This is a genomic window from Terriglobia bacterium (assembly GCA_020073185.1).
Classification (GTDB): Bacteria; Acidobacteriota; Terriglobia; order Terriglobales; family Acidobacteriaceae; genus JAIQGF01.
On sequence record JAIQFT010000044.1, the window covers coordinates 1 to 52490 of the forward strand.

Sequence of the window (52490 nt, forward strand, 5' to 3'; positions counted from 1 at the left end):
GTGAAAGCTGTGCGCTTGCAAAACCGCCACGCACACGCTGCTCAATCGCACGCGCAAACAATGCGACGGCATACTCCCGGAACTGTCAAACTTTGGGAGCCTCCCCGGCAGAGCCGGGGGAACTCCTAGTTGCATTAGTCCGTAAGCGATCCCTTCCCCGCCCACCAACTCTAATCAGTTCAGTGTCTTACGGACGCTCTCCAAACCGGCGTCCGCTAGTGACATAAGCGTAACGCTGCCCATCAGCGCGGGATTCCATTGTTCCGAAAGTGGAACAAGATCGAGATTTACGCGCCAGGTGACCTCCTTGGATTTACCGTGCGCAACCTGCAGGGCGGAGGTTGCCGCCGGTGCCAATCACGAACAAGAAACCTGCTGCAGGGCAGCGGGACGCCGTTTGTTTCACCGCCGGCGCAAACGGGATTGCGTTCGGTGCGGGCGTGGTCCACGCCTATCTCGCCTCCGATCGTGCTCCCCCGTTGGTGGCTGCCGGCATTTCGGGAGGCGCAATTAACGCGGCTGCACTGCAACGTTGTTATCAGGATCTTGCCAAAGCCAAAGCGGGAATTGAGCGCGAGATCGCTCGCTGGACGTGGTATCGCAAGTATCTCGACCTGCTCATCAACGAGCCGATGAGTGTGATCTGGGACGGCCTGCCTGACCAGTCCGACTTCTACGCCGACATGCCGCCGGTCAAGGATCCCACTCCCGCACTGTTCCAAAATCCGGAAGCGCAGGCCGAGTTTGAGCGTCTGGAACTCGAGGCGCGTAAAGAGCTATATCTCTTCGTCAAAGCCGGCAACTGGCTGTCCCGGCTGCCGCTCAGTATCGGCCGGATCGCGGACCTGATGGTAGCGCGGGTGCGTGCCAAGGAGAACTACCCACAACCCAAGACTCTCCGCGTCCTCGCCTATGCTTGGCAAGTCCTCATCGTGTTTTTCGTTCTTACCGTGCATACAGCAGTCTGTCCGCAGTGGTTTCCGGAGCGCCGATTCCATCCAAACCGGTGGCACAGGTTGGAATTTCGGCGTCCGTTGTTCGGTTGGATTACTTGGTCCATCGCCGCATTGATATCCTCCGCCCTGTTCGGTCCGGCTGCCTACATCTTCGTCCGATGGGTGCAACGTGTGGTCCCTTGGGTGAGGTCGCGATCTGCGCATCCAAGGCTGTTCGTGCGGGACGTGTGGTCCCGCGTTTACCACTATGGGCGCATTTTGCGTAGAGCCGGAGCGGCAGCGCTCCATTTTGCAGTCCGCCACGAGCGAGACCTGCTCATCGCCGCTGCCATCGTAGCCGCCATATGGGTGCTTTGGCGCGCATTCAAATCGTGGATTGTGCGCAGCGAGGATCGTGCCTATCGGTGGAATGCGTTTCGCAACTCTCTGTCTCGCCTCTACCGGTTGGAACCCACGACACGCGGGAAGTCATCATGGTGGCCGACACGCTTTCTCACGAAGCAAATCTTTAGCAGCGTCAAACTTGAGAGTCACCTGGTACACGAATTTCACCTTCGCATTCGCCTCACCCGGCTGTTTGGAAGCGAAGGCGTTTCCCCAAAGCTCAGCTACGATCCCATGGCCCTTGTGCTGGTTGCCGCGCCATTGCAGAAACTGAGCCAAAAGGTGGTGGCCACGCAATTGTGGGCGACCGAGGGAACCCCGCTCATCGATGCGCTGTCAGCCTGCGTCGCGCTGCCGGGCTTGTTTTCGCCGTTGGGGCTTTCCCCCCAGACACAGTCGAACTGGGTGAAACCGACGCCGGAACCGGGCAGGCCAGGCAACGATTCAAGTGCCCCGGAAAGGATTGACCTCGTCGATGGCGCCGTGATTCGCAAGAACCCGATTCCGGCGCTATTCATGTTCCTCAAGCGACATCCTGCGATTGGCGACCAGCTTCTGTCCAGACGAGAAGCCCCCAGCATCCACGTGGTGTACACGCACCCGGTCGCCGGTTCCGGCCGTGAGGACCAGCGCAGGGCGAACGACATCGTGGATGTTGGCATGAAGGCGCTGCGCCTCCAGGAGCGCAGGGACACTGAGCTCGAAGTATTGCAGACCAACTTCACCGCTCAACTTGAGGAAGAGATCCGTACTCGCACCGGCGCGCGGTCTCCGGATGTGCGCAACATCTACGCCGGCAAGATCTGCCCGGAAGGCGACATCACTTTCAAGAACCCGATGAGCCCCAAGCCCGACGAGCTATTGAAGGTCACGGCGCAAGGCTGCCGCCGAACGATGGAGGCGCTTTACGGCGACGAGATCAATCGGCTGGCGCAACCCGATCAATGCGTCGCCTGCACGCAGCTCAGGGCCGCCGTTGCCCCACGGCGCGCCCAGTTCGGAGGGTCGGCCGGGCTACCGGAGGTGTGCAACGCCTGCACGGGTACGCTCGCCGTTTTGGAAGCGAAACAGGAGCGGCCTGCGCGAGAAAGCGAAGATCTCATCAGAAGATTTCCGATGTTAACCGGCGAGCAGCCGCGAATCATACTGCTGGCCAGCGGGGGTGTGTTCCGCGGCCCGTTCCACGCAGGCATGCTGGCGTGCATGCTCAGCGCGCAGATCCGCCCGCAGATGATCGTTGGAGCTTCCGTGGGTACGCTCATGGGAGGTGCACTGGGCGCTCTGCTTACGGTGCCCGAGTACGAGCAGGCCCTGATCCTTCTCGGAAACATCATCGACGTGTTTCTGCACGTTGATGAACGCATCGCGTTCACACGACAATTCAAGAGCGCCACCCGTGAACTTGGGATTCGCGCGCGCGGCATTCGGCTATCGTCCGCGCAGATCCGCAACCGGATCCGGAAAGGATCGCGCTCCGACTCGAGCTTTGCGATCGTGGGTGCGCCGGCGCCGCTGATCGACGCAATTTCTGAGTTGACCATGATTCCCCAGAAGCAGACCGCGGTGATTGCGGCGCAGTTCGTCGCCGGGCAGGTGACTGGCGCGGTCAACACGCTGCTGCAGCAGTTGAAAGAGAATTCACTCGGCAGACTGGGCATCAGCACAGCGGTGATCGGCACCTCGTTACTAGAGCCGACGGCACGCACTCTCCTGGGCGAAGCAATGAAAATCGACCTTCAGAGGCAACAGCCCTTCCGCAACATCGGGTTCTTCGCCACGACGTCCGATATCGGCCGGGAGGAGTGTGTCATTCTCGGGCGGCATGAGGTCAGGCTTCCGGGATCCTACGACTTCGTGCAAGCGGCGCTGGCCTCGAGCGCGTTTCCCTGTATTTTCTCGCCGCGCCGCGAAAGCGATGTGTTCCCGGCGACAGGAGAGTTCGAAAGGCAGTTTTCCGATGGCGGTATGTTCGACAATCTACCGTTCATCCCGGCAATCGAAGTCCTCGCCGACATCCAACGGGAACACCGTGAAGCAGCCAACCTGGATTCAATCGAGTTTTTGCGGCGACGCCACAAGGCCCCGGACCTGTTCATCGTGGGCTCACTGGACATTCGCGCCGAGGAAGACGAAAACGGAGACGGGCCGTTTGATAATCTGATCGCCATCACCAAGCGCTCAAAGCTGCTGGCGAACAACGTAAAGATCCGCTCCTTCGAGGATTCGTCGAAGCGGATTCACGAACAACTCGAACTGCTGTTGGACCCGGCCAGCGCCTATCGTAGCCCCAGCAACACCGCATTCGTGGACGGCATTGTTGACGCTGCCACCATGGCGGTTTTTCCGTCCGATTCGGATCACCTGAATCCTACCTTTGCATTTTGCCGCTCCACCGGTTTCAAGCCGTCGCGGGTGCGCAAGTCGATCGCCGACGGATGCTTCCAGACCTTCGCGAAGCTGATCGAATCCTCCGGACCAGCCACATCGAACATCCTGAAGACCAGCATGAAAGGCTTGATCGGTCGAAAGATCCCGCAAATCGCGTGGCGGCAGCCACTCAATGCAGGGGGACGCGGGTATTGCCCCTTCTTTGAACATTCTGCTCAGGTTGAACAGAGCCAACGTGCCGGTCGCCTGATACAGGGGGAAAAGCCAGGCCCATTTCTGTGTCCTTTTTATGCCGCATGGCAATCGCTCTCGACCCGGCAGCCAGCATACAAGGCTGAATCTACTGTGTCGGCGCTTGCGATTTACCACGAGTGCATCGCCGACAAGATTCACAAAACGAAAGCCCTCGAGGCTGGCAAAGAGACCCGGCCTGCGGCGATGCAGTTAATCAGGGCTGACGAAATCCTTCAGCCCTCACCGGCCAAACCGGCGGCTGGTGCGGTTCGTTAGGCGCGCAGCCCAGGACCTTTCTGGACCGAGCGGGAGCGGGATCTGAAACCTCCCGCGCGCGGAGCGGAGGCGATCATGAGCAACGGAGCAGAGCCACTTGCCAAGAGCTTCAAGGCAGGCCCGGTGGAAATCACGGTTGGCGGAGACGCGGGCTCCCTGGTGGCGATCGCGGGCCACAAGCCTTTTCCCAAGTGGCAGGTCGGCATCGGCCAGATCAGCGCGAAGGCTACCACCGGCGAACCCATCAAGCTGGGCTCATCCGCCGGCCAGGTGCAGTTCAGCGGTACCGCCAGCGCCTACGCCGGAATCGGACTCTACAGCGAGGGGTCAAAACTGGTATCGGATCTCGGCATCGCCACGGAATTAGGCGGCGGCTTGTTGCTGCCTAACGAGACCGGGTGGGGGTATTGTCTCCTTCGTTGGGGATACGACCTGAGTGGGTCGGTGGCAGGATCGGTCGCGCTGGCCGCGCCTGCCAAAGTGACGTTTGGCGTGGACGGCAGTCACGAAGCAGTTTTTGGCGTGGTGCGCCGTTTCAGGACTGACACGGATGCGTTCCTGGTTGTGCAAGGTACAGTCGAGAACTGGAAGATGCCTGCTGCCGTCCGCGGGCCGAATGATCTCGCCCTGGATACCTGGTTGATTACCGAGGTAGACGGAAAAATCGAAACTAAGCTGGCCGCCTCGTATGGATACGACTTCAACTGGGTGCGGCAACTGAAGATCGGCGGCTTGGCAGGAGATGTCGGCCTGAAACTCAATGCCGCTATCTCGGTCGCCCTGGGCTTTGACGCCAATGGCAAATTCGCACTGGTGGTTTCACGCGAAGCTGCGGATCCCGGCTCGGTTCGCTTGCGGCTGTTTAAGGTCGCAAAGAAGGGTTGGAGCTTCTCTTTTGACGGCGGCGTGAACGCTACCACCAGCGAGACCGTCACCCCGGACAAGTTCACGGATTTCGTGCAGGCGGTTTTTGGCGTTCACGGCCTCCAGGTCGTGAAAGACCTTAAGGTGTTTGAAGATTGGACCGATCCCAACAAGCCGCTGTCCGGTGAACTGGCCAAGCTCTCCATTGACGAGGTCAAGAGTCTTGTACAGGAAGTTACCGGCAAGAGTCCTGACGCATCGTTCGACGCCGCCCGCAAGCAACTGCTCGCGGTGCTGCAAAGATGGGACGACCTGCCGCAGAAAGTGGCTGCGAGTATCTGGGCACACATACCCGACCAGGCGGCTTTGAAAAATGTCGCGAACATCGCAGCCGCGATTTCCACCACCAATCAGGACACCGTGCGGAAGCTGATCGAGGCGCAACTCAGCCATGTGGACTTCTTCAATACGGCGGAAGGGAAATGGCTGGAGTCGGCTGCCGAGGGCGCCGTGCTGAGCGCGCTCACCGGCATCCACGAGTTCCGCGAGCTTCAGGATGTCGCCGCCAAGACCGCCGCCATTCTCGACGGCAGCGCGTTGCAGGATACGCTCATGCGCTTACAGGGCGCAATCACCAAGCGGCTGAACCTGGATCAGATCGAAGACGCGATTCGCGCCAATGACGCCTCCAAGGTGAATGCCTGGCTCGTCGCCAAGCTCACCGCGCTGCTGGGCCCGGTGGACAATATCCCTGCGCTCGCCAAGGCGCGCGAACTGATCCACTCCATCCTGCAGCAGGCGCCCTCGTTCTACGACAAGGCCGTGAAGGCGCTGAACCACAGCTATGGCTTTTCGATCGCTGCCAAGTACCAGTCCGCCGACGCCTCCAGCGCCCTTCTCGATGTCAGCTTCGATCTGAACCAGCAGGATGCCGCACTACGGTTCGGCGACGCGCTCCGCGGAAGTTTCGACGAGTTGCTCCTGCGGCAAGCTACCGGCGTCACCCTGCATGCCGGTGTGCTGACCCATAACACGCAGCGGCAATGGCACGTCGAAGTCTCTCTGCCCTTCTACTCCAGTACGACGGACGAAATCATCAGCTCGCTGGCCACCGCTAGAGCCGTGGACGAAGCGGACGGACGCGTCCTCGTCTATGAACTGAAAGCCGAAGACGCCATTACCGCCCGCAATCGCCGCGACAGCCGTCTTGCCGTCGCTGCCTTCTATGCCAGCGGTGCAGTCCGCACGTACGGCAGGCCATCCGTGTCTTGCAATTACTCCTACGTGTTTCAACAGCCAAAGATGAGGCGTCCTGCCGTGGTCTGGCAATTGAAACCCTACGTGGACGCCTACTTCCCCATGCTGTTCCACGGCAACGTGGACGCAGGTTCCTTCTCCGAGTGGATCGGCGACCTGGACAAGTACATTGACCAGAAGTCGTTCAACGGTACGGACAACTTTGGTGACACCCGCGTGCGACTCGAGATCAACCTGCCGCCCGAGACAGCTTCGTTCTGGCTCAGGCTCCGGCCGGAAGATACTCGCCGCCGGTATCCCGCGATGTCGCGCTCCATCCAAGCGACGGTACGCAACCTGATCTACTCGTATCACTTCGCGGACCCTCGCCGCTATACGGACCTCGCCGCCTCGACCGCACTCCTGGTCTGCAAGGCGATTCCAGTATCCACCAACATCGCATTCGATTCCCCTCTGCGCTTTAACCAGGACACGCAGGATTACTGGGACTATCTCGAGCCTGATCTGCGCCAAGCGGTTGTGCGTGATTCGCACACCACCGCCAATCTGGCGCGCGTTCTGGAGCAGATTCAGGACGTGCTCCGCGGCCAGCCAGAACTGAGCGGGGTTCGCGGTTACTACGAGCCGCAAAGCGCGGGAGCGCTCCAGACGATGGCGTCAGGCCTGAACGGGTTCGCTGACCAGCGGCTGGTCAGTTTGTTGCGTTGTGAATCGATGCTGATTACGGGCGCCAAGCAAGCCGCGGAGGACATGCTCGCCTTCCTCGACCCGAAGAGCAGGCAGTCGCCCTCGCGCGCTGTCGAAGTCCTCACCCGGTTCGGGGAGCACGCCACCTCTACGTTCAACGACTTGGATGTGTATACCGGTGACGCCATCCGCCCCCTGTGCCCGCTCTTGATGGCTGCGGTCGCGCAGGCGTTGTGTCCCGATCTCAATGTCACCGCTCCGACGGCCATGCTGTCGCTCTACGTGATGCAAAACGGCAAACCATTACCGCCGCTCGACACAGTACCGAATCCCGGCGATGTCGTCGTCCAGCAACGGCTGGTGTCGTTGTAGCGCGTACCGGAAACGGAGGTGAGACTGTGCTGAAATCACTGGATGTTCTGATCGGTGTATCGACCGTCATGCTGTTGGCCAGCATGATCGTGATGGCGATTACTCATTTCTTGATGATGCTCGTCAACGCGCGCGGAAAACACCTGCGCACCGGGCTTTCCGAGTTGCTGCGTCAGCTCGATCCCAAGCTGGAACAGGATGTCGCTCGCCGGATCATCGACAAGGTGCTATGTTTCCCGCTGTTGAAGACTGCGACCGGCCGGCTTGGGTCGGTGGTTCATCGTGAGGAGTTCGTCAAGCTGTTGCTCGAACTGGCTGGTCAAAGTGACGGCAGCAGCGGACTCGACAAGTCCGGGCAGGTCATCAGCCTCGCCGACCCGGACCAGAAAGCGCTCCGCGTTTTGCTGGCGAACAACGGTATACCGAAGCCCGAAGAAACGCTGGCGCGCATTCGTGAGCTCGCGTTGCAGATCGAACGTAACAATCCCGAGCTGGCGGCTGACGTTCGGCAGAGAATTGCCATTATCCAGGAGGCGGAGAGTAAGTTCGTCAGCGGTGTGCATACCTGGTTCGACCGCACCATTGACCGAGTCAGTGAGCGGTTCACGGCTTATATGCGCGCCGTAACTTACGGAGTTGCGGTCTTGGTCGTGCTGGTCTTACAGTTGGATGCGATTGCGCTGGTCAACCGCCTGAATCTGGACGACGCCGCCAGGAAAGCCATCGTCGAGCAAGTCGCTCCGGCCGCGCTCCAGATGCAGAAGGACTCAACCGCCCTATCCAGTTCCAATGACGACAAGACCAAGGCGGATGCTGTCGTTGTCAAGGAGCAGGTTGCGCAATTGCGAGACCGGATCAACAAGGCGAATGCCGCTCTCGCCACCAACGAACTGGTGCCGTTCCCGGACAGTCTCGACCATTGGCGCCTGCGGTGGAACCAGACTTTTTCATTCAGTAAGTTGTTGGGAATGTTTGTCGCCGCAGTTCTGCTGAGTCTCGGGGCGCCGTTCTGGTACAAGGCGTTGGCCACTCTGCTCCAGCTTCGCTCGCTTGCGGCCCAGAAAGACGATGCGCAACGTGCGGCGCGTTCGACCACGCCCGAGACCGCGGCACAGGCCTCAGACGCGGCCCAAACAGGAAGCAGCCAGATGCCGGAGTGGTTGCGTGGGGAACAGGGCGATCCTGCGCTGGTTGGATAGGAGGCTGCCATGGAGAAGACCTGGATTGGCTGTGCCGCCACGAACTTCAGCAAGGGCCGGCCCTCGCCCTATCGTCCCGAGGCGATTGTCATCCACATCATTGTCGGCTCCCTTCGCAGTGCCGACCAGCACTTCAATGATCCCAACTCACGCGTCTCAGCGCACTACGGCGTGGGCAAGAACGGGGAAGTCCACCAGTACGTCGACGAATCCGACACCGCCTTTCGCGCGGGAATCGTGGTGAGGCCTACGTGGACGCTGATCAAGCCAAACGTCAACCCGAACTACTACACCATTGGCATCGAGCACGAGGGTCTCCCAGGTAAGGAAGATGCCTGGACGGACGCTCAAGTAGCCACCAGTTCTGCGCTCGTGGGCGAGATCGCGCGGCGCTGGAACATTTCTGTTGACCGCAGCCACATTATCGGACACCGCGAGATCCGTGCCTCCAAGACATGTCCTGGCGACTGGATTGACCTTGACACATTCATTAAGAATGTACCGACAGCGAGTGCGGGCGGCATTCCCGCTCAGACTTCCGTTCGCGTGCTGGCCAATGTGCGCGTGCGCGGCACGCGACCCAGCACACTCAGTCCGATTATCCGCGTGCTCCCGGCTAATGCGGTGGTCCGAGTTTCTGGCTTCACGAACGACGGCGAGCGCGTGAATGGCAATTCCACTTGGTATTCGGATCTGGATGGAAATTTTTTCTGGGCGGGAGCAACCGACGTCCCGCGCCCATCTGGCTAGTTACGATGTTTTTGCCTGGCGCTTACGTTCCGCGATGTGACCAGACGCCCGTTGTTTGGTCACCACCACAGTTGCGGGACAGAGCAGGGCTTCCGGACGCCCGTTGCCGCGCAACAAGGGATGTGCATGTCGAGCCGACTCCTGTTTATCTGGTCCGTGTGCGGTGTCCGATGAGGTAAGAACGTTGCGCCGACTATTGCTTATCGAGGACGAACCTGCCGCCCCAGCGGACGGCGTGCAGAGTTATCTGACTCGCGAACGTGGTTTCGACTGCAAGCGGGAAATCTGGAATCTGGTAGCCCCTCCCGATCTGAACCGTTTGAGTGTGGAGTTAGTGATCTTCGTGGCTGCGCAAGCTTCGGCGAGGCCAATGAGTTTCTTCAGTTGGCTGCGCGAACAGCGGCTGAAAACCCCGACCCTGGCTGTGCTCCCGCTCGCGTGGGACCCGCGTATGGTGAGGTCCGCAGCAGAGTTGGTGGATGACTTCGTGCTTTCGCCGGTGAGGGCCGAGGAACTGGAGTACCGGGCGGTCAGGATCATGAAGGCCCCCACCGATGAAATACTCCTGGCCGGCCAGAAACTCAGACAAGAGTTGGGACTCTCCCAGTTGGTGGGAAATGATCCGGCCTTCGTGGCTGCAATTGGCGCCATTCCGAACGTCGCGGCCAGTTCCGCGCCCGTCCTGCTGTTAGGAGAAACCGGAACCGGAAAAGAACTCTGTGCTCACGCCATCCACAGCCTGAGCGAGCGTCACGCCGGCCCATTTATTCCTGTCGAATGTGGTGCAATTCCGGAAAATCTTGTAGAGAGCGAACTTTTTGGACATGTGCGCGGCGCTTTCACGGACGCGCATTGCGAGCAAAAAGGGCTAGCCGCCATGGCCGACGGAGGGACTTTGTTCCTCGACGAAGTGGACTCTCTTCCTCTGGCGGCCCAGGCCAAGCTTCTGCGTTTCATCCAGGAAGGCATCTACCGCCCGCTGGGAGCGCAGACCTTTTACCGCGCGAATCTCAGGCTGGTGTCAGCTACCAATCGCGACCTCGAGCATTGCGTCCGTCAGGGACAATTCCGCTCCGACCTCTATTTTCGTTTGAATGTGTTGCCCTTGCGTCTTCCGCCGCTACGCGAACGGCGCAGCGATATTCCCTTGTTGGTCCAACACTTTCTTGGAAGGATATCTTCGTCCACTCCGGCAACCAAACTGACCTTGGCAGCCTTGCGGGTGCTCGATGCCTACGATTGGCCAGGGAACGTTCGCGAGCTGCATAACGTGGTGCAAAGGGGAGTTGCATTCTGTTCTGGAGCTCCTATTCTTCCTGCTCACCTGGGACTGCCGGTAGTTTCATGCGAAGAGGATGCCGCGCGCAATGATTTCCGTTTGGCACGGTCCCTCGCCATCGAGAAGTTTGAAAAGGCCTACGTGGAGGAAGTCCTGCGCAAAAACGGCGGCAACGTGACCCGCGCCGCGCAGGCTGCTTGCAAGGACCGTCGCGTGTTCGGCAGGCTGGTGAAGCGTTACGGTATCGACCGCCGCAATTTCGCATAACGATTTCCACAGGGATTTTTCTGTCCTACTGCTGGGACTTTCAGCTCCCGCATCCACACCGCGATTTTTCAACTAGTTCCGTCCGCCAACTTCGTTGTGCCCGGGTCGGTCAGGTCTCTTCACTCAAGCTGACAAGCGCGCCGCGCGAGGCGATCTCTTTTCCGCACTGCGGATTGCGGATGACCTCGCGGGTTGGCCTCGCTCGTGCAGCAGGAGTGCAACCGGGGATTTCATTGGCACCCCAACATTCGGAAGCCGATCGCGAGGTCGCGCGGGAGATTCTGCGATATTTCGCCCGCAATCCCGGCGCAGCCGACACCATGGAAGGAATCGCGCACTTTCGTTTGCTGGACGAGAGAATCCACAGCGGCCTCGAGCAAGTCACGCGAGCTTTGGCTTTATTGGTTTCTGAAGGATTGCTGGTACGAGAAGCGGTGGCGCGTTCCGCAGAAGTGTTCCGGCTCAACCAGGAACAACCGCGGGCCATCGAACGCTTTCTTGAGAAAGCGGAGCAATAAGGTAAAAGAAACGAAACAGGACCATGGCTACTACCCAGGCGATTGCCAGTACGTGTGAAGCGGTAGTGCGGTTGCTACGTTCAAATTACGATCCCGCCGACTTCAATGGCGCCACGCTGGACTTTCAGGTGTATGTAGCGGAGGACTTCAATCGGCCCATGGAGGAAGGTGTCTCCCTGTTTCTCTATCGTGTCTATCAGAACGGAAATTACCGCACTCCCGCTGGGCGGTTGCTGCCGGATGGCCGCCGTCAGGCCACGAAGCTGCCGTTGGATCTGCATTTTCTGTTGACCGCGTGGGCAAAGAAGGCGTCTCTGCAGCACCAGATTGCGGGCTGGATGATGCGAGTGATGGAAGACAACTCGACCTTGCCCCCCAGCGTGCTAAACGCTTACCAGCCCAATGTCTTCCGCCCGGACGAGGGAGTGGATGTGGGTCTCACGGAACTCAGCGTAGAAGACATGTTCCATGTCTGGGAGGTCATGATCAACCACGTGTACCAGCTTTCCGTGCCTTACCAGGCGAGAATGATTGAGATTGAATCGGCCGTTACGATCGCGCCGCTGGGAATTCCGGTGCAAGAACGGATTGCAGACTACCGGAGCAGGGGCTGATCGAGGAAAAGGAAATGGCAAGCTCGACCCTCACCGCCGGCCCAGGACTCGCCTTGGAGAGACGCAGTGTGTTCACCACACTGGGCATCCAGTTCTGGGATTTCGCTTTGGACAAGCCGATTGAGGGCGGACTCGAAGTGGTTGCGCGGCGGCCCGGAACAAGCTACCCGCCGACTACGGCTTTTCGTACCGGTTCCGGCTTTTATGGTTTCCAGGGTCTGCCGGGATTGCACGATGTGGAGTATCCGCCACCTGGCCCGAACTCAGCCGCGTCGAGCCCCCCGCTGACCTTGAATTTCGTGATCACGGCAAACGACCCTCTTGGCCGCTTTCTTCCCACACTGTTTGGAGTAGATCTGCCGTTGCCCTATCGTGGGCTGTTCCTGAGCAAGGGGACTGGAAGTCCGGCAGACATCGATGCACGTGCCTATCTGTTTTCCGCCCCTACTCGTCCAGTCGCTGTGGGCATGGCAGCGGTGCGTGCCAATTTGCGGGATGTTGCCCACGATCAGCCTGCCAGGTACGCCGCAGTACGGGTCACACTGGACGGCCAAACCTGGACCGGCATTGCCGACGATGAAGGGCGTGCCTTAGTCACATTTCCTTCTCCGCTGGTACGAAGACTGAGCCTGGGTTCGCCTCCGGGAAGCGGACAAGGTTCGCCTTCTGGCATGACTTGGCCGGTCAGCGTGCATGTGCTCTATGAGCCCTCCCGATTTCGGCTGTTGTTGGCGGACACCCCGGATGTGGAATGGCCATGGGCTGAAATCCCAAGTTTGAAAAGCATTCTCGATGGACAACATCCGGCGCTTATTTGGCAAACGGAAGCAGGTCCGCCGGTCGCGGAATGGACCGGGGTTCTGACATATGGGGAAGATCTTGTTCTGCGCACAACTCTGACCAACCCTGCAGAGTTGTCTCCAGTCTTACTGATTTCTCAAACGGCAACTTCGCCTTAGGAGGCAAATCATGCCTGAGTATCTAGCTCCAGGCGTTTACGTGGAAGAAGTAAGCTTTCGCTCGAAGAGCATTGAAGGCGTCAGCACGAGCACGGCGGGCTTTGTCGGTCCCGCGCGGTTTGGCCCCGTGGGCGGCCCGCCCGAACTGCTCACCAGCTTCGCCGACTTTGAGCGGATCTATCACGGCCTGGACGAACTGGAATTTACCGACACTGGCGAGTCCGTCAACTATCTGGCCCAGGGTGTGCGCTCCTTCTTTGACAACGGCGGTAAGCGGCTCTATGTGGTGCGAATTTTTGAGCCGCCCGAATCTGTTTCCGCGATTCCGGACTCGGCCTATGCCACCGGGGCGATCACCGATGCGATCGCGGGATCGCCCTCTCCCTCCATCTCTCTGCAGGCCCGCTATCCTGGCGGCCTGGTGGGCGACGCGACCAGGAACATCGGCCTTATTTTCACCGTGCACGTTACCAAGAACGTGCTTACGGGGGTGCCTCACGATCCTGTCAATCCGACCTCGCCGAAGGATCCGGCGCTGCGCGGGGTCAACATGAATGACTTGGTATGGATCTCAGACGCGACTGCTTCTCCCTCGACCACAGGTCCCTTCGGAGACGTCTACTGGGCGGAAAAGTATTTCGACACGACTGTCGTCCCCAACCAGTGGAGCTGGCGCTTCCACGGTAGCAGTGTTGGAAGTCCTTCCGGCACACTGGAGCTAAAAGACTTTATTCCAGGCGTGACGCTGGTGCGAGTGGTGACGGTCGGCGTGCAGATAAATTATCCCGGCAGGTTTCCCCGGACCGACTCTTTCCAAAATCTCACATTTCATCCTGACCATCCTGAATCTCTGAGCCAGTTCTTCGCCAAAGATCTGAACAGCCGGTCGATGGCACTTACACTTCCCCTCATCTTCGATCCTGACCAGGAGTACAAGAACGGGGCAGAAATCGCCCAAATCATGATGTCGCAACCGCGCAGTGCGGCGGAAACTGCACGCCTGCACAAGATACTCGGCCGCTCAACCGGATTCAGCATTCTGGAAACACTCGGCGACGATCAACTGGCCGACACGGATCGGCAAATCATTGTCAGCTTGAGTGGCGGCAGCGATGGCCGGCGCCCCACCGCCGCCCGCTATGAGGGCGAGGACGACGACCCCAAAAACAAAACCGGCCTCAAAGCGTTGGAAGACATAAGCGATGTGTCGATTGTTGCCGCCCCTGGCTATTCCGGGCGCAACGATTCCGACAGCAACTTCGAGGACAAGACCCTGCAAGTCTCACAACTCCTGATTGCTCATGCCGAGAGAATGCGTTACCGGATTGCCGTGCTGGATTCAATCGATGGCCATGACCTGACTGAAGTGCGTGAGTTCCGCGCCAAGATGGATTCCTCTCACGCGGCGTTTTACTACCCGTGGGTCCGCGTCATCGATCCCATCACCGAGGATGAAACCAATCTTCCACCGGCGGGTTTCGTGGCTGGCCTGTATGCCGATAACGACATTCTGTACGGTGTCCATAAAGCCCCGGCCAACATGGTGGTCCAGGACGCGATCGGTTTTGAGCTGATGCTGAACAAGGCGCAGCAAGACGTTCTCAATCCCGAGGGCATCAATTGTTTCCGTTTCTTTGAAGGCCGGGGATACCGTCTCTGGGGTGCGCGGACAGCCAGTTCCGATCCAGAGTGGAAGTATGTGAACCTGCGGCGCTACTTCGCTTACCTGGAGCACTCGATAGACAAGGGCACGCAGTGGGTCGTGTTTGAAAACAACAGCGACTTGCTTTGGGCGAACGTGCGGACGACGGTGGAGGATTTTCTTTTCAACGAATGGAAATCCAACCATCTGATGGGCGAGAAACCCGAGCAAGCCTACTTCGTGCGCTGTGATCGCTCCACGATGACCCAAAACGACTTCGACAACGGGCGTTTGATTTGCCTGATTGGTGTAGCACCCGTCCGTCCGGCGGAGTTTGTGATCTTCCGCATCGGCCAATGGGTGGGCTCACAAGCCTGACGAATTCATACGCTGAAGTGGGAGGAGAACTATGGCCGTGCCACGTGAGCGTCCCTATAGTCAATTTAATTTTCGCGTGAAGATCGCTGGCGAAGACGGGACCAGCACCAATGCGGGCTTCCAGGAAGTATTCGGGCTGGGAACGGAAATCCACGTTGCCGAATATCGCCCCGGAAACTACTCCGACAATTCACCCATGAAGGTCAACGGGTCCTACAAGGTACCGGACGTCACCTTGAAGCGCGGTGTCGTGGGTGATCTTACGGTGATTCATAACTGGGTGAAGGCCGTGCGGGATGGAGGCAACACCGGGCCCGATGTCCTCAAAACCGTAGTCATCGCGCTGCTCAGTGAGGACCCGTCAAGAACGGAAGTGCAAACCTGGACCCTGACCAACGCGCGCCCCATGAAGTACACGGGGCCGTCGCTGACGGGAAAGGGCACGGATGTGGCGGTGGAAGAGCTGGTGCTTGCTTCCGAACACATCGAAGTTGGTTAGCAACTGTAAGCGCGTCGCGGGCTGTTTACCATGAGCACGAGTCGTCTTCCCGGCGTTTATTTTGAGACGGCGGCGCCTCCGGTTCCTGAGGTGCTGCCGCGCATGGATATTCCTGCCTTCGTCGGGTTTGCCGCCTCGGGCCCTTTGGATGTTCCGCTGGCAATGGAAGACGTGGGACGTTTTCACGAGATCTATGGGCGTGATCAGATGCTGGCCTGGGACCCCGATCGTGGCGAACTGGCACACGCGCAGTTGCCTCCCGCGGTACGAGCATTCTTCCGCAATGGCGGACGGCGCTGCTGGATTGTGCGTGTCGCCGACAACGACAACGCCAAGTCAAACCGGTTCCTGATTCCCGGTCTGCTGCAATCCGGCGGCAACGGCTTGCTGCAAGCGGGCTGGGCGCAGGCGCGGTCGGAAGGCGCCTGGTCCGACGATCTGATGGTGAACGCGATGTTGCGCTTGGTGCCGCTGGCGATTGATTCGGTGCGGCACACGAGTAACGTCTATAGCGTCGCTTTGCCGCCCAGAATTGTTTCCCCAGTTGGCGAGGGCGATTTGCTGCGGCTGGTTTTTCCCGACTCGCAAACGACTTCTCCAGCAGTCCCCGGGGCCGTTGCTTATTTTCCGATTCAAGAAGTAAAGACGCTGCCGTTTCCCGACACGGGATCGCGTCCGTCCCAACAGAGCTTTTTGAAAGGGCCTGACGCATTTTGGTTCCGACCAGCGGTTCAATCCGATTTCGCCGGCTTGTCGCCCGGTTCGCCGCCGGACTCGTCTGCGCTGGTGCAACTGCCCGCCCCCCAAGCAGCGGACTGGTTGACGCAGCCGCAAGACGTTTCCTTGGCGCCCCTGATCGCATTTGGCTTTTTCATGGAAGAAGAGCAATTCGTACTGGAGACGACCAGGTCAAGTACCGATGGTATCCAGGCGGGTTCATGGCTGCGCCTGCAATTCAGCTCTTCGTTGCAGCCCGACGATGCTACCGCGTTGTTGCTTCTGGTGGACACGGTTCGCGGCGTTGCGAATGAATCAACCGTATCGCCCTCATCGCCGCCGGGCAATCCGGAAAGTGTGCGAATTTTTGCAGGCGATGCTTGGTGGGTGTTGGACCCGAATAAGGCCGTGCAACGCTATACGTCCCTACCCCAGGTCGAAATCGTAGATTTAGAGCTGTGGGTGCGGCAGGCCAGTGGTGAAATTGTGCGCCTTGCCGATCTGGGGCTTGCGCCCAATCAGCCGCGCTATCTGGGTTACTTGCCGACAGACGCTCAACTGTTTACTCCATCGGACAAAGCCGGCGCGCCTCTGGGTATCGAGTTGTGGAATGCGGTCAGTCATCCCCGCTTTCCACTGGCCGTACCTGAAGACAGCAAAGGCCCAGTTGTTTACCTTCCGTTGGGGGTCCCTGGTTTTCCACGCGATGATTTCTTTCAACCGAAGGCTCCACTCGCCGGCTCCGCATTAGAGCGCGATGGGTTGGCGGCTGCAAATCCCGGCTCTTGCCCTTTCTTCAGTGCGGATCTGTTCTTGGATCCGGATCTCAAGAACTCTAACGTGTCCACCTTGTTGACTGAAGCTTTTCACAAGCAATATCAGCTGCGACTTCCGGGCGAAAGCGGACCCCCGGGTATGCCCCTGGTAAAGATGCATTCAATCTTGCCGGTTGGCGAGATCAGCCTGCTGGCGCTACCGGATGCAATACACCGCGGATGGGTCCCGGTTGCCGCGCAACAATCCACGTTCCCGGCCCCGCGTTTGCTTAGCATTTCTGCTCCCGATGCGGACGGCCAGATCACGCTCTCCTGGAGCAAAGTAGATGGCGCGACGAGTTACACGCTACAGCAGTCGGCCGATCCGCAGTTTGCCACGATAGCCGGCGAATGGCAGGAACTTACTGAGCAATCCCAGCCGCTGCTACAAAGCACGGGGTGTCCGGAACGCGCTCACTTCCGGGTACGGGCCAACGGCGAAGCTGGGATTAGTCCGTGGTCGAACACCCTCACGGACGAGCTTCCCCTGCAGGCCTTTGAAGTCTGTGATCCAGGGACGCTTCAGGCCCCGGTGATGGACCAACTCCAAAAGAACCACGGGCGCATCACCCTGACTTGGTCGGGTGCTGACAGCCATGTCATTTTTCAGTTGGAGGTGGCCGAGGACCCGGCTTTCGACTTCGCCGAAATCATCTATCGCGGGTCGCAAGCGACCTTTGAAATATGGCGCGTCCCAACGCGCACCTCTTACTTCCGGGTTTCCGCCGAACGTAGTGCCGAGTTGAGCCCTTTCTCCAACACTGCGGTGGCTCTCGGCGAAGACGGCGGAACTCAATGGCAGATGATCTCGTCGAGCTCCGAGACCAACCCATGTGAAGACCAACTCCTGGTCATCCACGAAGCCATGCTGCGCCTGTGCGCGGCGCGTGCGGACATATTCGCGGTCATGAGTTTGCCCGGCGGCTACCAGACGGATCCCGCGCTCGACTACAAGGACCGGCTGATCAGCGCACTTGCGCCAGAAGAAACCGAACACATTCTCAGCTTTGGCGCCCTCTACCATCCCTGGACCTTGGTCCGGGACGGCGCCGACGACTCCAGCGACGCAGTTCGCTCCCTCGTGCCCGACGGAACGATTTGCGGCAGCATTGCCAACCGCACCATCACTGCCGGGGCTTGGCTTGCTCCCGCAAACCAGATTCTGGCGGGCGTCGTGGATGTCGATCCGCGGTTGGAAGACAGAGCAGCGCAACTCCTTTTCGACGCGCGCGTGAACCTCGTTGCCCAGCAATCGAAGGGGTTCCTGTGTCTCAGTTCATCCAGCCTCAGCACGGACTCCGCGGTGAGTGAGATCAACGTGCGCCGCTTGTTGATCCTGCTGCGCCGCTTGGCCCTGCGCGATGGAATGGCATTTGTGTTTCAACCGAACGATACCTCCCTGCAGCATATTGTTCGTCGCAGGTTCGAGGACATTCTGGGGAACCTTTTTCTTCTCGGCGCATTCGCCGGCGATCTCCAGGATGACGGATTTCGCGTGATCACCGACAGCTCCGTTAACCCTCCGGAAATGTTGGAGCAGGGACGTTTTGTGGTCGAGCTAAAGGTAGCTCCCTCTTTCCCATTGGAGTTTCTGACCGTGCGTTTAATTCAGACCGGCGGAGAAATTCTGCTTACGGAGGAATTCTAAATGGCGGTCCCACCGACTGAGCAGAACGCGCCGGCTGCACGGCCATTTACTGCATTCAACTTCAAAGTCCTGATTGAACTGAAGGACGTAGATGGCGTGAGCAATCCGATTTGTGGGGCTGCGTTTTCCGATTGTGACGGGCTGGAAGTGATCTTGGAACCGAAAACCATACGCGAAGGCGGACGCAACACCGGGCCAGTGCACCTGGCGGGTCCGATGAGCTATGGACAACTAAGTTTGAAGCGGGGCATGACTAACAGCTTCGATTTGTGGAGGTGGTTTCAAAAATTGGCTACCCCTGGGCAGGGCGGCTATCGCACTTCCGCCACGGTAGTGATGCTCGCCGCCGACCGTAGCGAACAGGCAGTCTTTGAATTGACCGGATGCCTGCCTGTGAAGCTGAAGGCCCCGGTATTAAATGCCAAGGATGGAATTGTTGCCGTGGAAGAAATGCAAATCGCCTACGAATCGCTGCGGCTGAAGCCGGCGACCACCTAGACCGGAGAAGAGAAATGTCCGTGCAGCCACTCAAATTGGAAGTCGCAAAGCTGGTGGAGATCTGGTGGCCCAAAACCGGTGGCCCCAACCTTACCGGTCCCAAAGGACAGCCGGGAAAGAGTTTCACGGTGCAATTCAACCCGCAGACGCTGAAAGTAAATTTCAGCAATCAGAAAGCCGGAGGGGACCAGCCAAAAGGATCGTCCACCCAGTTTGTCGGTAAAGGCGTGACCAAACTCACCATCGAGTTGTGGTTTGACGTCACTCTCGCGCTGGCGCAAGGAAGGCTGAGTGGCGACGAGGATGTTCGCCGGCTCACCAGCGAGGTGGCCTATTTCATGAAGCCCCAGGAAGTAGCCGGCAAGAAAGACATTTTCGTCCCGCCCGGAGTCAGGTTCAGTTGGGGCACCTTCATTTTTGACGGAGTCATGGATTCCATGGACGAAACCCTGGATCTTTTTTCCGCGACCGGGTCGCCGATCCGGGCCAGCGTCAACGTCAGCATTTCCAAACAGGAAATCATCTACGACCCCGCCAAAAGCGCTGCGCTTGGAGATGCCCCAGGGGTGCAGCCCTTTGAAGTGATGAAAGCAGGAGAGCCCCTCCAGCAGAGTGCGGCAAAAGCCGGCAATGATGACTGGAAAAGCGTAGCGCTGGCGAACGGAATTGAGAATCCGCGCATGCTGGCTGCGGGAGCTCTGGTGAACCTTTCCGCAGGTGTGTCGGTCTCCGGCGCGGCACAACTGGGCGTGGACATCAGTGGTGGCGTTGGCGTAACCGGTGGGTTCAGCGCGGGGGCTGGAGTGGGGGGCAGCGTCAGCGCGTCGGTGGGAGCAGGGATTGGCGGTAGTGCGCAACCCGGTGTCAGCGTCGGAGCTGGGAGCCAACTCGGGTTCGTTTCGGGCGGAAGCGTTTCGGGCGGGGGCACCATCAGCGCCGGCGCCGGCGGTTCGCTCGACGCGTCCTTCACCGCCAGTGGTGGTTTCGGGGGTGGAGTTTGATTGCTTTCGCTGATTTCCCGGTACCTGTATGGCGCAATGAACCTGCAAAAGGAGGGCAAACATGGCGGTGATCATTAACGAGATGGAAGTCGTGGTAGAGCCGCCGGCTCCGGCGCAGCCGCCGGACAGTGCCACTCCGCCTCCACCACCGGCGCACAATGCGCTTCGTCCGTTGGACTTGGCGGACATTCAGGAGCGCCGCAATCGTTTTGCGTTGCGATTGCTGGCGCATTGAGGTAAGCGCGATGCCGGACAACGGTGCAGCCCCGGGTTTATATCCGGCCAGGCCGACATTTCAGATCGAGGGGCAGGCACAACCAGCCCTGAGCGACGGCCTACAAGAGTTGCTGGTGGAAGAAACCTCGGCGGGCCTCTCGCGTTGCGAAGTCACCTTCGCCAACTGGGGGCCAAAAGGGAATGCGGCTGGATTTCTCTACTTCGATCGTAACCTGGTCGAGTTTGGCAAGAGCATGAAAATCAATATCGGCGGCGGACAAGGAGCGGGGCAGATTTTTCAGGGCCGGGTAATGGGAATTGAAGGCCGCTTTCTTCGGGATCGCCCCCCCGAAGTGCTGGTGCTGGCAGAGGACCGGTTACAGGACTTACGCATGACACGGCGTACGCGCAGTTTCGAAAACATTACCGATTCAGACCTGTTTCAGCAGGTGGCCTCGCAATATGGCTTGCAGACCAATGTCGATGTGACTGGGCCCACGCACCGTGTCCTGACACAGGTGAACCAGAGTGACTTGGCATTTTTGCGCGAGCGTGCGCGGGCCGTTGATGCTGAGCTCTGGGTCGACGACAGAACTCTCTACGTAAAGGCGCGAAACCGCCGAAAAACCGGAGACGTGACACTCACCTATGGCCAAGGGCTGCATGAATTCGCCGTACTCGCCGACATTGCCGGGCAAGTTAGCAGTTTCACCGTGAGTGGATGGGATGTTGCCGGCAAACAGCCGATTAAGTTCAAAGCAACCGAGGCAGCACTCTCTAGCGAACTGAACGGCGATCGTGGAGGAAGCTCGGTGTTGGGGAAGGCCATTGGGCAGCGCGACCAGCAGATCGTTCACGACATGCCGTTCACCTCCCAGGAAGCCCAGGAACTGGCAGAGGCAGACTACCGGCGAACCGGGCGGCGTTTTGTCACCGGCACCGGAGTTGCAGAAGGCGACTCACGCCTGCGAGTGGGCACGAAACTTCAATTGCAGGGAATTGGCCCGATCTTCGAAGGCAACTATTACGTTACCGCGGCGCGGCACGTTTTCGACGGCAACAACGGCTATCGCACTTATTTCTCGGTGGAACGTCCGGGGATTGGACATTGACGATGCTGGCAGAGTGGACAGAAGAGGTTGTCGAATCGCGGTCGCAACGCGGTTACGGCGGCCGTTTCTACGGCGCCTATCCCGGGTTGGTGCGTGACATCAAGGACCCCGATGGGCAAGGCCGGGTAAAAGTCTCCTTGCCCTGGTCACCCGACAGCGCCGGGGCGGCGTACGAGACCTGGGCCCGGCTCTCCACCATGATGGGCGGCAGTAACCGCGGCACCTGGTTTGTGCCGGACGTGAATGATGAAGTGCTGGTGGTCTTTCTGGGAGGCGATCCGCGTAATCCCTGCGTCATCGGGGGTCTGTGGAACGGTCAGGACAAACCCCCGCAAAGCATGGACGGTGCGGGCAGGAATTTCATCAAGAAGATCCGATCTCGTAACGGCGTGCAAGTCACTCTGGACGATACCGACGGCCAGGAAAAGATGGTCCTGGAAACGCCTGCCGGCCAGAAGATCACGCTGCAGGATGGACCGGGCTCGGTAACCATCGAAGACAGCAATGGAAATTCCGTGAAGCTGGAGACGGCGGGAATCACGGTCACCGCCTCTGCCAAAGTCACGGTCAATGCCAGTACAGCCGAGATTTCGGCCGGCATGCTTACCGTCAATGCAGGCATGTCGAAGTTCAGCGGAGTTGTGCAGGCCGATACCGTGATCACCAATAGCGTCATCAGCGCCAGCTATACGCCTGGCGCGGGAAACATCTGGTGAGACTTTGATCAGTCCACGCGTTCAATGGCTGACTCCCTCGCCGCTGTGGTCCGAACTGGCGGCGAGCATGGACAAAGCACCGTTCCGCCGCCCCACGCTCCTGCGCTTTTCGAGCGATCAGTTCATGGAAGAGTTGCAGGGGCTGGTGTCGAAAACTCCCGAGAGCCTGCGTAACTACGTGGCCCAAGGGGAGACCTGGCGTAGTCCGGCGGTGGGTTTGGACTCAAGCACCACCGGCCAGACTGACGATGCTCAGCAGACGCCCCTCAAGTTCTTTCAACCCGTGCATGCACGTTTCTATCTGGTTGCTGGATCGCTCGTCTGCCGCCAGCCAGGACTCCCTGACCATCAAGTAAAAAGTAACCTGGGAGAAAAAACCACCTTTGTAGTGAGGCGGATTCGGCCCAAGGTTGGTCTAACGGGAGATTGCAGCACGTTCGACCCACAGCACTGCGACGAATATGCGTGGCTATCGGCGGATCCGTCGGGTTGGGCCCAAGTGGACGGCGCAGGCCTGGCAGACGGCGAAGAGAGACTGCCGATGTCTGCCTTCGAATTCGGCGCGAATGGAAGCCGCAGGCGTCTGTTCACCGGGTTGATTCCGGCCAGCCGCCGTCAGACCTATGTGGCCGGAAAAGTGACCCAAACCGCCGCTCAGGGCACGGTTACGACGGACGATCCCAGGAAGATCGACTTCCAGCGGCAGGTGTCGGATCCCTGGGTGGAATTGGTTGATTACCGCGACGAGACCCAGGCTTCCTCGTCGCTTTCACAAAACGCGAAAGACCAGATAGCAACCGGGATCGCGCAAGCCTCCGCTCTTATCCTCATAGACTTTGCCAACTTTCTCAGCCAACACATACCGAACGTGTGGAATGTGTTGCAACATTCGTCGCCAGCCTCGAGCCTGGGCCCGAAGCCGAAGCAGCTCGCGCTTTACAAAATCTTCAACACTACAGTGGCAAATTTGCAGCCGCCATCTTCCCGCTCGAAGCTGAGTGATGCGATCCAGAGCGCGAAAAACTTCGAGAACACATTTGAGAATGCTGTCCTCGCAAAAGGCCCCAATCCGGCCGTGCCTACGGGCTATGCGGGACCGATGCTGAGCGATACCTCAGACGCGCAATTGTCGGCGCTGATCCGCCGCGGCAGCGATCCATTGCAGCCGCGGGCCCTCCAAGTTTTGGCGGAAGCTGCTCTGGACGAGGTCGGTCCGGCGCCTCCGGTAATGGTCCGCACCCCCGCCAAAGACCCAGAGAATCCCCAGGGAGATGACTGGTACGTGGTGCGCTGCGTGTATGAGCGGCCGCAGTGCGGCCTGAAGATGGTTCCGGTGATAAGCGAGCCCAGTCGGCCCTTTCAGCTCGCTTCGTTTTTTGATCCGGACGCACCGGCGCGGTCCATCCAGGTGGCACTGCCCATTGACACAACCCCTGCTGCCCTCAGGAAGTACGACAAGGGCGTGGGCTTCATGATTTCAGACCAACTGGGAAAGCAGATGAGTCGCGTGAAAGGGCTGAAGCAGTTGATGGAAGGCGACCTGGCCGACCCCGACGGATTTGGGCTGGGTATGATCTGTTCGTTTTCCATCCCCATCATCACCATCTGCGCCTTCATTGTGCTCATGATTTTTCTGACGCTGCTGAACATCGTTTTCTGGTGGCTCCCGTTTTTCAAAATCTGCTTTCCAATTCCGACCTTGAAGGCGAAGGGATGACCATGAATGGAGCGAGCATCTACGGACAGGGAATCAGTTTTCCACCGCGTTTGGGCCCGGACGGAAGCATGGCATGGTCCAGTGGCCCGGACAACATTCGGGAGGCCATGACTGTGATTCTGTTGACCTCGCCGGGAGAGCGCCTGATGTTGCCCGACTTTGGCGGCAAACTACGCGCCTTTCTCTTCGAACCGAACACTGTCGCTACCAGGTCCTTGCTGCAGGCGGAGATCCAGAAAGCGCTACAGGCGTGGGAAGCGCGGATCACAGTGCAATCGGTGAGCGTAGACCAGGATGACAACGATCCGCGCGCAGCCCGGGCCAATATCCAGTATCAACTGGTGGCAACACAAACCAATGCACAGATGAGTTTAAGGATGCAGTTGGGCGGATAGGAATTTCAAAAGAATATGCCTTTGCTGGTTCCCAGTCTCGATGACCGCAGCTACAGCGATATTCTCCGCGAAGCGCTGGCGCGCGTGCCGGTGCACAACCCGGAGTACACAAATCTTACCGATAGCGATCCGGGAGTCACGCTGCTGCAGTTGTTCGCTTTCATGACGGAGAACTTGCTCTATCGCAGCAATTTGATTCCTGAACGCAATCACCTCAAGTTTCTCCAGTTGATCGGCAAGTCGCTCCGCCCGGCGTCGGCTGCGCAAGGAGTCGTGACCATTACCAATGAGCGCGGTCCTTTGCAAACCATAACTTTGCCGGCGAATGTTCCGGTCACGGCAGGCAAAACAGGATTTGTGACCCGGAACGCGTTGGATGTCCTTCCCATCGAGATGAAGGTCTACATTCGCCAAACCCTTTCTAGCGACAAACTGGCGGACGCGGAGGCGACCTATACCCAGCTCTACAGTACGTTTGCCGATGATCCCGCAAGTTTGGATTTCTATGAAACCGTTCCTATGGATCCGCCCACAACTGCGGCTGCCATTCATTCCGTGAGTTTGACCGATGGCGCCACGGTGGACGGCAGTTTGTGGCTGGCGCTATTGGTGCGGGCAGGCGACAATGTCTCTCCCGGCGATGTTCTAAAGGAAATCGCGGGCAAAACCGTCACTCTGGGGTTGATGCCATCCGTCGAAGCCGCCACCCGGACATTGTTGCCAAACGGGTCGGCAACCAATCAGCAGCCCGCTTCACTGCGCTATCAGATTGCCACCGGCAGCACAGACGCTAACAATCAGCCGGTTTATCTCACGCTGAATGGTACTCCTGACAACGATACTGGTCCGTTGCAGGACCTTACGCTTGTGCAACTCACACTTCCGTCGGCGGAATCCATGGGCATTTGGAGCAACCAGGTTCCTCTGGAAGATGGCGTAGGCGACTTTCCCCCCACGCTGGAAGATACGGAAATACGCAAACGTCTGCTCACCTGGATTCGAATCCGACTGCCGGAGGCGCCTGACGGGGTGGCCGCTTCGCCATCGCTGAAAGCCAACTTCAGTTGGGCTGGAATCAATGCAGCTCGCATCACGCAGCGCGTACAGATCCTGGCGGAGCCGCTAGGCGCCGGCAGTGGCGAACCGGATCAAGCGTTCACCCTGGTGAACACCCCGGTGATCGCGGAAACCGTCAAGCTGGCGGTGAACGGTGAACTTTGGACACGCATTGATGATTTGCAAGCAGCTCCTCCGGAAGTCCCGGTTCGCGATCCCTCGTTGCCGCCGGGTGCAACGGCAGCGGCCTCACCGCATCCCACCCCCAAAGTATTCACCGTGGACCGCGAATCAGGACGAGTGCAGGTCGGATCTGGATTAAAAGGGGCGCGGCCACCAGCCGGTGTGCAGATCGTTGCCAGCTACGCCTATGGAGGCGGCCGCGCTGGGAACCTGGGCATTGCAGCAATTCGAACCAGTCCGCAGTTGCCCGCGGGTTTCAAGGTGACCAACCCGCTGCCGACGTGGGGTGGGGACGAGGGTGAATCGCCAGCCGATGCGGAACGCAACATTCCGAACTATCTGCAGAACGGCCACCGCGCGGTCTCCAGCGCCGACTTCGTGGACATTGTGCAACATACTCCGGGAATCGATCTTGGAAGAGTGGAAGTATTGCCGGTTACCGATCCAGGTGTTGTGAACCTGCTGGTAATCCCCAACGATCCGCAAAAACCGGAAGCACCGCTGCCCAATCGCCTGTTCCTCGATGCAATTTGTAACTATCTCGAGCCACGCCGCCTGCTCACCACCGAAGTGGTGGTACAAGGTCCCACCTACGTCGGCTTGTCAGTATCGATTGGCATTGACGTGGTCCCGGGTCGTGACATTGCTCCGGTGCGTGAAGCAGTGAAGCAGGCCATTCGTGATTTTCTCTCGCCGCTTCATGGCGGGCCCAACGCACCGAACGGAAGCGGCTGGCCCTTATCCAAAACGGTCGAGTCCATTGATCTTTGGGTCCAGGCCGTGCGCGTGGATGGAGTTAGCCGGGTGCGCGGGGTGACCATGTGGGACAGCGCCTCCACGAAACAAGATCAAATTCCAATCAGAGGATTGCAATTGCCGCGGCTGGACCAGGTCGGCGTCAACCTGGGTGATCCCGATGATTTGACTACCCCGGACACTCCACCCGCGCAGAAGCGCGTAGCCGTGCCGGTATTGCCGCAAAGTTGTTGAGTATCGGACCTTGAGTCTCGAACATGGACGTTAACCAAACTCGATTCCATCTTGTGTACGGAAAGGCGGACTGGCATGCGCAAGTCTCCGGTTCGCCGGCTGATTCTCCGCCGCAAGAACCGTCCCTCGATTGGAACGACGCCGATGCGACACTCAGCCTGCACCAGGAGCTGTTCATATTTCCGAAACCCAGCGGGCAGAGCCCGCTCACTCCGGACCAACGCCGCGGCGCCGGACGCGACCGCTACGGTAACTGGTATTGGATTGGCGACGGCGGCAAGGACCTCTGGTTCCTCGGTGCTTCGAAAAACACTGCTGAGCATTTCTGGTCCGCCGCCAACCTGGCACCTACTTGTACCGCAAGCGACGATCCTTTTACGCCCGCGCAGAGTTCTGGGATCTCCGATCTGGCATTTTGTGGGTTGGCTGTTACTCGGGACCACTATCTCGTGGTGGGGCTTACACAGCCAAAGGGATTGCTAATTTTCGATCTACATGGCGGTGGCGCGCCACTCGAGTATCTGTGGCCGGCGAGCGTTGCGTTCTCGCCGTTTGATATGGCTCCAGCTCGGGATGGCGGCGTTTGGATTCTGGATCGTATCAACAAGGTTTACTGGAGTCTCGATCGCTACCTGCGCGTGCAAGCACAAATCGTAAGCAGTTCGAATCCGGAGGCTAACAACGATTTTGTACCTGTCAGCGGAAAGCTCCGGCCGGAGCAAGTGCAATGTTACTCCCGGCAGATTACGGCAAGTCTGGCGATATCGCTGGCGCCGTTGGCTGATCCCATCGCGATTGAAGCGCTGCCGGATGGAAGCGTAATGATCTTAGACAATTTTCCGGGAAGTTCTTTCTCGGCTGTCTATCAGTATTACTTTGGCTCACAGACCGCCCCGCCCTTGTCGCTGAATCATATTCTGGCAGCGTTCGTACCCACACAAGCTAACGGCACTCCACAATCGGATTCGGTGCGCGGACACGATATTGCCTTCGTGCCCAATCCGGACTCCGGGCAAACATCGCCCGGCACCCTCTTCATTGCCGGGATTGATGGTGAGCAGGTGTTTGCGTTTCGTCTCAAGGCGCAGCCAGAGAACAATTGGCTCCAACCTCTACCGCGCTATCTTCCCATGCGGCGCTTTAGTGGGAAGGCAATCGTTGCCGCCGCGGCCGAGGTTTACTACGACTTTGAAGAGCGCTGGTGGCCACTCGTCGAGCAGCCGCGCTCGCGTTACAAGCCGGAAGCGGAATTGCAGCTTCCGTTGGCTCAAGCTACTGCCAGCCCCGACGAAGAGACCGCCTTTGACGGCAAGCAACTGGGATGTATCTGGCACCGGCTACTTCTGGACGCGTGTATCCCGCCCGGAGCACGGGTCAGCATTCAGAGTCGCGCGGCGGACCAAAGGTCCCTGCTGCCCGCCGTTCCTTGGCAGCAGGAGCCCAATCCTTACCTGCGCAGCGATGGCTCCGAGCTGCCTTTCTATGACTCACCGCTTTCCGGGCCGGCCGATCGGGTAGGGACCTGGGAGTTGCTGTTCCAGAATGCGCGCGGCCGCTATTTGCAGTTGAAACTCACGTTGCAGGGAACCGGCCGCAACACGCCGCGCTTGCACGCCTTGCGGATCTGGTATCCGCGATTCTCGTATCTGCGGCAATACTTGCCCGCAGTGTATCGCGATGATGCCGCTTCCTCCTCGTTTCTCGATCGCTACTTAGCCAATATCGAAGGCTTCTACACCGTGCTGGAGGGCAAGATTGAACAAGTACAAACCTTGTTCGACACCAGGACTGTCCCGGCAGAGTATCTGGATTGGCTGGCGAGTTGGGTTGGACTGTCGCTTGATTTGGGATGGAGCGAAAGCACGCGCCGTCTCGTGCTTTCCCATGCTCCACAAATGTTTTTCCAGCGCGGCACCCTCGCTGGCATGGTGCGCGCTATCCGGCTGGGCCTGGATGCCTGTCCTGATGAGTCGCTCTTTCAAAACTCCAGTTGTGCCAACCAGGCATGCGGAACAAACCATCGAAGCTCATTTTCGGTGAGGGTGGTAGAGCGGTTTACTGCGCGCAATGCGGCCGGGGTGGTTTATGGTGATCCCACCGACGTTCTCGGCCCCGGCTCGACAACCGCTGCCTCCTCGTGGACACCAGCTCAGGGAGCAGCTCCGTTGCACACGCTGTTTCGGGAGTACCTAAGAGCCAGCTATTCTTCCATCGCCAGTCTGAATGCCGCCTGGGGCTCAACTTATTCGTCTTTTGACGATACGGAACTGATTTTGCCGCCGGTGAGGCCACCGCAAAAAAATCAGGCGGCCGACTGGAGACGGTTCCTTCGCGAAGCTCTGGGCTTCACTTACGCTGCCGTAACCAATGCTGATTTGCGGGCGTATCGGGATTTCCTCGGAAGGCAGTACGCGCACATCGGCGACCTGAATAATACCTACGGTCTCGCAGGCACGGCTGCGCTTGCAGATTTTGATCAAGTCCAGTTGCCCGGCACGTTGCCTGCCGGCGGGAGAAAACTGCGGGACTGGATTCAGTTCGTATCGGTGGTTCTTCCTACCGCACGGAATGCGCACCGCTTCACGGTGCTGGTGCCGGTCACACCCAGCGACGATCCCCAAACCCAGTTGACCAAACTGGGCATCGCCGAGCGCATCGCGGAAATCGAGAAACCCGCCCACACCGATTTTGATACCCGGCTGTACTGGGGCATGTTCCGGGTAGGCGAAGCGCGGGTGGGCTTGGACACGCTGCTCGGCCAGGGGAGCCGGTCGGTCGCCATCGTTTTGGGAAGGGACTATCTCGCGGGCGGACACCTGGCTTGGGTAGAACCCTGGAATCTGTCTGACCGGGAGACGATCGGACGAAGCAAGACGGTCCAGCCGTGCTGTGGGCACAGACCGCAAGAGAGGTGCACATGAGCGTATTCCAGACGGTAACGCCCACAACCCAGAGCTTGGATCCTTTGAAGCGGGTGAACTATACGTTTGGTTTAGTGCTCGGCGTGGATGAATTTCGCCAAGAGCAAACCTACGTGATCGAGAAGGACCGTTCGCAATATCGGCTCGCGCATGGCTATGGCACGATCTGCGGCCTGCGCGTTCGTGTCGTCGACGGAGTCAATCTGGAAGTGAGGGTAGCGCCTGGAGTCGCCATCAACCCTCAGGGCCAGGAAATCCACGTTCAAAAGGAGATGTGCGCAAAGCTGAACGATTGGCTCACCAATAATAAAGATGCGTTACAAGCCCTTTTCGGAACGCCTCCGACCAGCCTTTCTCTTTGCGTGGTTCTCTGCTATCGCGAATGCCAGACCGACAGCGTACCAGTGCCAGGTGAGCCTTGCCGCACGCAGCAAGACACCATGGCGGCATCGCGCATCGCCGAGTCCTTCCAACTCAAGCTCTGCGTGGATTGGGAGGCACTGGTCACTTCGCCTCCGGGCTCTCCCGCCGTGGATCCGGCGCTTGCGAATCGTCTTTGCTACCGGCCGCCACAAGTGGAAGAGGACCACATCCGTGAATTTGGAGAGTTGCTGCAAAGGATCCGAATCACGGACGCGGCCGTGGACTTTATCGGCAAGCAACAATTGGAAGATCTGGTTCGTCAGTTGCGCACGCCGACAGGGTCGCTTCCGCTGGCTTCGCCGGCGCTCTCCTCGCCACCTTGGGCCGGGCCCGCGCTTTATCTTCATCCGCACGATGCGCGCGAATTTCTGCGCGCGGCTTTTTTGGTCTGGGTCACCGAGGTACGGCCGACCCTGGAAGCCCAGGCGGAGCCCTGCGCCGGTCAGGCTTCGAGCGAGCAATGTGTGCTCCTGGCGGAACTGAATCTCTCTGTGAATGGCAGTTGGCAGGTGACGGGCGCAGTCACCATTGACGAATCCCGCCGGCCTTTCCTGATTCAAAGCCGTCTCCTGCAGGAATCCCTGCTATGCGGAGGTGCGGGAACCGGCGGTGGTTTCAGCGCAGGTTCCGTTGTTGCCGCCGGCACCTACCTGATCACTGCAGGCGGCGCGATTGCGTTCGGTCCAACCTACAACGAGTTGACAGCGGTCCACCAGGCGGGCAGTCCGGACGATGGGCTCTACCTGCTCCATTGGAGTGGGTCGCCAGCTTATGTCAATCCTGAAACCGCTTCGCCCGCAACTCATACCTATCTGGTGAACGGCACCGCCATGGCGAAATCGGTGCCCAAGGCGGTCCCCCTGGCGTTTGAAGTTCTCGCCTTTCAAGATGACGGGATTCTGGTGCGGGTCGTCGACGCCCTGGGCAATGCCACGGCCGCCGGGTTCATGGTTGAGATCAAGGCAATTGGCATGGCGGGATTGTGAGGCTTGAAGCAGCGCGATGAAAGCTGGGAGTGAACAATGAGCCTGGTTGATATTCTGGAGCCAGTCCTTAGTGGCGGCATTCGCAATACCAATTTCTTCAACGGCCGGATTCTGGCCGCCGAAGATCTTACGGACTTCCAGACCGCAAACGCGCGTCAGCACCAGCAACTCGCACGCGCGATCGGCGATGGTGTCGCTTACGGACTGCAGGTAAGGGTCACCAGTTCAAGCGCAACTCAATCGGTTCTGCACGTGACCCAGGGCCTTGCGCTCAACCGCAAAGGACAGGCTGTGGCTCTCCCTGCGGACGTCGACCTTGCGTTGGTTCCCCAGGCCGAGGTGGAGGATGCCGAAGCCGGCCTGTTTGCGGTCTGCCAGCCGCCACAGATCCCCATACTGACGAATCCCGGTCTGTATGTGCTTACGCTGATGCCCGCGTCCCAACTCTCCAAGGAAAGCGCACCCAAGACCGAGGTTTTCGACGACGGCGCTGCCACCACCTGCGGCAGCCGTTATGTGGACGAAGGAGCAAAGTTCAGAACGGTGGCGCTCGATTTGGGGACGTCGCCCGATCCCAACTCGCTGGCTGGGCAGGCGCTGAACTTGGCTACGCAACTGGACTTGCTGAGGACCCAGCTCGCTAAGACGTCGGGTGCAGCCGCGGACAATCTGCGGGCTCAGATCGCACCGCGGATGTCGAGATTCCGCAACTGTGCTGCTCACCTCTGCTTTGGCACGGAGCAGTTCGCCAACTTCCCCGCGAATCCGTTTGGACGCTCGAATGGCAGCTCACTTTTCGACGAATACGGAGCGATTGATCATTTGCACGATCTGGCCAAGCTCACCGATTGCGAGGTGCCGCTGGCGCTTCTCTACTGGACCAATACCGGGCTGCAATTCGTGGACATGTGGTCCGTACGACGGCCGGTATTTCCGCCAACTGCTTCCGACGCGTGGGCGCCCCTCGCAGGACGTCGTCGCGCGGTGGAAGGGTTGGCGATGTTCTTACAGTTCCAGTGCCACTTGGCGGGGTTACTGACGGCGATCAAGAGCGCATCCGCGCTGGCCTCGGTGGTTGCCGCGGACTACTTCGCATACTTACCGGCGACCGGATTCATTCCGGTTGGTGGCGCCAAGTCTTCTATCGGCCTCGATTACCAACGATTCTTCCAGGGTCACACTTACCGCGACCCGGTCTTTATTGAAGGAGCCAAGCTCGAAACCTTGGTGCACACTTCGCTGCTTCTGCCACCTATCAATCTAGGGAGCGGGGAGATGTTTTGGCTCTACCGGCTCAGGGAAAACATGCAGGCTGTTGCTGGCGCGACCATCAACCTGCCGCAGCCTTGCTTGATCTTCGCCAATGGCCATATTCGATATGAGGGGAATGCCCAGTACGACCTGAACTATTGGGATTATGCGAACTACGCATAGCGACGTTTTGCACTGCCACCGCAGGAGGGAGCACGAACATGGCACCAATAGCTAACCATGTGAAGCAGGGCGATCTGATTCTTTCCAGCCTGATCAATCTTGTGCTCGACAAGATCAGCTCCATTGACGACCGGGTCTCCGCCTTGGAAGGAGGGATCAGCTCTTCCAGTGGGGCGGTCGTGATCACCGGACTTTCCCCAGCCGGTCCGATCCAGGTTGGTCAAACGCTTACCGTTTCCGGACGGAATTTCGGGTTCTCCATTGGCGCTCAGCAGGTGTTCATTGACACAGTTCAGGTGAACGCATTCCAGGCAGGATCGAGCGATCAACAACTGGTTTTCATAATCCCCACGACTATCGCGGACGTCCCGGCTCAGGGCAGGTCCGCCACACTCTCGATTGGCAATGGCATCCTGCCCCCAGCCAAGCAGACCATTTTCCTCTTGCCGGCGTTCACCCTCACGGGAGGGGTGGATGTTAACTATGTGGGCCCGATTACAGGCTCCATTACGCCCGGTCAAGCAGCCACTTTTCAGTTCACGCTTAAGTCGCAGGCCAGCCTCAACGCCACGTTCGCCATTTCGCCGGTGGTCACAGGACCCCCAAACGCAGCCGCCTTTAACGCCAATCTTCAAGTGCTGGACGAGAACAAGGCGGTCAATACAGCAAAGACGGTCCAGCTCTTTGCCGGCCAGCAGAAAACGTTCTATGTCAGTATCAATCCTGTTCCTTTAGGGTCCAGCGGTTCATTCGCTTTGGCGGTCAACGCTTCCGCGGGAACCGTAGCAGGGAGCTCGGGCTCCCAGACATTGACTGTGGGGCAGGCGGGTCCGACGCCCGATACCACCATAACTTTGAATTTCTCCAGCGCCATTTTCCTGCCTGCTGGGAATGGCTCAGCCACCCCAAGTCAGCTCCAACTCAAATCCGGCGCTCAAGCGAAGCTGTCGTTCCAAACCGTCTTTACCGTAGCTGGAACTTACGATGTCACGGCTGTGGTGACGTCCGGAACCAACTGGTCAGCCGGCTTGTTCGCTCAAACCACGGTGACACCGGTTGTGATCACTGCTGCCGATCTGAACAACGCCAGTAATGCTGCCAACCGCTTACTGGATTTTCTGGTTGCGCCCAACGCCGGCGCTAGTGCGTCGGGGAAGATCGAATTCCGAGTCAAGAATCAGGCAGTCAGCACGCAGCGCGCCTACTCCATGGATCTCGTGCTCATGCCCTAGGTGGGGACGCAAACTTCAGGCACAAAACGTTTGCATTGTGAATCTCGGCAAAAGAAGGGAGAACGTACATGCAGCCCAAATCTGAGCCTCACGGTTTTCTGTGTCTAGGCGGGCAGAGTCGAAGACTACATGAATGGCGGTTTTTACTTGCATTCACGGTGGTTTTGTTTGTTGCTGGTCTTGCAATTTCCGCGACCGCACAAGTGGCGTGTATTCCTCCGCCTACCGATCGCGTGCCCGGACTACCGGGACCCCCAGATTGGATTGGTACTTTCAATCCTCCCGTCAAGACTGGACTTGATGACCCTCGCTGGGATGGGGCGGGCGGCTTCACCTGGGCCAATGGTACATCCGGGGACACGGCCAGGTTTCAGGCTATCAGAGCCGGAGGCAAGTTGTTTCTGTCTTGGCTGGTTAAGCTCCCACCCCAGACTCCTGCTGCCGCCAACGTCGTCTATGTGGGGTTCACCCAGGCCGGTGGGGCAACACCTGCAAGCTTTGCCATGACTATCAACCTGCACAGCACAACTCCATCCTCGAACACTACGGACTACGATCTGAATGCTTATTCTGTGGGTCCGACCGGGGTTCCAGCACCGTTGGGTGGAAGTATCCCATCGTGGATGAACAACACCAGAGTGTGGATCACCAATGGCGACTTCGCAGTACAGACTATCGTGCCGATCAGCACCGCCGGTATCAACAGCGGACTAAACCTCGGAACGAATTTCAACATGTGGTTTGAGATGCAAGAAGCTCTGCCACCCGCAACCCCGGCAACGGTCTGGAACGCCATTTTTCCGGATGGCCGAGGAGGAACACCCGTAGCTACCGATGTAGTCGCTTTCTTGCAATTCCCGCCACCCAGCAGTTGGGCGCAGTTTCACCAGTCTTCGGGACCAGGGGACCCTGCCTGCACCTTGGCAGGTATTTCGATTGATGGAGACCACATCGGAACCACCAATTCCCCGATTTCCAAGATACTTTTCAAAGCTGCAGGGTCACCCAATCCGCCACCGGTCAACACATTCTTCGCGAGTCCGAAAAATGGTATGGCTACAGCAATTCCAGCGGGTGGCATCACCGCCACGTTTCGAATCGCCGACTGGGGTAGCACATATGATCCGAACGCTCCATGGAAAACCATTCCGGGCGGACAGGATGTTCCCAGTACGGCTGTCATCAATCCTGGCGATACCGCCGCGCAAAACAACATTAACTTCAACTGGACGGTACAGGACATTGGAGCTGACCATTGGCTGACCGATTTTCAAAGTGGCAAAGAGCCGGATCAGTGCATGCTCGTCGAGCTCGCTGGCGGGACATTATCGACCTGGCAGGCAAGTCATGTGTATGCTTTGAACGCCACGATTGTTGACCCGAAAGGAAATCTGCAGCGAGTAACTACGGCTGGAGCGTCTGGCGGAGTGCAGCCCCCATTCAATGTTACGGCAGGCCTCACTACGCCGGATAACGGCGTGACGTGGACCAACGCAGGACCAGCTATAGGACCTGGATTAACTTTCCTGAACAACAGCGTGTTGAGGAACATGGATTTCGTCCCAGCCTCCGAGTTCAACCGTGACGCAACCATCGACATCCAGGGTTTGGCGCCGCTCAGTGGCAACCCTCGTGATGTTTATTTGTACGTTGTTTCTCGAAACATGCCGTCCATCGTTGATGTGGTTTGGAAGGACGCGTTCAACAAGTTGTTGGGAGCGCCTGCCGATAGAAACGACCAAAAAACGCAAGCGATCCTTCACAGGATGTCCTTTGGCCAACTCCAGGACACCGTTCCTTCTTACCGCGGGCAAGAAAGTCACCATCAGCGGCAAAGACTATCTCATTGTCCATCCACAAAGCGGCTTTGGTTACTATGTTGTGCCTCACGCGGATGTGGCCGGGTGGGTAAGCACGCTGCAGGGGGCACAACAAATCGCCAACAATTTGTACCGTGTTGCGGTTCCCAACAATGGCAAAGCCAAAGTCTCCAACAAGATCGCTGCTTTAGGACAGGTCAAGAAGGACTGTTTTGGTCACGTTGTCTCTGGCGGAGCGCTCGTGTTCTTTTCAGGGGTGTTTGCCATCGGGCTCCTCATTTACCGCCCCAAAGGGAGGACCAGGAGGCAACAATAGCATGTCGCCGGCGGAACAATCTTTGGTCTTCGCGATGCCGTGGTACCTGACGAGCCTTAGCGTAGAGCTTGTCTGGTCCGCGGCGCTGCTTGTCGCGCTCGCCTGTGCTTTGCTGTCTGCCCGGAGATCGGGCCTTGACCCGCGCGATGTGTACTGGGCCAGTGTGCTGGGTCTATTGTTCGGGGTTTGGGGCGGCCATCTGCTCGGGATAGTTTACTACGGCACGGACGGTCGCCCATGGGCTTGGATTCGCTTCTGGTCGGGAGGTCAAGCCCAATATGGAGGTCTCATCACCGGGGCTTTGGCTACCGCCCTCTTCCTCAAGGCCCGCAGGCTGCGATTCCTTTCTTTTGCCGACGCCATGGCGCCGGCCGTGGCGCTCGGCATTGCTGTCGGTCGCATTGGTTGTTTTCTGAATGGCGACGATTTCGGCACTGTCTCGCATCTGCCATGGGCGGTGCGATTTCCAGCCGGGACAGAAGCCTATGCGGACCAGTTCGTTCGTGGCTGGGTCACATCGGCAGACCAATGGTCGTTGCCGGTTCATCCCGTCCAGCTTTATTGCACGGTTTTCTGGCTGGCTCTGGCATTTGCGCTGGCACGGTGGTGGCCCGCTCAACGTGGGCTGCGATTTGGCGCCTTTCTGATTGCTCACGGCAGCGGCCGAATGCTGGAACAACTTTTTCGCGGCGATTTCCGGCCTGCACTCGGCCCGCTGTCCCTTACGCAAGTGATCAGCGTGGGGCTCATTTTCGTCGGCGCGTGCATTTGGTTGAGACAACGGGGGACCGTAAAAGCGGAGGGGAAAGAGTCGCGCGTCTTGTTGCCGAGCACCTAATAACCTCAGCTAAAACGTCAAGGAACGGAAGCTAATGACGCGTTTCTCTAGTACGGGTGCTTCTCATGACTCCGTAGCCTTGCGTCTGCGTGTTGCTCGCCTGATGGACACCGTGACCTTTGATCCACCTGGCATGCCGCCCTCTGCCATCCTGGTGGTACGGCGTTTTACAGACCCACTGCCGCGTCGTTTTATGGCTCATCCGGAAGCCGTCTGTTCCGCGCCGGAGTGGGAGCGCGCTGCTCGCGACCGGCTGGCGGATGCTTATCGCCGTGCTAAGCGGCCGGTACACGATTTAGTAAGTGCGAGTGCAGATGCCATCTGGTTCGCCGATCAAGCCGAAATGCTGGCCTGTCTGGCCTGCGACCTCCTGAGCGGCAGAGCTACCCTTTGGTGGTGGAAGGCGATCCTGCGGACGCTTCCGCCTGGAACGGTTGACGCACTGGTGGCCGCTTGGGGTCGGGAGGCTCGCTATTTGCCTGCAGTGCTAAGTCTCCTCAGTCAGCGTGGGGAAGCAGTTCGAGTGTTGGCTGCTCTTTCTCCTGCGCAGGCCTGGGACATCTTTGAAGAAGTCGCGCGCGAATTTGAATTGAGACTGTCGAGCTCGACAACTCCATCTTCGACGGAAGTTGGGGGTTTGCCTTCCCCACGCATACCGGCCAGTGCCCCGCTGGACGGTCGGCAAAGTGGATATCCTTGGGACACTCGATTGTCACAAAAAGCCCCTGCGCCTTGGCTGCCCAAAGTTTCCGCCGATCTGGTGCCGGAATCGCTGGGCCGTGAGCGTTGCGCATTGCTCGGAATGTCGCTCCTGCTTCATCGCGTGCCCGAGGCGGTACGGAGTGTTCGATTTGCGGCGGCGTTCTCCGCCTGGTACGAGTCTTGGGAACTCAACCCGCAGGAATCGCCCGCGCTTTCAGAAAAAGATACAGTGACTGCCGATTTGGAGCGCAGCGCTGATCCTCACATGGTAGGAGCGCCAGCTTTGCTTGGCGGAATGGAGGAAGAAAGCAGGGAGATCGGCGGACCGACGGCGGCGGTCTCGAGAGATGCGGGTTCGGTGCCGCCTGTCGCGCAGGCCGAGGCACGCAGCGATACCGCATCTCGGGAGAATGAACCAGGAGCGGACCTCTCTCCGGCTGCATCCTTCTACGCGGATGTACCTTCTCCCGGAGAAGGGCGGCACCAGCGGACGACGCCGCGACCAGCAACCCGCACACGGACTCCCGTCGTCCTAAGTCCACTGGCGGATGGTGAGCCTGCACAAACGCCAGGCCAACTTCGTAGAATTTCTCAACCAGAAGACCTTGATCAACAGTTGTTAGTCGACAGCTCTGTCTTCGCAACGCTTCTGCGGCCTGCAATCGGAGATGAACCGGTACAAACCGAACTTGGAGGCGTGTTCTTCCTCGTCAATTTGCTGCGTGCGCTTAGGTTGCCGGCAATTCTGGAAACGGAATTTGGTGTAGAGGGAATCAATGGCTGGGAATTGATGGAACTCTTGGCTCGTTGCCTTATTGGCCCGCGGCACATTTCGCTTGCCCAGGACCCGGTTTGGAAGGCGCTGGCAGACCTTGCCGGGCGGTCTCCCGACTTCACGGCTGGCGCGGATTTTAGCGGGCAACAGAATTACCGTTTGCCGCAGTCATGGATCTTGGATCCGGATTCGCCTCCGCTTTCCTTGTTAGGTGTTCGATTGCGTAGACAACGTCTGCAAATGTGGCATCAGGAGGGTTTTTTCTTGATTGATTCCATAGCAGAAGAAGCACCTTCACTTCGCACCGCGAAAGTGGCAGCGGCATCATGGTTGAACGCAGACAGCTCTGTCCGCTGGACCGCATGGCGGAACGTGGTCCGCCGCGAACACACAGCATGTGTTCCGCTGGACATGAGATTGAACGGTGATCTCCGCCGTTTCCTGGTCTTCCTGCTGCCTTATGTTTCCTGGCGGCTTGCTCTCGCTCTCGGACTCCGCCGTCGCCGCGAATTGACCAAGACGCTATTGCTTCGCCGCGCTCGCGTGTTTGCGACCGCTACCCATGTGGACGTCGTCATGGACTTGAGCTTGGTCACGATACCAGTGCGGATGTCTGGCTTGGATGCCGATCCCGGTTGGGTCCCGGATCTGGGGCGGGTAGTGAAGTTCAATTTTACCCAGGAGGCTCTTGCGTGAGTAGCGAATCCGGCGCCTTCAACGATGTGCCTCGAACGGCTCGCGGTCACCTGGGAATACTGTTCTACGAAGCGGCTTACTGTCTCATTTGCTATCTGCAAAACAGGGCGAGAGCTTCAGGGAAGGACTTGAAGCAGGTTTTGGACGATCTACCATTCCTTGCCGCCTACTGGAATGAAATTCGCGACCGCCTGCCGAAGGGTGTTATATCAGATGCGACTGATGCGGAGCTTGCCAAAGAAATCGAGCAATGGGAGGGTGGCACTGGCGCATGGCTTCCACTGAAGGCGTTGCGCCAGGAGACCAGCCTGGATCGCGATGGTCTTTTGTGTCTGGTGCTGTGCGGATTGGTAGAGGAAGACGCGCGCTTCGCCGACCTGTTCGCAAGATTGCAGCAGCCGGCAGGTCACCGGCGTCCGACCCTCGGGCTTCTCCAGGCCGTGCTCCAGGCTCGCCAAGCAGACACTTTAGAAGAAGCGTGGAATCTCTGCCGTCCGTTGCTGGAGTCCGGGATGCTGCAGGCCGTCAATCGTGATGCGCCCCGCTCCGAGTGGATGTTGTGCGTGCCAGCGTCGCTGTGGAGCGCCTTGCGCGGTGAACCGACCAGCCAGCCAATTCCCGGCTCGCATTATCACGAACCTGGCAGGTTTCCGCCGGTAGAGGAACTGATTGTCCCTGTCCGCGAATTGAACCGGCTTACTGAGCTGGGGCCGCTATTGGAGACCGGTATAACGCGCACACTGGTCCTGCGGGGCCTCCCCGGAAGCAATCGGCTCGAGACAGTTGGAAGCGTTGCGCGCTCTCTTGGCCGCGGATTGTTGGAGATGGATGGATCGAGATCAGGCAGCAACGATGACTGGTCCATCGCGGGGGCGCTTTGCGTGTTGTTGCATGCCGTCCCCGTCATTTGCCTCGATCTTGGACCGGGAGAAACTTTCGCAATCCCTGCGCTGTGCGGCTATCGCGGTCCAATCGCAGTGGCCATGGGCCGGGAAGGTGGCCTCACTGGCACTAGTGCTGAGCGGTCCCTGACCCTGCACCTGCACCCGGAAACGGCCAGCGAACGATTGCGTCATTGGCAGCGCAGCTTGGATGGCCATCCTGCGGAGAACCTGGATCAAATCGCCTCCCGCTTTGCGCTTCCCGCGCGCTACATTCGGCAGGCGGCACAACTGGCAAAAAGTTACGCGGCACTTGAGCGCCGCTCTGTGATTACAGAGGTGAATGTCCGCCAGGCGACCCGCACCATCAGCCGCCAACAATTGGATCCGCTGGCTACCCGCCTTGACGAGGCCGGGAGCTGGGCGCATCTCGTAGTGACGGCATCCACGGAACACGACTTGCACTCCCTGCAGAATCGCTGCCGTCATCGTGAACAACTGGCGGCCGCATTGAGCGACGATATGCCGGGAGGATTGAATCGAGGCGTGCGCGCCTTGTTTGAAGGTCCCAGTGGCACGGGCAAGACGCTCGCCGCGCGCATTCTGGCTACTGAATTGGGTCTGGAACTGTATCGCGTGGACCTGGCGGCCATCGTCAACAAATATATTGGTGAAACGGAGAAGAACCTGAGCCGTGTGCTGGGGCGCGCGGAAGATCTGGATGTCGTGCTGCTTCTGGATGAGGGCGACGCACTCATGGCCCGCCGCACCGAAGTCAAGTCTTCCCACGACCGCTATGCCAACCTGGAGACTAATTATCTGCTGCAACGACTTGAGACCTACACCGGCATCGTAATCGTGACCACCAATGCGGGCAACTACATTGATAGCGCTTTCCGGCGGCGTTTGGATGTGGTCGTGAAATTCCATTTGCCTGACGCCGACGAGCGCTGGCGTTTGTGGCAGCTTCACTTGGCGCGGGAGAATTCTGTCGAGTCCGCGGACCTGGAGCAGATTGCGCTGGGGTTCGCATTGACGGGTGGGCAGATTCGTAACGCCGCAGTACACGCTCAGCTCCTTGCCGTTGCAGGAGGGCGCCGAGGGATCTCGCTACAGGACCTCAAGGACGCCATCAACCTTGAGTACCGCAAAGCAGGAGCCGCCCTTCCTGCCGCCGGGACGCATGACATCGGTAGTCATGAAGGCCGGTTGTCTGGTTTCCTGACGGCAATTTTTTAGTTGACTGCTGCCTGCGGTTTTGGAGTGGACCGTCAACCACCATGAGTGAGACGCAACGTCTCAGCAAACCGAAGGATAAATCGCATGTCGCGCCTCCGGCCGCGGCGGCTGAGCCCACTCGCGCCAGCGTGGCTCGCTCCCCTGCGTGGGCGTCGGCGCCCGCCGGCGCACCCTTCGCTCTGGGTGGCGTGCAAAGGAAAGTTGCAATCGGCGCCAGCAATGATGCCTACGAACGCCAGGCCGACCAGGTTGCCGGCCGTGTGGCCAGCGGCGGTACCGTGCCCCCGGGAAGTATTTCTCCCATTGCTCCAGCGTTTTCGGGTCCAGTGAGCCGGCAGGCTAAGCCGGCAGAAAAGAAGAAGGACGATGCGCTTGCCACTCCGCCCGTACAGCGGGTCGCCAAGCCAGAAGAGAAAAGGAAAAACGAGAAACCTGCTGCCGCGCCGGTGCAGCGCGAAGTGAAGCCGGAGGACAGTAAGAAAGACCCCAAGGCGGCAGGAGCGCGAGTGCAGCGCCAGACCAAGCCCGAGGAGAAGAAGAAAGACACCAAGCCAGCTCCCTCAATTCAGCGCGCTGCCAAGCCGGAAGAAAAGAAAAAAGACGACAAGCCGCCAGCCCCAATTCAGCGTCAGGCAAAGCCCGAAGAAAAGAAGAAGGATGAGAAACCGGCGGCGGCTCCAGTGCAGCGTGCGGCTAAGCCAGAGGAAAAGAGGAAGGACGACAAGCCAGCTTCTCCTCCGGTCCATCGCGCGGCCAAGCCGGAAGAAAAGAAGAAAGACGACAAGCCGCCAGCCCCGGTCCAGCGTGAAATCCGGCCAGAAGACAAGAAGAAAGAAGAGACACCAGGAACTCTCCCCATCCAGCGCGCCGACCTGGAGGGCGAGGAGTCAGCAAATGGGCCAGTTCAGACAAGCCGGGCGGGGGGAGGACGCGCGGCGGCGGCCCCGTCTATGGAAAGCGCAGCCGCCCATGCCATTTCCACCAAGGGCCCAGGTGAACCGCTGAATTCGGCAACCCGCGGCGCCCTGGAGTCGGGCATGGGGACGGGCCTAAGCGATGTCCGCATTCACAACGATAGCTCCGCTCAGCAGGCTGCCAGTGACCTCAACGCCCGCGCGTTCACGCACCAGAATGACATTTGGCTGGGTCCGGGAGAGTCGCAGTCCGACACTCGCTTGATGGCCCACGAAGCCGCACACGTAGTGCAGCAAACAGGAAGTGTGCACCGGATGTTGGTGCAGAGGGCAGAAGTAAAGACCGCAGATAAGGGCGGCGCAGATGACCCCAAAACCGGCATCGTCAAACCTGACAAGAAGACGATCACATTCGACGAAATTGAAATCCCTTCCTTCAAAGCAAAAGACCATCGTGGCGAGGCCTATGAAGCCCACAAGCCACTGATCCGAAAGCGCGACTACCAGAGAGGCGAACCAAAACAGAGAGACAAATGGAAAAATGAGGTAAAAACTGCCGAAATTGCCAAACAGCTAAAAGCAAAGGCAGAACCAACGAACAAAGGGCTTCCCCAAGCAACGTCAGAGTACGTGTTCAAAGTGCCGACCCGAGGTAAAGGCGGAAAGCCCTTCGCAATTGGCACAATCGACGAGATCGCCAAAGAGATGACGATACCCTATTGGGGAGGGAAAGGCAAAACTCCGGAAACAAAGTTTTTCGATGTCGATCATATCGTGGAACTCCAGTTGGCTAACTGGAATGGAAAAGCAGGCTGGCCGAACGAGTTGCCAAATATGGAGCTTCTCGAGAGCGGTCCGAACCGTTCTTCGGGCAGCCTTATAGCCAACGCCATCGATAAAAAGGTGGCAGCCTACCTCAAGAAACTCAATGCTGCTGGTGCACAAGCCAGCTCCAAAGACAAGGAAGCAAAAGCTAAGGGCGCAAAGGGCAAAGGCTCCAAGCAGGACAAATCTGGCGTTGAGCAGATCAAGCAGGAGTATGACCTGATTTTCGAGAAAGCTACAGGAAAGGGTGGGCCAACCGTCGGCCCAGCCAGCTATTGGAAGCAGGACCAGATCGAAAAGGGTGAGCATCTTGGCCCCGTCGAGCCCTCAAGCCTGGATGAAATTGCTGGTAAAGGTAAGGTGCTCATTTTCCCTGGCGAGCACGGCGGTGTGGGCAAGAGTTTTTCCTGGACAGAAAAAGACGACAAAGCCAACGAGCCGCGGTCTCCCGAAGGCAAGTACGAACCCAATTGGTTAAAGCCCTTTGTCATAACGGAGAAGAAATTTGCGACCTCTGGCGAAGGAGTCGAAAAGAGCGACAAGCTAGGTCACTTAACGATTCACATTCCCAAAAATGCGAAGTGGAAGGAACAGGAAGAACATCCCCTCGACATCATGCGCATACCGGGCGCGCGGTATGCCGGGTATGTCAATGCGTATGCGGTTAGGAGGCAGGCGGAAAAGATCGAGAAAAAGGGCGCGAGTCCTCTCAAGGTCAATGAGTTCGAGATCCTGCCCGACGAGGGCATACATGTCAGCGGGCAACTTATTACGGATATTCCCCTCATCAAGGGAGCAGGAATCGACCTTGAACTGCGAGGCGACGAGTTCCGAATCTCCAAGACCTTCAAGGTTGGCGAGTTTAAGGTCCCCAAACCCTTCTCTGTAACAAATTCCTCTCTGACCGTCTTTGCCTCAACCGAAAAACAATTGGGAATCGAAGGTGAAGCCAACTTCGCCATCGACAAAGTGGGCGAAGGCTACCTGAAAGGGGGGGCTAGCGGCGGCGGCTTCAACTTGGCTGGCGGCTTCGAGTTTGACAAGAAGCTGTTCGATGACTTCCGAGTGGACATGAGGTACGAGAAAGATGTCTTCAGTGTCGAGGGACACCTTGCCATCAAGGAGGGGAAGCTAAAAGGCGTTAAGTCCGCGAGTTTCACTATCGGTTACAAAGAAGGACGGATCGACGCGTCGGGTACGGTCAAGCCACATATTCCCGCAGTCGAGCAAGGAGAACTGACTCTCAGTTACTCGGAGGCCGAGGGCCTGGTCATCGCGGGGTCGGTTGAACTAAAAAAAGACGTTCCGGGCATTGCTGGTGGCACGCTACGGGCGCAAGTCACAAAGAAACCAGGCGAAGACCGCTACATCGTCAAAGCCAGCGGCGAGGCCACTCCAAAGATTCCCGGGATCAGCTCGAAGCTGATGGTCAGCTATGACGATGGTGCCTTCGACGCCACGGTGACAGCCGGATATGAGAAGGGAATGCTCAAAGGTTCCGTCACCGTGGGCGCGACCAACCGTCCGGTAGGTGACGACGGCAAACCCGGCGAAGTACCCGCCGCTAAGGCTGACAAGATCACCGTGTACGGCGGCGGTTCCGTCACCCTCAAGCTTGCGCCATGGTTGCAAGCTACTGCCGGCATTCGTTTTCTGCCGAACGGCGAAGTCGAAGTCACGGGACAGATCGGGTTACCCAGCGCACTCAACCTCTTCGATGAAAAGAAGGTTGACAAAAGCCTCTTCAAGATCAATATCGATATTCCAATCTTCGGATTGTCGGTGCTCGGGCACCATATCGGCGTATTCCTGGAAATCGGGGGTGGTCTGGACTTGAGCGCCGGTATCGGACCTGGCCAGTTGCAAGATGTCAATCTGGGCGTCAAGTACAATCCCGCGCACGAAGATGAAACTGAGGTCCACGGCCACGCGGCGTTACATATTCCTGCGCACGCCGGCCTACGGCTGTTTGTGAGTGCCGCGCTTGGAGCGGGCATTCCGATCGTCGATGCCAAAGCTGGGCTTGAGTTGGGTGGATCTCTTGGCGTTGAAGGCGCGCTTCACGCCGATGTGGACGTTGATTGGACTCCGAAAAAAGGTCTCGTGCTGGATGCCAATGCTGAGATATATGCCGAGCCCAAGTTCAAGTTTGATATCACCGGCTTTGTACTGGTGGAGGTCGATCTATTGTTCACGACCAAGACGCTATACGAGAAGAGATGGGAACTGGCCGCGCTCGAATACGGTTCGGGTTTGCGGTTTGGAATGAAATTACCGGTGCATTACGAAGAAGGTAAACCATTCAACATTTCTTTGAGCGACATCCAGTTCGAGAAGCCGGATATCGACCCCATGGCAACGCTCAAAGGGTTGTTTGACAAGATTGTTTGAGTAACTGACGGAGGTTCTCATGGAAAACGGAACGGCATTCTCGCTGACCGGCAAGACCAACGGTGGCGCTCACGGGCCGCTTTCAAGCTCGCGCAAAGCCAGCGACCGCGGTGCCCGGCGCCATCTTGAGGGCGATTCCGAGGGCGCAAAATCGGAATATCTTTCTGCGCTCGAACTGGACCCGAATAATCCTACCGCGCACAACAATCTCGGCTTCCTGTTGGCGCAGGAAGGCGAATTGGATGCTGCCATCGCCCACTATCAGCGCGCGCTGGAGGTTGATCCCCACAAAAGCATGGCGATGGCCAACATGGGGATTGCCCGCGTGGCTCAAGGGGAAGACCAGGCAGGCGTTGATTGGCTCCGGCGTGCGGTGGAGACCGATTCCACGAATGTTCTTGCCTTGGACAATCTGGCGCGGCTCTTGCTCAAGTTGCGCCGCCTTACCGAGGCGGAAGCCGCCGCGCGCTCGGCTCTTGAAGTCTCTCCTTACGAAGCTCGGATCCTTCTGACACTGGGCCTGGCAGTTGCCGGGCAGCAACGGTTGAATGAGGCCGTGGAAATTCTGAATCGGTCGGTGCAACTCGACCCGAAATCCGCGAATGCCTGGGAGCAGTTGGGTGTGGTTTTGTGGATGCGGCAGGACCTGGGTTCGGCTTCCGACGCCTTGCGGCGTTCTCTGACGCTTGCACCGAACAATGTATCGGCGCGCTATCACTTCGCGCTGGTCCTCCTGACTAAGGGCGACCAGGATGAGGCGATTCGTGAACTCGCATCCGTTCTGGCGATTGATCCTGGACATGTACCGGCCCAGCTCGACCTGGCGGTGCTCGCCGTCTCACGCGGTGAATGGCAGGCCGCGCTTGGCCGGCTGGAGATGGTGCTCCATATGGATGGAGAAAATTCGCGGGCGCTGTTTTACCGCGCCGTGGTACTCGACCGGATTGACCGCCAAGATGAGGCAACGCCAATTCTGCAATCCCTGGGCGCGGGCACGGGGAAATATGCGGAAAGGGCACGGCAGTACCTGGAGGAAAGGAGCACTATTTCGTAGCTGCGCCTCCTGAATCCGTGGAGTAAGCCTGAGTGAGCTGCGCAACGTCCCAACCCGAACTTGGACACTTCCATCCTGCGAGGGAGTCGCGTCCTCTGCCGCGCGAGCTGAAGGATTTCTGCGGCTTTCACGCCGGAGAGACGATTCTGGTTTGTGGCTGCGGCTCTTCGTTGGCGCAGTTGGTTGCTCCAGAGAGGTTCATTACTATCGGGGTGAATGATGTTGGCCGGCTCTTCCAGCCCGACTACCTGGTTGTATTGAACCCCAGGCAGCAGTTCCAAGGCGACCGTTTTCGCTTTGTCGAGGAGAGCCGGGCGCGCGCCATCTTTACCCAGTTGGATCTGGGGATCCGCCACCCGCACATCGTAAAAATCCGTCTGGGAAGGTACGGCGGCGTTGATTGTTCTGATCCTACCTCGCTGCACTTTGCGCGTAACTCTCCCTACCTTGCGCTGTGTCTGGCGATCCATATGGGAGCGAAGAGGATCGGGTTAATCGGCGTCGATTTCACCCAGGACCATTTTTTTGCGCGCACGGGCCAGCACCCGCTTACACGGGAACTCCCTCAGATTGACCAGGAATACGCACGGTTGCACGCTGCTTGCCGGGACAACGGCATCGAGATCGTCAATCTGAGCGTCCACAGTCGCCTCACCGCTTTTCCACACCTTTCCTTGCAGGAATTCTATGGTGTCGAGGCGGCCTCGCTTCGCATCGTTTCCTATTCCACAACCCCGATGGCGGGTGTGCCCGCGATCCTGTCCAGGTGTATCGCTGCGTGCACACCGCATCAGCCTCGCTGCGTCGTCGCCACCAACAGCTACGGCAATGGAGTGAGCTTTGAGGGAGATGTGGAGTGGGGACGCTCACCGGAAGAGGCGCGTGAACTTCTGCGGTCCGCCGATCTGGTTATCGTTCATAACGGCAAGATTGATTTCGCGCACCGTTCTCTGTTTGCGCGTAAGGCTGTCATTACCATGGCCCATAACTACGCGTGGAACGTGGATACGACCTTCGTCGAGCAAGGTTATCCGGGCGTGGTGGTAGGACAGTATCAGGCGACACTCCCGGAATTTAAGACGTGGCAGGTGGTGCCCAACCCCGTACCGTTGTGGGAGAAAGAGTTTCAACCCGGCCTGAAACAGCCGCCGATCACGATTTGCTACACGCCTTCAGGAAAGCATGATCATTACCCCGTGAATTCCAGGCTGCACTGGCACTCGAAGGGGTATGAAACCACGGTGCGCGTCTTACGGGTGCTGGCGCGCCAGTATCCACTGCGGCTTGAGTTAATCGACACACGTCAGATCTCTCATGCTGAGTCGCTGGCGAAGAAGCGCCGTGCTCATATCGTGATTGACGAATGCGTCACCGGCAGCTATCACCGCAACAGCTTAGAAGGGCTGGCGTGCGGTTGTGTTGTCGTTAACGGCCTCGGCCGTGTTCCCGCCATCGTGGAGGCATTTTGCTCCTGTGCTCCCAGCGACAGAGATGTGCCATTTGTGTGTGCCGGGCTCGACAATCTGGAAGAGGTAATCACGCTGCTGATCTCAAATGGCGCCGAGGCGCTGCTGCAGCAAGGCAGGCATAACCGCTCTTGGATGGAATCGCATTGGAATTTCACTCAGCAGTGGCAACGGTTTTGGCAACCGGTTGTCGGGGCCGCATTGGGGAAAGCCCGTAGTGCGGGCTCTTGGATGGCCATTCCGCCTAAAGTACAGACGAATGGAGCTAACCACATGAGTGCAGCAACTCGGAGGCAACCGCCGCCAGGAGTCAGCGTAGTGGTGTGTCATGGCGGCGAAGATAGGCTTGGCCATCTAAGCGCGTCGTTGGCTAATCTGCGCCAGTGCCACGGCGTCAATGAAATCATAATCGCCGACATGGGAACTTTCCCCTGGGCCGAAGGTTTGGCCAGGAGGCGGGCCGATAAGTACATCTTCATTCGAAATGACGATGCGTTCGAGCGTGCCCGCTGTCTGAATGTGGGAACAGCAATCGCAGAGTTCGACCTGGTGCTGTGGATAGACAATGACCTGATGGTACCGGCTGGCTTCGTCAACAATGCAGTCACGGAGATGCGTGCCCGCCAGTTAGACTATTTGATCCCTTATGTTGCGGTTAACTATCTATCGGAGGCAGATAGTCAAAAGGTCATGGAAGGCGCCCTTGGCCCTGCTGCGTGCACACCCGTCAACAGCTACCGTGCTCTCTATGTGTGTGGGGCCGCCGGCCTTGTCCGGCAATCGTTTGTTCTTACCTATGGCGGCCTCTCGGAACTGTTTCGCGGCTGGGGCGGCGAAGATGGAGCCTGGTGGCACAAGGCCAAGCTGCTGGGACAGGCTGGCGTGGTTCAACGGCCGGACCAGTATATCTACCACCTCTTTCATGCGAACTCCGGCGCCTACGGAGGTTCACAACATCGTGACAGCAACCCTTATTACTCCAGGAACCTTGCCGTACTCACGGAAATGCGTTCCATCAGGGACCGGCAGCTTTATCTCAAGCGCTTCCCCCGTCAACCATTGTTTTCGTGTGAATGGCAGGGGAAAAGGGTTCTCCTTTTAGGGAAGGCGGTGCCAGAGACTGATGGTTTTGCAACAGAGGACCTTGGGCGCTCCTTAGCGGAGCTCACAGGTGTTCAGGTTGAGCACCAGCCTGCCAACGGAGCGTGGGAATGGCATCATCAATCGGATGCAATCGTGATCTTCAGCACGCCTGCAGCGACGGCATTTCTGTCCGATGAATCCTTACGGCGCTTGTGGCAGAAAACCATCGTTCTACACAGCGGTGGAGACTTGAACGATATCGTCGTGGAGCGGCTTAAGAGAGCTGGCGGGATTCTCGCAATGCAAAGTCCTGACCTGCAGGCGCTTCAGCACGCTGGCCTTCGCCCCTGACCATTCCTCGGCTGGATAACAGCATGGATCCATTGCGTACCACGGCCATTCGGCTTCTTCAGCCGCTTTCCATGATTCTGGGAGGGGCAATGCCTCAAGCTGTTAATCGCGTGAGTTGTACTGCTGAAGAGGCGAAACACCCGAACGACAACGAGCGGCGGCACGTCGCGAGCCCCCTCCATAAAGTGAGCATTCTGATCACCAGTTTCCTGCGTTTTGGCTATTTAAAGAACTGTCTCGCGGGAATCGAGAAGAATCTGCCTGAATGCAAGGTCATTGTCGTCGATGACAGTGGTGATACGTCCCTGGGCAGTAGTGAGATGGGACGTGTGTTCATTTATCTCCCATTCGATTCCGGTCTTTCAGCTAAGAGTAACGCTGGTGTGAGAGCCTGCATGACCGATTACCTCCTTATGGGCTCGGATGATTTCGATTTCAGTACGGATGAGGCGCGTGCAGGGATCGAGAAGCTGGTAAGAGTGCTGGATGAGCACGCAATTGTTGATGTTGCGGGTGGGCATCACAATGACCAGCGTTATGAGGGCTTCTTAGAGTCAGTACCGGGCACATACATCAAAGAAACACGCATTTTTGGGCCGAATGGTCCGCAGGGATCTTCACGTTCACTTAGCGAGAACTACGAGTTCTACAAAGTCGATCTGATCGTGAACTACTTCCTCGCACGCACGGAGTCAATCAGGCCGTTTCCATGGGACGAGCGCATGAAGATCGGCGGCGAACACGGCGATTGGTTTCTCACGCTAAAGGATGCTGCCAAAACCGTCGTGTGGGTACCAGGCGTGAACATCAATGAGCAGGCGCATGACAGAAGCAAGGAGCATCCCGACTATGGCAAGTACCGTGGGCGCGCTATAAGCTTGGGCCACAAGATCTTCCTGGAAAAGCGCGGCGTCCGCGATTACTGCGGTTTCGATGATCCGGTTCCAGCGGCGATCAAGCCCGCGTCAAGAATGTTGCTCGCCATCATCACCTGCAAAGAGAATGCAGATCGCGTAAGGGCACAAAACGACACTTGGATTCCCAGGGCCGTTGCTGCCGGTTATCACGTGCAGATATTCGATGGCGAACGTCTCGGCGTGCCTGATGATTATTACTCGCTCATTCAAAAGACCCAAGCTGTGTGCCAATGGGCAATAAACCATGGATATGAGCGGTTGCTCAAAGTCGATGATGATTGCTGTATCCGCGTCGATCATCTTCACCCAACCAACTTCGATTACGCGGGCATTGTCGTCGCGGCTAACGATTGTGGTTCAATCATTCCGCCCGGTGTGCCGCCCAAACCGAAAGGAACATATCCGTATAACTATGCATCAGGCGGCGCATATTGGCTGTCGCGCAAAGCCATGGCGATCATCGCCGATGCCGAGCCGAATGGCGATTGGGCCGAAGATCGTTTTGTAGGCAACACTTTGGCGAGGCATGGTATTTTCGTGCAGCGTATCTCAGATTACGCATGGGTTACTTCGGATCGCGTGCCGCCTCGCTGGACGGTACTGACGCAAATCCCAACGCCTGCACTAATTCGCGAGGTATTCCGCAGGCCAGGCAAGTTGCCAGTGCCGAGGCACTGAACCGGCAGACCAGAAGTGAATGTACCCACTACGGAGTCCGGTTTTGAGGTGAGCCTCGCCCTCTGGAACCTGGAGGACATTTCCGTGAGTTAAGCTGATGTCAGGTTGATTTGCCCGCGTCAAAGACGCGTTTTATCATATCGCGCGTGACGGACCTGAAAGAGGGCTGTGCTCTACCACTCGAATACGATCAGAAGCGTTACTCAGGAGAGCTATTTTGGCGGTGGAATGCGAGTGGTCCCTATCTGCTTCGGCGGCGCCGCGGGATCGAGCCGGCGTGAAGAGTACAGGGAAATTCGTCGCGTTCTTCGGGCTGGACGAGCCGCCGGAAAAGGCTCCGAAGTTCGTCCGTGGCGTCCCCATCGACAAGGCAATGGACCCGGACACGCTGCTGGCGACGCAGATGAACGGCGCGGCGCTTTCCAAGCATCATGGCTATCCCGTGCGCGCGCTCGCCCCGGGCTGGATTGGAGCAGCGTCCTGTAAGTGGCTGGCTGACATTCGCGTCCTCGACAAAGAGTACGAAGGCAACTTCATGAAGCCGGGCTATCGATGCCGAACAACCCGGTAACCAAGGGCGGCGACATCATCGGTGACACGACGCCCATCACGCGCCTGAACGTCAAGTCGCTGATCAGGCGCCCGAGCGACGGAACGAAGGTAAAGGCGGACAGGCCGGTGCAACTCTCAGGCGTGGCATGGGCCGGCGATGCGGGACGTTACCAAGGTTGCAGTGTCAACCGACGGCCAGAGCTGGCAACCGGCACAACTCGGAAAAGATCGCGCGAAATACGCTTGGCGCATGTGGCAGTACGCGTGGAAACCGGGCAAGGCGGACGAGTACATGGTCATGGTTCGGGCCTATTGCTTCGCATAAATTCTAGCCATGCTCGATTTTCGGCCCGACAGCAGCTTGGACTGGGAAGGGAGCGACCACGATCGGATGAACGCAGCTTCGACCCGGCGCGAAGGGCTACCACCGCAGCGCCGAGTTCCGCCTGCGATGCCCGTCGGCTTCGATCCACGAAGAGAGCCCCCATTCGCCCAGCAGGTCGAACTTGCCTGCGGTGTTTTCGACAAGCGCTGTGATGCTTAGGTTGCGAATCACAACAGCTCCCTTCAATCGACACTCCGATGCTAGCGAACAGTAGCGAGTTCGACTTTCATGCAAACGGAATCGAGCACCTGCCGGAGATCAGCGATGAGGTTTCCGACGTCCTCGATTCCAACCGAATAGCGACACAAGCCGTCACTGAACTTTTGCTCAGCGGCTGCGTTAATCGTATCGAAGCCGTATGGCCTCGTCTTCGACGACATGCTTGATCCTCTCCCGCCATTCCGGAGATTCCCAAGTTCCCAGTGCATCGTGAGTCAGGAAATACTTCTGGGGAATCGGATGGGTGCCGACGACCGCCCGAATCTCGTAGCGTTTGTCGATGAATTTGCAGAAGTCGTCGATGTGCGGACAAGGAGGGTATCCGACGACCACACCGGTGGCTAAATGCACGACCTCCGCTCCGTTCTTTTTCATTTCCTCCGGAGCGTACTCTACATTTCCGCCTGGACATCCGTCACACGTGGTGTAGCCCACGAGCGTTACATCTCGGCCTTCGTATAGGCGGAATGCTCCTTCACGAGCCTGTAGTGCCCTGAAGCACTTCCCCCCAGCGCACGTACGGTAACGATTGCAGATTATGATTCCAATCTTCACTCGATCGCACTACTGTCCAAATTAGCTGAGACCACGGTTCAGCGTCATTGAAAACGGGAGACATAATCTTCCTCTCCCGCCTTCGCCCAAAGCAGGTTGGCCCCGCGAAACCTCGATTGCGCCTCCCGAAATCGCTAATTCGGCCAAGGTCTGCTCTTGGGGAAACGGCTGCTGTCCAACTACTGCCCGGCCATCGCGAGTTGCTCCGGCAGCAAATCGGGCGGCTCCGGCGCTTGAAACGGATGGTCGA

The 52490-nt window shown here is 58.4% G+C and carries 32 protein-coding genes; 31 read left to right on the top strand and 1 reads right to left on the bottom strand.

Going from position 1 to position 52490, the window contains the following annotated elements; genetic code table 11:
- The first annotated feature begins 350 nt into the window (after positions 1–350).
- From LAN64_15020 to LAN64_15170, 31 genes are all read left to right on the top strand, one after another.
- A complete protein-coding gene (locus LAN64_15020) occupies positions 351–4238 on the top strand; it encodes a patatin-like phospholipase family protein (protein ID MBZ5569148.1) in 3888 nt (1295 codons plus the stop codon).
- Positions 4239–4313: 75 nt separating this feature from the next.
- A complete protein-coding gene (locus LAN64_15025) occupies positions 4314–7418 on the top strand; it encodes a hypothetical protein (protein ID MBZ5569149.1) in 3105 nt (1034 codons plus the stop codon).
- Between the two features lie 1208 nt (positions 7419–8626).
- Positions 8627–9367, top strand: coding sequence for an N-acetylmuramoyl-L-alanine amidase (locus LAN64_15030; protein ID MBZ5569150.1), 741 nt, complete (start codon positions 8627–8629; stop codon positions 9365–9367).
- 184 nt (positions 9368–9551) lie between these two features.
- Entirely contained in the window at positions 9552–10913 is a 1362-nt protein-coding gene (locus LAN64_15035) for a sigma-54 dependent transcriptional regulator (protein ID MBZ5569151.1), read from the top strand.
- A 179-nt stretch (positions 10914–11092) separates the two neighbouring features.
- Complete coding sequence (locus LAN64_15040; GenBank protein ID MBZ5569152.1) at positions 11093–11431, top strand: hypothetical protein; 339 nt, start codon at positions 11093–11095, stop codon at positions 11429–11431.
- A gap of 23 nt (positions 11432–11454) precedes the next feature.
- A complete protein-coding gene (locus tag LAN64_15045) occupies positions 11455–12045 on the top strand; it encodes a DUF4255 domain-containing protein (GenBank protein MBZ5569153.1) in 591 nt (196 codons plus the stop codon).
- A 68-nt stretch (positions 12046–12113) separates the two neighbouring features.
- Positions 12114–13004: a hypothetical protein gene (locus LAN64_15050; GenBank protein MBZ5569154.1), complete on the top strand. Its 891-nt coding sequence runs from the start codon at positions 12114–12116 to the stop codon at positions 13002–13004.
- A 10-nt stretch (positions 13005–13014) separates the two neighbouring features.
- Positions 13015–15024 (top strand): phage tail sheath subtilisin-like domain-containing protein, encoded by a 2010-nt coding sequence (locus LAN64_15055; GenBank protein ID MBZ5569155.1) that lies wholly within the window; start codon positions 13015–13017, stop codon positions 15022–15024.
- A gap of 31 nt (positions 15025–15055) precedes the next feature.
- On the top strand, positions 15056–15523 hold the full coding sequence (locus LAN64_15060) for a phage tail protein (protein ID MBZ5569156.1): 468 nt from the start codon (positions 15056–15058) through the stop codon (positions 15521–15523).
- Between the two features lie 30 nt (positions 15524–15553).
- Positions 15554–18703, top strand: coding sequence for a hypothetical protein (locus tag LAN64_15065; GenBank protein ID MBZ5569157.1), 3150 nt, complete (start codon positions 15554–15556; stop codon positions 18701–18703).
- On the top strand, positions 18704–19201 hold the full coding sequence (locus LAN64_15070; GenBank protein ID MBZ5569158.1) for a phage tail protein: 498 nt from the start codon (positions 18704–18706) through the stop codon (positions 19199–19201).
- A 14-nt stretch (positions 19202–19215) separates the two neighbouring features.
- Positions 19216–20202 (top strand): peptidoglycan-binding protein, encoded by a 987-nt coding sequence (locus LAN64_15075; GenBank protein MBZ5569159.1) that lies wholly within the window; start codon positions 19216–19218, stop codon positions 20200–20202.
- Positions 20203–20263: 61 nt separating this feature from the next.
- The gene (locus LAN64_15080) at positions 20264–20437 is read left to right on the top strand and encodes a hypothetical protein (GenBank protein ID MBZ5569160.1); all 174 of its coding nucleotides are present in this window, start codon (positions 20264–20266) and stop codon (positions 20435–20437) included.
- A gap of 10 nt (positions 20438–20447) precedes the next feature.
- Positions 20448–21530, top strand: a complete 1083-nt coding sequence (locus tag LAN64_15085; protein ID MBZ5569161.1) for a hypothetical protein — start codon at positions 20448–20450, stop codon at positions 21528–21530.
- 2 nt (positions 21531–21532) lie between these two features.
- Complete coding sequence (locus LAN64_15090) at positions 21533–22246, top strand: phage baseplate assembly protein V (GenBank protein MBZ5569162.1); 714 nt, start codon at positions 21533–21535, stop codon at positions 22244–22246.
- Between the two features lie 67 nt (positions 22247–22313).
- Positions 22314–23963 carry a hypothetical protein gene (locus tag LAN64_15095; GenBank protein ID MBZ5569163.1) on the top strand — a complete coding sequence of 550 codons (1650 nt, stop codon included), beginning with the start codon at positions 22314–22316 and terminating at the stop codon, positions 23961–23963.
- A 2-nt stretch (positions 23964–23965) separates the two neighbouring features.
- Positions 23966–24358: a GPW/gp25 family protein gene (locus LAN64_15100; protein ID MBZ5569164.1), complete on the top strand. Its 393-nt coding sequence runs from the start codon at positions 23966–23968 to the stop codon at positions 24356–24358.
- Between the two features lie 15 nt (positions 24359–24373).
- Positions 24374–26587 carry a baseplate J/gp47 family protein gene (locus tag LAN64_15105; GenBank protein ID MBZ5569165.1) on the top strand — a complete coding sequence of 738 codons (2214 nt, stop codon included), beginning with the start codon at positions 24374–24376 and terminating at the stop codon, positions 26585–26587.
- Between the two features lie 23 nt (positions 26588–26610).
- Entirely contained in the window at positions 26611–29508 is a 2898-nt protein-coding gene (locus tag LAN64_15110; GenBank protein MBZ5569166.1) for a beta-galactosidase, read from the top strand.
- Between the two features lie 113 nt (positions 29509–29621).
- Positions 29622–30917, top strand: a complete 1296-nt coding sequence (locus LAN64_15115; GenBank protein MBZ5569167.1) for a hypothetical protein — start codon at positions 29622–29624, stop codon at positions 30915–30917.
- Positions 30918–30953: 36 nt separating this feature from the next.
- A complete protein-coding gene (locus LAN64_15120) occupies positions 30954–32351 on the top strand; it encodes a hypothetical protein (protein MBZ5569168.1) in 1398 nt (465 codons plus the stop codon).
- A 38-nt stretch (positions 32352–32389) separates the two neighbouring features.
- Positions 32390–33583, top strand: coding sequence for an IPT/TIG domain-containing protein (locus LAN64_15125; protein ID MBZ5569169.1), 1194 nt, complete (start codon positions 32390–32392; stop codon positions 33581–33583).
- A 1620-nt stretch (positions 33584–35203) separates the two neighbouring features.
- Positions 35204–35719, top strand: coding sequence for a hypothetical protein (locus LAN64_15130; protein ID MBZ5569170.1), 516 nt, complete (start codon positions 35204–35206; stop codon positions 35717–35719).
- A gap of 1 nt (position 35720) precedes the next feature.
- Positions 35721–36557: a prolipoprotein diacylglyceryl transferase gene (locus LAN64_15135; GenBank protein MBZ5569171.1), complete on the top strand. Its 837-nt coding sequence runs from the start codon at positions 35721–35723 to the stop codon at positions 36555–36557.
- A 103-nt stretch (positions 36558–36660) separates the two neighbouring features.
- On the top strand, positions 36661–38730 hold the full coding sequence (locus tag LAN64_15140; GenBank protein MBZ5569172.1) for a hypothetical protein: 2070 nt from the start codon (positions 36661–36663) through the stop codon (positions 38728–38730).
- Positions 38727–40850: an ATP-binding protein gene (locus LAN64_15145; protein ID MBZ5569173.1), complete on the top strand. Its 2124-nt coding sequence runs from the start codon at positions 38727–38729 to the stop codon at positions 40848–40850. Before LAN64_15140 ends, LAN64_15145 begins: the two co-directional genes overlap by 4 nt.
- A 41-nt stretch (positions 40851–40891) precedes the next feature.
- On the top strand, positions 40892–44980 hold the full coding sequence (locus tag LAN64_15150) for a DUF4157 domain-containing protein (protein MBZ5569174.1): 4089 nt from the start codon (positions 40892–40894) through the stop codon (positions 44978–44980).
- Positions 44981–44999: 19 nt separating this feature from the next.
- Complete coding sequence (locus LAN64_15155; protein ID MBZ5569175.1) at positions 45000–46034, top strand: tetratricopeptide repeat protein; 1035 nt, start codon at positions 45000–45002, stop codon at positions 46032–46034.
- A 32-nt stretch (positions 46035–46066) separates the two neighbouring features.
- Positions 46067–48934: a glycosyltransferase family 2 protein gene (locus tag LAN64_15160; protein MBZ5569176.1), complete on the top strand. Its 2868-nt coding sequence runs from the start codon at positions 46067–46069 to the stop codon at positions 48932–48934.
- A 23-nt stretch (positions 48935–48957) separates the two neighbouring features.
- Positions 48958–50529 (top strand): glycosyltransferase family 2 protein, encoded by a 1572-nt coding sequence (locus tag LAN64_15165; protein MBZ5569177.1) that lies wholly within the window; start codon positions 48958–48960, stop codon positions 50527–50529.
- A gap of 277 nt (positions 50530–50806) precedes the next feature.
- Positions 50807–51100 (top strand): molybdopterin-dependent oxidoreductase, encoded by a 294-nt coding sequence (locus LAN64_15170; protein MBZ5569178.1) that lies wholly within the window; start codon positions 50807–50809, stop codon positions 51098–51100.
- A 705-nt stretch (positions 51101–51805) separates the two neighbouring features.
- Here LAN64_15170 and LAN64_15175 read toward each other — a convergent pair.
- The gene (locus LAN64_15175) at positions 51806–52240 is read right to left on the bottom strand and encodes a CGGC domain-containing protein (GenBank protein MBZ5569179.1); all 435 of its coding nucleotides are present in this window, start codon (positions 52238–52240) and stop codon (positions 51806–51808) included.
- Positions 52241–52490 lie beyond the last annotated feature (250 nt).

Excerpts from the sequence above, each read along its gene's own strand:
- LAN64_15025 (MBZ5569149.1), top strand. The coding sequence starts at position 4,314 with ATGAGCAACGGAGCAGAGCCACTTGCCAAGAGCTTCAAGGCAGGCCCG.
- LAN64_15030 (MBZ5569150.1), top strand. The coding sequence starts at position 8,627 with ATGGAGAAGACCTGGATTGGCTGTGCCGCCACGAACTTCAGCAAGGGC.
- LAN64_15040 (MBZ5569152.1), top strand. The coding sequence starts at position 11,093 with ATGACCTCGCGGGTTGGCCTCGCTCGTGCAGCAGGAGTGCAACCGGGG.
- LAN64_15045 (MBZ5569153.1), top strand. The coding sequence starts at position 11,455 with ATGGCTACTACCCAGGCGATTGCCAGTACGTGTGAAGCGGTAGTGCGG.
- LAN64_15055 (MBZ5569155.1), top strand. The coding sequence starts at position 13,015 with ATGCCTGAGTATCTAGCTCCAGGCGTTTACGTGGAAGAAGTAAGCTTT.
- LAN64_15060 (MBZ5569156.1), top strand. The coding sequence starts at position 15,056 with ATGGCCGTGCCACGTGAGCGTCCCTATAGTCAATTTAATTTTCGCGTG.
- LAN64_15065 (MBZ5569157.1), top strand. The coding sequence starts at position 15,554 with ATGAGCACGAGTCGTCTTCCCGGCGTTTATTTTGAGACGGCGGCGCCT.
- LAN64_15070 (MBZ5569158.1), top strand. The coding sequence starts at position 18,704 with ATGGCGGTCCCACCGACTGAGCAGAACGCGCCGGCTGCACGGCCATTT.
- LAN64_15075 (MBZ5569159.1), top strand. The coding sequence starts at position 19,216 with ATGTCCGTGCAGCCACTCAAATTGGAAGTCGCAAAGCTGGTGGAGATC.
- LAN64_15080 (MBZ5569160.1), top strand. The coding sequence starts at position 20,264 with ATGGCGGTGATCATTAACGAGATGGAAGTCGTGGTAGAGCCGCCGGCT.
- LAN64_15085 (MBZ5569161.1), top strand. The coding sequence starts at position 20,448 with ATGCCGGACAACGGTGCAGCCCCGGGTTTATATCCGGCCAGGCCGACA.
- LAN64_15090 (MBZ5569162.1), top strand. The coding sequence starts at position 21,533 with ATGCTGGCAGAGTGGACAGAAGAGGTTGTCGAATCGCGGTCGCAACGC.
- LAN64_15095 (MBZ5569163.1), top strand. The coding sequence starts at position 22,314 with ATGGACAAAGCACCGTTCCGCCGCCCCACGCTCCTGCGCTTTTCGAGC.
- LAN64_15100 (MBZ5569164.1), top strand. The coding sequence starts at position 23,966 with ATGAATGGAGCGAGCATCTACGGACAGGGAATCAGTTTTCCACCGCGT.
- LAN64_15105 (MBZ5569165.1), top strand. The coding sequence starts at position 24,374 with ATGCCTTTGCTGGTTCCCAGTCTCGATGACCGCAGCTACAGCGATATT.
- LAN64_15110 (MBZ5569166.1), top strand. The coding sequence starts at position 26,611 with ATGGACGTTAACCAAACTCGATTCCATCTTGTGTACGGAAAGGCGGAC.
- LAN64_15120 (MBZ5569168.1), top strand. The coding sequence starts at position 30,954 with ATGAGCCTGGTTGATATTCTGGAGCCAGTCCTTAGTGGCGGCATTCGC.
- LAN64_15125 (MBZ5569169.1), top strand. The coding sequence starts at position 32,390 with ATGGCACCAATAGCTAACCATGTGAAGCAGGGCGATCTGATTCTTTCC.
- LAN64_15135 (MBZ5569171.1), top strand. The coding sequence starts at position 35,721 with ATGTCGCCGGCGGAACAATCTTTGGTCTTCGCGATGCCGTGGTACCTG.
- LAN64_15140 (MBZ5569172.1), top strand. The coding sequence starts at position 36,661 with ATGGACACCGTGACCTTTGATCCACCTGGCATGCCGCCCTCTGCCATC.
- LAN64_15150 (MBZ5569174.1), top strand. The coding sequence starts at position 40,892 with ATGAGTGAGACGCAACGTCTCAGCAAACCGAAGGATAAATCGCATGTC.
- LAN64_15155 (MBZ5569175.1), top strand. The coding sequence starts at position 45,000 with ATGGAAAACGGAACGGCATTCTCGCTGACCGGCAAGACCAACGGTGGC.
- LAN64_15165 (MBZ5569177.1), top strand. The coding sequence starts at position 48,958 with ATGGATCCATTGCGTACCACGGCCATTCGGCTTCTTCAGCCGCTTTCC.